A 57,671-nucleotide genomic window follows, 5' to 3' on the forward strand; every position below is an offset into this window, starting at 1 on the left:
ATTCACCTTGCCCGGCCGTTCCCTGTTGTTTGTCCGTAACGTGGGACACTTGATGACGATTGATGCGATCCTGGACCGCAATGGCGAGGAGATTCCCGAAGGGATTTTGGACGCGGTTGTAACGGGTCTCATCGGCAAGCATGATCTTTTAAGAAACAGCCTGTACCGGAATTCGCTCCAGGGCTCCATCTATATTGTCAAACCGAAAATGCACGGGTCCGAGGAAGTGGCATTTGCCAATGAGCTTTTTGACCGTGTGGAAGATCTGCTCGATTTGGAACGCAATACGCTGAAAATCGGGGTGATGGACGAGGAGCGCCGCACGTCTCTAAACCTGAAGGCGTGTATTCGCGAAGTAAAGGATCGCGTTGTGTTTATCAATACCGGGTTTTTGGACCGTACGGGAGACGAAATTCATACTTCGCTGGAAGCGGGACCTATGATTCGGAAAAACGCGATGAAATCATCCCGGTGGCTGCAAAGCTACGAGAAATCGAATGTGAGCATCGGACTGGCAACCGGATTACAGGGCCGTGCCCAGATTGGCAAAGGGATGTGGGCCATGCCGGACCTGATGAAGGATATGCTGCAGCAAAAAATCGGCCAGCTGCAGGCCGGCTGCAATACGGCGTGGGTGCCTTCCCCTACAGCGGCTACCCTGCATGCCCTCCATTACCATCAAGTGAATGTAACGGAAGTTCAAAATCAATTGAAGCAAGCGATTAAAGATTTCCGGGATGATATTTTGGACATTCCCGTAGCCGAAAACCCCGAATGGAGCCCAGAAGAAATTCAGCAGGAGCTGGACAACAATGCACAAGGGATTCTGGGCTATGTAGTTCGCTGGGTAGAGCAGGGGATTGGCTGCTCCAAGGTACCGGATATTAATAACGTGGGGCTGATGGAGGATCGTGCCACCCTGCGCATTTCCAGTCAACACATGGCTAACTGGCTGCACCACGGGATTTGTACGAAGGAGCAGATCGTAGAGACCATGCAACGTATGGCCAAGGTGGTGGATGAGCAGAATGCCGGTGATCCCGCATACCGTCCGATGGCTGCCGACTTTGAACACTCCGTGGCATTTCAGGCTGCCTGCGAGCTGGTGTTTAAAGGATACGACCAGCCAAGCGGTTATACGGAGCCGATCCTGCACCGCCGCCGCAAAGAATTTAAGGCGAAGATCGCTGTACAGAACGCTTGATTTATAAATCGTTAACGTGATCCCGATCATTCATTTGTTGAATGGTCGGGATTTGTTGTGTATAGCGGCGCGAGCGAATCAAGAAGCCGTAAGCAGCTCCATAAACCGTGCGGCAATGAGAGACGGGGAATGTTCGCGCAGCATGGCTATTCCAACGGCACGGGGCGGGATCGGCTCGACCGTTTGCAGCTCGAACAGCTGTCCGGCATCCAGTTCTTGCTGGACAAAGGACCGGGTCACGAAGGCGGTGCCGTAGCCGCGCCGGGCCAGCTCAAGCAGCATCTCCATACTGTTCAATTCTATGTCCGCCTCAACCTTATAGCCCTGTGCGTACAGCCACTGCTCCACGAATAGTCTGGTGCTGCTTTCCGAAGACAGCAGGAGAAGCGGGATTTCCGCTAATTGTCCGGTTGTAATCGGCTGTCCGGATAGCGCACGATAGGCATTCCCTACGACAAAACAATCCTGGATGTCCAGCAGCGGCTTCACCTCCAGGCCGGGATCATCCACGGGAAGATGGACGAGACCCAATTCAATTTGCCCGTCCTTTAATCTTTTTCCGATATCGGCGGTTTTGCCTTGGGAAAGACGGATACGTACTCCGGGATAATCGGCATGGAACTGATCGAGTGCGGGCAGCAGCAGATGCCTAATGAACGGTCCGCTTGCGCCGATCCGCAGCTCGCCGGCTGTCAGGCGCCTGAGAGACTGAATTCGTTTCTCTCCGGCATCCAGCAGGGCAAAGGACTGTTCCACATATTCGAACAGAGCGCGGCCTTCCGATGTTAAATTCACCCCTTTGGAAAGACGATCGAACAGCTTTACTCCCAGAGTCTCTTCTAATTGTTTGATCGCATAACTAACCGAAGGCTGGGTAATGTGAAGCGCTTGTGCGGCTTTGGTCAAATTACCGAGCTTGGCGGTATACAGAAATATGCGATACCACTCCATCGCTACTGTTTTGATATAGAACACCTCTATGACATGATTAAAATATTGTGATTTCATTTATTTCATGAGTGAAATTATAATGGAACCAGTCGAAGGTGTCAAAAGGATTCAAAATACCAAGGGGGAAAGGCGATGGCAGGAAGTTCGTTCGGTGATTTTCTGAAAATCACGACGTTTGGGGAATCTCACGGAGAGTCGATCGGAGTGATTATTGACGGGGTTACGCCCGGAGTGGAAATAGACGAGCAGTACATTCAGATTCAAATGGACCGGAGAAAACCGGGGCAGTCCTCCGTAACGTCTCCCCGCAAGGAATATGACCAGGTATATATTCAATCCGGGGTCTACGAGGGCAAAACGACAGGAACGCCGCTTTTTATCACGTTATACAATAAAGATATGAGACCCGAGGCTTATCGCGATATTCAGCATTCCTTCCGGCCGGGGCATGCCGACTTTACGTATTTGAAAAAATACGGCATCCGGGATCATCGGGGAAGCGGCAGAGCATCGGGCAGAGAGACGGCCGCGAGAGTGGCTGCGGGTGCCGTGGCGCGCAAGCTGCTTGAGCGCAGAGGCGTCAGCGTCGTAGCCTATACGAAGGCCATTGGCGGAATCGAATGCGCCGCCTTTATTGAGGATCAAATCGAACGCAATGCGGTCAGAGCCTGCGACCCGGAAGCGGCGGTTCGGATGATAGAGAAAATTGAAGCTTTGGCGGCGATCGGGGACAGCTGCGGCGGCATTGTGGAATGCAGGATTCGGGGGGTGATCCCCGGCTTGGGAGAGCCGGTGTTTGACAAGCTTGATGCGGATCTTGCCAAAGGGATGCTATCGATCGGCGCTGTAAAAGGAATCGAATTCGGAGCCGGATTTGAGGCAGCCGGAATGCTGGGCAGCGAGCATAACGACCAGATGAACGCGTCCGGTTTCTTAAGCAACCACTCGGGGGGCATTCTCGGAGGAATCAGCACCGGGGAAGAAATCATCTTCAGGGTTGCCGTTAAGCCGACTTCCTCGATATCTGTCCCACAGCAAACGATCCGTACCAGCGGAGAAGAACAAGTCATTGTGACGAAGGGCAGACATGACCCGTGCATTTGCCCGCGAATTGTCCCTGTAGTCGAAGCCATGGCCTGCCTTGTCATCGAAGACCACTTTAAGCGTCATGCGGCTCTGCATCACTAATATCGCAGCAAAAAAGGGGATGCCCCTCAGCCTTTGCAGCTTGGGGTAATCCCTATTTTCCTTCCAGCGGCCTTTCTAACGTTTTTTCGCTTCTCTAAAATATATACCCTCACCCAATATTTTCGCCGAAAACACGCCGAACACCAGAGACCACACCGGAGCGGCAATTCCCAAAAAAGATACGTTCGATACGGCGATCGCAAACGCAAACACGGTGGAATAACGTTAGGAGGACTCGGAAAAAGCCGACGAGTTCAAGTAAGGCACCTCCGGCATCAACTGTGTTCTATTATAAAATCCTCTGAAGATGTGTTTGGAACAAATCCCAAATCCTATTGCGACGAGTTAATGAAGGAAATTCCCAAACGCACGATGCGGGAGCGGGTCAAGCTTATGTTTCTGATTCCGCTCCTGCTGCTCCAATGGAAGCTGATTGAAGGCTTCGGCGGTACGCTTCTGCTATCGCTCTACGACCTCGTCGGATACGTTATCGCATCCTTGGCCGTCATCGGTGTCATGTGGATTGTACTTCGCAAAACGGCATTCAAGCCGAACAAGGCGGCGGTCTGGATGATTTTCGGCCTTGCTCTCTGGTCGATTATGATTTTTATCGGGTTAGAGCTTGCCGGAAGACATGTTTGGCCGGAGGGTCCGCACATTGAAATGCATGGAACTTCCGCCTATGTATTGGCTGCCGCAGGTTTGGTGATCCTCCTCGCCTCTCTTTTTTGGACCAGCTTTAAGAAGCTGTACCGAAGACCAAAACAAAGCTGAAATGGCAGGGGAAACGGGCTGCATATATTTTAACGCATACAAGCTAGCAATAAGCCGATTAGGGGAGATAATGAAGATTTATGAACCAATCCAAGGCTAAATCCGTTTTCCGAGTCATTTTCCTTGTTCGACAGGACCTGGAAACGGGAGTATGATTCGGAGTGTCGGTTTATTTCTTGTTAGATGAGGAGACGAAACGGTTCATGATTCGTTCATATCTACTCCTGCTTTTTTGCGTTACTTGCTGGGGGAGCAATTTTGTATTCGGTTCGATATTGGTGAATGAATTTCCGCCCCTGCTTCTAGCGGCACTTCGATTGACCATGACGTCCTTATTTCTTGTCGCTTATGCATGGAGCACCAAAAAGCTGAAGTACCTGAATCCGCGGGATTACTTGCTGCTCATTCCGCTGGGCTTTATCGGAACGCTGCTCAATCAGGCAGCTTTTTTTACTGGGCTTGAAACGGTTAACGCTACAACAGCCTCACTGATCCTGTCCCTTGCACCGATTACGATCGCTTTGTTGGCGTCGGTGTTTTTAAAGGAAGCCATTACAGGGCGCATGATCGCAGGGTCCATCGTGGCGATTCTGGGCATATTCTTTGTAGTAGGGAAATCCGACGGGTTGAATGTTTCTATAGGCACTGTATACATCCTATTTGCTATGCTTACTTTTGCCGTATCCATCATCATGATGCGTAAATTGACAGAGCGGATCGATCCATTTGTTGCTACGGTATATTCGACTGTGATCGGTTCCGGTATGGTGATCCCGGTAGCGGTCATCAAGGAGCCCTTAAACCATGTCAGTCCCCATCTTTGGGCTTGGGTGATGCTTATCGCAACGGCTATTGTGATGCAGGGCTTGTGCGGTTTAATCTGGAACATGCAGCTCAAGCGTGTAGGTGCGGGCAAAGCATCCATATTTTTGAATCTGCAACCCTTTGTAGCCATGATCGCCGGTTTTGTTCTCCTGGGCACACCGGTGACCGCCATTCAAATCTTCGGATCTATATTTATAGTCGGGGGCGTTGTGCTGGCCACATCCCGCAAAAGAGATAAAGCGAATGCTATGAAGCATCCGATATCTGCGCCTAAACCGGCATCTGTCCCCAAAAGTCCATAATCCATTCTGAACCCCCAGGATAAAAAGCAAGCATAGCCAGTAAGCCGTGATTCCGGCGTGGCTATGCTTATTTTGCTGTTTTATTCGGCTTCTTCCTTGCCCATTCAAATCAAGGTTTTATTCCTCATGCTCTTCCAAAAGGTCTAATGGAACACTTTGTTCATTTTCAGGCTCGTTGAGGGGGTAGATCCTGGCTGTTTCTGTCTGCTCATCTACTTGTTGAATATAAATGGGAACCCCCTGATAAGTGACATTGGCCATAACAGGAGAAGAAGCAATCTCACTGGCTCGCGATTTGTTCATCGTCCTAACCTCCATTTATTTTAATTAACGGATATTAATGTGTTCTTTAAATGAAATTATTATTCTTGAAGCTCTTTCTTATAGGACGCAGCTATCGGGCTTATTGAAAATTCATCTTAGACGAACGCTTGTTAGTGGTATTATATTGAGTAGGAATTGAACTTAATAGAAAGGATGCCCGGCATGTTTCAGACGGTTGTTTCAACTCTGTTTCAAGTTATTGTGCCGCTGTCCGTTCCCGTTATTGCGGGAGCCCTCCTGGGACGGTACAGAAATCTGGAAACGAAGCCCCTCATGACCCTGTATTTATATTTTTTAAGTCCGGCTCTGATTTTGGATACGTTGAATCGTGCGAATCTTTCTTTTGACGACATCTACAAGACGCTTGCCTTCTGTATTCTCAATCTGATATTGATGTGGGCCGTTGCCAATGGATTAGGCAGAATTCTGAAATGGTCCTCCTCTGAAATCGCAGGCCTGACTTTGATCTCTACATTCACGAATGCTGTGAATTACGGGCTTCCGCTCGTTTTGCTCGCTTTTGGAACGCTCGGATTGGAAAAAGCATCGATTTACGTCATTATCCAAATGATTATCGTGAATACGATAGGGATCTATTTTGCCGCCCGTTCCCAGTTTTCTGTGAAAAATGCCATTCAATCCGTATTTTCACTTCCGGCGATTTATGCGGCGATGTTGGCAGTCGCACTGCGGACTTTAGACGTGGATTTGCCGGCGGGAATTGAAAAAGGGGTCTCGCTGGTTGCTGCGGCTTATTCCCCGGTGGTATTGGTCATATTAGGGGCGCAAATGGTCAGCGTAAAGAGCGCCGAGATGGATGCAAAGCTGCAGACCCCGTTCTGGATGGGGATGACGGTACGATTGCTCGTGGCCCCGGTTGTGGCCTGCTTCGTGTTATATGTACTGAACATCGAAGGCATCTTGTTTTCGGTTATGCTGCTTTTGGCTTCGATGCCCGTGGCCGTCAATGCGGTGATTTTAGCGGAGAGATTTAACGCCTCGCCCAGGGTCGTTTCGAAGTGCATTCTATGGACCACGCTTGCTTCCTTTATCGTATTGCCTGTTATGATCGCACTTGTGAAATAAATGGGTAAGGGACTTGCATTTTGGCCCTCATGTGTACCATAATAAATAGTCAACATTTTTGGGAAGGTGGGTTAATCACAAGTATGTCAACATCGACTTCTGAGGCACAGACACAAGAAATGAAGGAAATCCAGATTTGGAAATGCAAAGACAGCGAATGCAACGCCTGGATCCGGGATGAATTTGTAACGGAGGCCGCTCCCAGCTGTCCGCTATGCAGCAGCATGATGGAACAAAGTAAAAAACAGGTTCCGCTGGCCGTTAAAAAAGTGAGAAAAACGTTTATTATGGGAAAAAGAAGATTCTAGCACTTATCTTAATACATAACGAAGAAGCCGACGGCATGCTGCCCGTTCGGCTTCTTCCTTTTCCGGGCGGAGAGAGCATCTTCTCCTAAGAACGCCATCCAATTAGCAGAATATTATATAGTCACTTGATAAAAGTAAGTAATATTTTTATAATGATCCTAACACCTTGCTTTCGATCAACCACTAATGCGAACAAACAAGGGAGGCATCCGTTCATGAACGATCAAGCTCATGTATTCCAGCGGGATATTCACCGTGTCTGGACTGCGAAGAAAAACCGGATTAGTCCGACTCATCAGAACAGCTTCATCCTGGAGCCGGGGCATTGGCAGGAATATGATCCATTCCTGATGCTTGCCGAGGACTGGTTTCAAAGAGGCTCATTCAATAACCATCCACACCGCGGCATCGAAACCGTTACGTATGTGATACAGGGAAGGCTTGAGCATTACGATAGCCAAACCGCAGGAAAGGACGAGCTGCTCCCCGGCGACGCACAGTGGATGACGGCCGGGCGCGGAGTGATTCATAATGAAGATCCTGCCGAGGGTGAAACCGTTCATTCCCTTCAGCTTTGGGTTAATCTGCCCAGCGGGGATAAAATGATGGAGCCGCGATATCAGAACCTTCGAAGCGTGGATATGCCCTTGCGGGTGGAGGAAGGAGCGACGATCCGCGTATTCTCGGGCTCATCGGGCGGTGTAGCGTCCCCGACGAAAAACGTTGTTCCCATTACGATGGTGGAATTGAATGTAGAACCGGATGCCTCCGTAAAGCAGGATCTGCCCGGCTCCTATAATGGTTTTATATATATTCTGGAAGGGGAAGGGTTGTTCGGGAAGGAACGTACAAAAGCCAGTGAGGGCCAGGTCCTGTGGCTGGGTTCTGCAGGGAGCAGCCGCGAGAGCGAGGTTGAGATCACGGCCGTCACCAGGCTCCGTGCTTTGTTGTACGCGGGACAACCGCTGCACGAGCCCGTCGTCGCCCACGGCCCGTTCGTCATGAACACGATGGAGCAAATTCGTCAAGCCTACGAGGATTACCGTAACGGAAAATTTGTGTAAGGCGCTGCAGCTTCTATGAATTTTGGTTATTTGCCCGGCGGAGAAAGTCGTCTATAATAAAACAAGTAAGGACAAATCCTGATGACCTGACCTGGAATGCGCAAACAACGTGATTTGGCCGGACCTATTATTGAGAGGAGAAATGTGATATGCTTTATGAACTCCGTATTTACCATATTCATCCAGGAAAAATGCAGGCAATCAACGACCGGTTCTCCAATCACACCTTGCGTATTTTTGCAAAGCACGGTATCAAGGTTATCGATTTTTGGGAGGATATCAACCCTGAGCATAACCGGCTTTATTATGTCCTTGAATTTGCGGATAAGGAAGCACGCGAAGCGGCATTTAGCGCTTTCCAAAGCGATCCCGAATGGCAGAAGGTCAAAAGCGATTCCGAGAAAGACGGCCCGATCGTAGAGAAGCTGGAAAGCATTTTCCTTAAACGGGTGGCCTATTTCACCCGCGGGTAGCGCCTCAAACGACTTTACCGGCAGCCCGTTATCTTCTTGAGGTATAAAATATACGATCCGCCCTGCTTTAAAGAGAGGCTCCGGCTTATCTTGGAAAGGGGCGGATTTTTTCGTAGCATGACTTCAACGCCTTCATGGAATATAATAATGTAAGGAGGCTGATGAAATGAGTCAAACCGTAGGGTTTATCTATGCTCATCCCGACGATGAAACTTTTCTGAGTGCATGCCTGATCAGGCAGCTTGCGGATCAAGGTCATCGTACGGTTCTTCTCCTGGCCACGAAAGGGGATGCCGGTCAAAAGAACGGTTACGACAGCCATTTAAGCAACGGGGAATTGGCTGAGGTCAGGGTCAAAGAAATGGAGAAGGCTGCCGAAATCCTGGGACTGTCTGCAGTCGAGCATCTAGGGTTTCCCGACGGCAAATCGAATACCGTGGATGAAAACATATTTATTGACGGCATCGTCAACTTCGTAAATAAATATGAACCGTCGATGCTGTTCACCTTTCCGGCAGACGGCGGAAACTTCCATCCTGATCATATGACCATATCCAAAATGACAACGGCCGCCGTATTAAGCGGAAGATGCCCGTCGGTAGGCCGGCTTTATTATGCCATGTCCAGTACGTTAATGGAGAACGGTTACAAGCCCTCCATCGTCATAGATACCGAACAACAGTGGCCCATGAAGGCGGAGGCGCTAAAAGCGCACAAGTCTCAAATGTTTGCGATTGAACGTTACTTTGGGAAGCTGGATTCGTTTCCGGAAAACCGTCGGTACGAATTGTTTGTACTGGCTTGGGAAAAAGGGAGGATGAACCATGCGGGGCTCGTGGAAGGACGACTATAAGATCAGCTCGGATTATACCGATTTCAGGGCCCAATGCCGCCTGTCCTCTTTATTGGCTTTAATGCAAAGAGCAGCGGATGCTCATGTGGACGATATGGGAGTTCCTTGGCAGGAGATGAAGGACAGCGGAATGGGCTGGATGCTGATCACTTTGGACATCGAGTTCAAGCGAATGCCCCGGATATTGGAGACGGTTTCTATCCAAACCTGGAATAAGGGAACGAAGGGGGTATTATGGTTACGGGATTACCGCGTGCGGGATGCGGACGGGAACCTGATGATCCAATCCAGATCGGTATGGGCCCTTGTCGATGTGGGAAAGAGAAAAATACTTCGTCCCTCCGCGTTTCCGTATCGGCTGGATGTTCACGCCGAAGAATCCATTGGCGATGTGCCCGATAAAGTGCAGGTTCCGCCGGATGTGCCGCTTTCCGAAGCTTATCGGATGCAGGTGCGCTACAGCGGAATTGATGCTAACGGACATTTGAACAATTCCCGTTACGCAGATATTTGCCTGGATGCTCTTGACGAAGAGGAGTTAAAACTATCGCTGCACAACTTTCGGATTACATACCACAATGAAGCGCGAATGGGAGACGACATCCTGGTGCTAAGGTCGGATCTAAGCGAAGGAAGCATTTATTTCAGAGGGGAATCCACGGAAGGCAAGCCTTTTTTTGAGGCTTGTCTAGTTGTCGGATTGCAAGAGAAGAGCAGTCTATAACGTTCAAAGTTATAGACTGCTCAGGGGGATGTCCCATAAGTCACCGAGGTGACTTATGGGACATCCCCTTTTTGTTGTGCCCTAAGATTTGGTGAAAGAAAATGGATGTGGTTCCAATAAGGATCAGAAGCAGTCATTGTTTGGGACTCGGGCGGTACCAAACATATTTTCTCCGCACAAATGGAATCAGGAATATTCCCGCAAGCGGGATGCGAATAGCCAACAGCAAAAAGGGCGGAACCATTTCCGCCCAATATTTGGCCGCTTCAAACCGCATTCCTTATCCTTACTTTATTAAAGTAAAGAATATTTTAGCTTAAAAGGGAATATTTGAATAAAAACAGAGCCTTCATTGTGCTGTAAAAAAACAATTGACAAAAAATTGAAGTCGGAATATATTAAATAATATCGTTAATCGATAATCTATAAAATCCAATTTGAAAGCGCTTAACAAAGGGTGGTGAGGTATAATTTATCATATTCTACAGTTGTGAAAAAAAGTCGGAGCAGGCGATTAAAAAATAAGTGATGTCAGAAGGGGTGTAACCATTGAAAAAACGGATTCGCGCAATACTGGGTATGTGTTTGGCGGCAAGCATGATCATTGTATCCGCATGCGGAAGCAGTAGCGGAGGCGCAGATGATCAAGGCGAAGTGATTAAAATCGGTATGGTTGCCGACCTGACGGGCAAATCCGCACTCACCGGCGAGTTTAAAAAACGCGGCGCTCAGATTGCGTTAGACGAGATTAACGGGGCCGGCGGTGTAGATGGTAAGAAGATAGAACTGGTGGTCGAGGACGATCGCGGTACGAACGACGGTACGGTATCCGCATTTCAAAAATTAATCTCCGACCCGGATATCGTGGCGATCATCGGTCCGATCACGAGCACCAATGCGCTCTCCATCAATGAAATCACCAAGAAAACAGGCATTCCCGTCATGATCGGCGGCACAAATGTCAATTTAACCACCGAATTGAAAAACCAATGGTTTTTCCGTTTCAGACCGAGCGACGCTTATTCCGCCAAGACGATTGTCGATTTCTCGACGGACAAATTAGGGAAAAAGAAGGTCGCTATTGTGTATGATACCGATGCATTCGGCACGGCGGGCAAAGACATGCTGGTCGCTGAATATAAGAATAAGGGAATTACGCCGGTCCTTATTGAAGGCTATACCGCGAATACCAAAGATTTTACTCCGGTGCTGGAAAACATCCGCAAGTCCGGTGCTGACGTCATCAACGGCTTTATGACGGCTTCCGCGGATGTGGCCCAATTGGTCGTTCAGATGAGACAGCTTGGCATTCAGGCGGAATTTGTTTCTTCAGCGGCGGGGGCCCAGACGACGACGCTCAAATTGGCGGGTGACAAATTAAACGGGATATATGGTGTGAATGATTTTGCGCTGGATCAAAGCGAGGAGACCAAAAGGTTCGTTGAAAACTTCAAACAGAAATATACGGATGTGCCGGATTTATTTTCAGGCTGGGTGTATGATGCCCTGCATGTGCTGGCCAAAGTCATGGCGGAAAAAGGGACTTCTCCCGATCAGATCCGCGAGGGAATTTTAGCCGTGAAGGGACATAAAGGGGTTGAAGGGGAATATAACTTTGATCCAAACGGCGACGGCCTGCACTCCTACACTGTCGTTCAGGTCGTAAACGGTGAAATTGTAACCGTAAAATAAAGCGAACCAAAGGCTGAATTCGGCAGGCGGCCCATGCCGCCGGATTTGGCCGATACTCGAGGAAGGGGAAGTTTATGGAACTGTTCAATATGCCCCTGCAGCTTCTGGTCAGCGGGATGGCGATAGGAAGCATTTATGCGCTTGTGGCGCTGGGATTTGTGTTGATCTATGTATCCGTGAATGTGGTGAACTTCGCCCAGGGCGAGTTTACGATGATGGGTGCATTCGTCGCTTTTACCCTTGTGGTTTCGCTTAATCTGCCAATATGGGTTGGCCTTATTCTCGGGACGCTCATTGTCGGCGGAATCGGGTACTTGTTTCAGCTGACCGTTTACCGTCCTTTTGCCAAACGGAACAAAGCGTTCTTGGCGGTAATGATCAGTACGCTCGGCGCTTCCATGATCATTCAAAATATTTTCCTGCTCGGTTATGGCGCAGTGCCTTTGAAGCTGCCGCCTTTATTTGCAACGGACACGATCAACATCGGAGACATCGTCGTATCCGTCCAGTATCTTGCGATCCTTTGCTGCGCGATTGTTCTGCTGATTCTGCAGTACTTGTTATTTGAAAAAACACGATTGGGCAAAATGATGCAGGCTACTGCACAGGACCCGGAGACCGCCAAACTGATGGGCATTAAGGTTTCCCATATGCAAGCGCTGACATTCATCTATAGCGCGGCCTTGGGAGGAGCGGCCGGCATTCTCGTTGCTCCGGTGTTTATGATTAGCCATACGATGGGCGCGATCATCGGCTTGAAAGCTTTTGCCGCCGCAATCGTGGGCGGGTTGGGCGATGTCAAAGGCGCCATTATCGGAGGCCTGATGATTGGCATCGCGGAAACCTTTGCCGCCGCCTATATTTCCGGACCTTATAAAGACGGCTTTGCGTTTTTGTTCCTGATCCTTTTCCTGATCTTTAGACCTTACGGGATTTTTGGAGAAAAAGTCGGAATGAAAGCCTGATGCCCTGATGCAATACATGAGTAGGGAGTGTGTCTATGCAAACCAAAACCATGCAAACCCAATCGATACAAAGCAGTGGCGGTATGGAAAAAGAACTGAAAAGCTTAAAGCCGGCGCAGCCCATTTTCATTGTAGTGGGTCTGGTGCTTGTCGTTTTTGCCTTTTGTCTCCCTTTTTTACTGCCGGGGGGACGCCTGGGCAACTACTATATGACGGAATTATTGCGGACAACGGTATTTTGCTTTGCTACGCTGGGATTGACGGTAGGGATGGGGTATGCCGGACAAATCTCGCTGGCCCAAGCGGCCTTCTTCGGATTGGGAGCTTATTCTCTTGCATCAACGACGGTGCTGTTCGGCTTGCCGTATTGGGCCGGGGTCGTATTGGCCTTAGTCATTCCGGTCGTAACGGGATTATTCCTGGGCGCGATCTCTCTTCGGCTGGTCACCCACTATCTGGCGTTAGTTACGATAGGATTTCAAATCATTATCCAGCTTGTGCTTCATAACTGGAAGGGGGTTACCGGCGGTGCCGACGGATTAAGCAGCATTCCCCGTCCGTTCGGCATAGAGGATGCAAAATGGTTCTACTGGTTCTGCCTGGCCGTTTTATTCCTGTGCATCCTCTTTGTTTACCGTTTGAAACATTCAAGACTGGGGCGGGCATTATTCGCGCTGCGCGAAGATGAACTTGCCGCATCGGTCGCAGGCGTGGACCTGTTCAAAACGAAAATGCTGGCGTTTGCCATATGCTCCACATTGGGCGGGATCGGCGGAGCTTTGTACGCATCGGGCTACGGCTATATCAGCCCGGATGTCTTTATCTTTGAACAATCGGTCACGTTTTTTGCGATGCTGATTACCGGAGGAGCGGATTCCATTATCGGTGCGCTTGTAGGTACCATATTGTTAACCTGGCTGCCGGAATGGCTGAGGTCTTTTAAAGAATACTATTTGGCGATTTATGGCGGTTTGATTATCGTGTTCCTGATTTTTTTGCCGAACGGGATTTGGGGAGTGGTCAGCGGTCTTTATGGCCGGCTCATCAAAAAGAAAAGCAGGGGCGGCAGTCCGGAAAAGGCCGGCGCGATCAAGTTTGTTGAAGGAAAGAGCCTGTCTTATCTGGAGCAAGCCAATGCTGCAACTCCGATAAGAGAGGATCAAGTGATTTTTGAGGTAAAAGGCTTAAAGAAGCATTTTGGGGGCGTCAAAGCGGTTGACGGCGTTAATTTTAATGTGAAAAAGGGCGATGTTCACGTGCTTATCGGACCGAACGGATCCGGCAAGACGACCGTGATTAACGTATTAAGCGGGATCTACACGGCGACCGAAGGGATTGTCAAATATCGCGAAAAAGAGATCACCAATCATAAGCCTCACCTGATCGTACAAATGGGAGCCGCAAGAACGTTTCAAAATATTCGTTTGTTTCCCGAGCTTTCGGTTATCGATAACGTCATGATTGGCCAGCATACCCGGACCAAAGCGAATCTGTTCCATGTGATGCTGAATTCCAGATCCGCCCGGGAGGAAGAAAGAAAGATCAGGGCCAGGGCGGAAGAAGCGCTCGCTTTTGTAGGGTTCGATAACTATTTTGAGAAAGTGAAGAATCTCTCCTATGGACAACAAAGGCTGGTGGAGATCGCCAGAGCGCTGGCAGCGGAACCCGATTTGCTTTTCCTGGATGAACCGGCTGCAGGGATGAATCCGGAAGAAACGCAGGAGCTGATCAAGCTGATCAAACGGATGAACGAGCTCGGCATTACGATGCTGCTGATTGAACACGACATGCAGCTGGTTTCGCAAGTGGCCGATTACATTACGGTACTGGACTTCGGTAAAAAAATCAGTGAAGGATCCGTGGAACAAGTATTGAATGATCCGGAAGTGATTAAAGCTTATCTCGGGGAGGAATTTGTGCGTGCTGAGACTTAACGGGATCGAAACAAGATATGGCGAGATTGTTGCGCTTCGCAATGTTTCACTTGAGATCAGGGAAGGGGAAATCGTGGCTCTGCTCGGTATGAACGGAGCCGGCAAGTCCACAACGCTCAAAACGATCTCCGGGCTGATTCGCCCGAAAACCGGAACGATCGAGTTTATGGGACAACCGATTGATCACATCGCACCGGAAGAAATCGTCCGCCGGGGACTGGTTCATGTGCCTGAGGGAAGAAAAATTTTCCCCGGGCTCACGGTCAGGGAAAATTTAATCCTAGGAGCAACCGGCAGGAAGGTTCCCATGCATATCGTGAATCAGGATATCGAGGAGATTACCCAGATCTTTCCCGATCTTATCCCGTTGATGGATCGGCTGGGGTGGTCGCTTTCCGGAGGGCAGCAGCAGATGTGTGCCATCGGAAGAGGACTGATGGCAAAGCCTAAACTGCTGCTGCTCGATGAGCCTTCCCTTGGGCTGGCTCCGGTCATTGTTCAAAATATGTTTCAAGCGATTAAGCAAATCAATCAAAGCGGCACTACGGTGCTGCTGGTCGAACAAAACGCGAGACAAAGCCTGGCTATCTCCCATCGCGGATATGTATTGGAAGCCGGCAGGATCGTGGCCAACGACGATGCGTCCAAACTGCTCGACGAGATTAAAAATGCCTATTTAGGAGCGCATTAATGAAAAGCAAGGGCCAAAAATCATCTTTACGAATGACGGCAATTTTGATATGATTAATTCATTATAGATTATCGATAATCGATAAAAATAAACAAAAGGTCGTGAACCGATGAACCTCGTCTTGGATTCCTTTGAATTTGGTCTGCATACGCAAATTTACTACGGAGTAAACAAAATTAACGAACTGCCGACGATTATCCGTAAGTACAACTACAAAAAAGTATTGATTTGTACGGATAAAGGGATCGTGCAATCCGGTAATTTGAAGCGTGTGGAAAGCCTGCTCAGCAGTGCGGGAATTGAATTCTTCACTTTCACGGAGGTAGAACCGGACCCTACCATCGAGATTGTGCAGCATGTGAAAAACCTGTATATCGAGAACGGATGCGATGCACTCATCGGTATGGGTGGAGGCAGTTCTATCGACACGGCCAAAGGGGTATCCATTGCCGTCGTGAATGCCGGAGACCTGACTCAATATGAAGGAAAAGACAAAATTCCGAACAAGGGCCCTGAGATCATCACCATACCGACGACGGCAGGCACCGGATCGGAGGTGACCCATGCTACCGTACTAAAAGATAACAAACGCCATTATAAAATGGGGATTCTAAGTCAACACCTGCATGCCAAAGCGGCTATTCTCGACCCTCAATTACTGACCACCGTGCCACGAGGGGTGGCGGCGATCACAGGCATGGACGCGTTAAGCCATGCGATCGAATCGTATACTTCCAATCAGACGCAGCCGATTACCGAAGCGTTCGGATTGTATGCGATCCGGTTAATCGGACGGCATCTGCGCCCATTCGTGGCACGCAGGGCGGACCTGAACGCCGCATCGCATATGATGCTCGCATCTACGATCGCCGGTGCGGCGTTCATTTGGGGACGAATCGCAGCGGTTCATGCCATCTCGCATCCGCTCGGAGGACGTTTGGGCGTTGCGCACGGCCTTGCCAATTCACTGCTGCTTCCCGTCGTCATGAGATACAACGTAAGCACCAACTATGAGAAGTTCAGAGATATTGCGGTCGCGCTTGGCGAGAATGTGGAAGGCTTAAGCTTGCGCGAGGCTGCCGAACGTTCCATTACTGCGGTGGAACAGTTGATTCACGATTTGGAAATCCCTACGACGTTAACCGCTTTGGGTCTGCATCCATCCGATGACGAGCTGGATGTAATCGCGAAAGAAGCCTTTGAATCCGGGATGACGAGTGCCAATCCGAAGGATTGCACAACGGCGGACTTACGGAGAATGATCGAAAAAATCAGATAAGGGGAATCCACAATGGGAAACGCACAGCAAACCGCTATCCAGGTGAACAATTATATCGGTGGACGTTGGGTTGCATCCGAATCCGGAGAAATCATCCAGAGAGAAAACCCGGCAAATACCAGTGAGATCGTAGCTGTTGTAACCAATGCTACGAAAGAAGAAACGATTCAGGCTGTGGAGTCTGCTCACGAGGCCTTTCAAACCTGGTCTAAAGTGCCTGCCGTCAAACGTGCCGAGAAGATCTACAACGTTATTGATGTCCTGGAGAGAAGAAGGCAGGAAGTGGCTGAACTGCTCACCCGAGAAATGGGGAAGCCGATCAAGGAAGCCCACGGTGAAATTACGAAAGCGATCAACGAGGCGCGCTACTCCGCCGGAGAAGCGCTTCGATTGACGGGAGAAACGCTTCCAAGCGAGCGTGCGGGGATTCATGTCAGGACGATCCGTGTCCCCAAAGGGGTGATTGCCGCCATTTCTCCCTGGAATTTCCCGCTGGTGACTCCGCTTCGTAAAATCGTTCCGGCGCTGGCCGCCGGGAACACCGTTGTATTTAAGCCAGCAACGGTGACGGCGGCGATGGGCGCGAAAATCATTGAATTGTTCGAAGAAGCGGGGCTTCCGGCAGGCGTGCTGAACCTGATTGTCGGTTCGGGCCGAAGCGTGGGAAATACGCTCGTCTCGCATCCGCTGGTCAAAGGCGTAACCTTCACCGGCTCAACGGCCGTCGGGTCCGGTATATATAAACTGGCGGCGGAACGTCTGATCGAAGTGCAGCTGGAGATGGGCGGTAAAAATGCCGGCATTATTTATGACTATCCGGATGTGAACGGAGCCGTCGATCAGATCTTGGCCGCAGCCTTCGCGGCGAGCGGACAGCGATGCACCTCGATCAGCCGGATTGTCGTACAAAGATCGAGAGTCGAAGAGGTCACCCGGGCTTTGACGGAAAAGCTGGCCCAATACGTCATAGGTGACGGGATGTCGGACAAAGTGAACATGGGCCCGCTGGTCAGTCAAGACCAATTGGATACGGTGGAGCAATATGTGCGCATCGGGCTAGAGGAGGGCGCCGTTTTGGCGGCCGGGGGGAAAAGGCCGTCGGGGGTGAACGGAGGCTATTATTATGAGCCGACGGTATTTACGAATGCAGCGCCGGACATGAGAATTGCCCGGGAAGAAATCTTTGGTCCTGTCCTTGTCGTGATACCGGTGGACAGCTTTGATGAAGCCGTTCAAGTGGCCAATAACAGTGAATACGGTCTGGCTGTGTCCTGCTTTACGCATCATATGCCGTATGCGGAACAGGCCGTGGAAGAAATCGAGACCGGCATGATCCATATCAACAATGGAACGATCAGCGAATCTCACGTTCCCTTCGGGGGGCTGAAGCATTCCGCCGTCGGCCCGTATTCCATCGGTTCGACAGGCAAGGATTTCTTGACCGCACTTAAAGTCGTATATTCAAGCTCGAAATAAAGCGGATGACGCCGTGTGCCAATTTACTATGATATTTTGGGAGAGTTGACCAATGGGCTACGAATTGACAGCAGAGCAGTTGGAATGGCAGGCGGTTGCGCGGGAATTCGCCTCGCGCAAGCTGACGCCGGCCAAGCATTGGCTGGAGGGCGAGGATTTCTGGAAAAACGCGGAGATGCTCTCCGAGCATGGATTTCTCGGCATTACGCTGCCTGAAGAATACGGCGGGATGAATCTGGATTTATTCAGTGCGATGCTGATTATCGAGGAGCTGTGCAAAGTATGTCCGACCAGCGGACGGATGGTGTATCATACGGGTCCGGGCATCGCCAATTTTATAAATCATCTGGGGACTCCGGAGCAGAAGAGTAAATATTTGCCCAAAATTGCGGCGGGTAAATATTACGTCGCTTTGGGCATGAGTGAGCCGGATGCGGGGAGTGCGGCTACCGATCTGAAAACGACGGCTGTGGAAAGCGGCGATTATTACAAGCTGAACGGCTCGAAAATCTTTGTCAGCGAAGGGCATCTTGCGGATGCGTTTGTCGTGTACGCCCGATTCGGCAATTCGGGCAAACCGTCCGATATCGGGGCCATCCTGGTGGAACGCGGAACGCCGGGCTTTTCGGTCGGAGTAGCCGAGGAAAATATGAGCGGCGAATACCAGACCGCGCTTTATTTTGATGAAGCGCTTGTTCCGAAAGAAAATGTACTGGTGACCAAAAATGCATTTAAAGCCTTAATGGGCGTGTATAACGGAGTGCGTCTCGGCTATGCGGCCCAAACGCTGGGCATTGCGCAAGCGGCCTTCGATCGTACCTGCCAGTACGTGAAAGAGCGCAGGCAGTTTGGAAAGGAGATCTGTGAGTTTCAGGGTGTGCAGTGGATGATTGCCGACATGTATCTGCAGCTGGAAGCTGCCCGGACTCTGCTTTATAAGGCGGCCGCCGAGGTGCTCGACAGTGCAATCGATAAGACGTCCGTGAGTATAGCCAAGGTTTATGTTGCGGAAGCCGCGAAAAAAATTACGGACGATTGCCTGCAGCTTCATGGAGGATACGGCTTTTCACGAGAATACCCGCTGGAGTGGTACTACCGCTGTGTCCGTGCGGCCTCGATTGCGGGCGGTACGGTGCAGGTTCACAAGACGATGCTGGCCGCAGCCGTACTCCAAAGAAAATTCGATCAGCGGAAGTAAAAGACAATCTCACAGGGAGATGAGAAGAAGGATGATTGATCAAAGCGCGGCTGCGTTAACCGAACAATTGGCACAGTTCGATGCGGCGATTGTTTCCGATTGCCTGACGGGCAATGAACACGCCATGACGGCGAATATCAAGCCGCTGGACCGCCGCTTCAAGCTTTGCGGGCCTGCACTGACGGTCAAGTGCCACCCCGGAGATAACCTGATGCTGCACCTGGCCGTGGCCAGCGCCAAACCGGGGGATGTGCTGGTCGCGACAACGAATCAGCACTATGAAGCGGGCTATTGGGGAGAAATTCTCACCATTGCAGCTATGGAACGCAATATTAAGGGGCTCGTGATCGACGGCAGCGTCCGGGACATTGAACAAATCATCGATTTTGGATTCCCGGTATTCACGCACTCGGTATCGATCAAAAAAGCGGAGAAAAAAAATACCGGCAGGCTAAATGCTCCGATCGTTGCGGGAGGTACGGTCGTCCATCCGGGAGATATTATTCTTGCCGATGCCAGCGGCGTAGCCGTGGTTCCTTCCAACCGGCTGGAAGAGATCGTGCGGGCGGCTCAAGAGAAGGTCGAGTTTGAAAAAACGGTCATCGAACAATTGAAGCAGGGAAAGCTCACGGCTGACTTATTTGACCTGCGCAAGTATGAAATCTAGCAAGAAAGGAGGGGGAAGAGACAATGTCTGCATACCAGAGAAGCGTAACGACTCGCTCCAAGGTCATGACGGCGGAAGAAGCCGTAGCGAACATTCCCGATGATTCGACGATTACTATCGGGGGCCTGATTTCGATTCTATGCCCGGAAAAAGTCATCTCGGCTCTGGGCCATCGGTTCGATAGCTGCGGCAGTCCTTCCAACCTGACGGTCATTTCCCCGGTTCGTGTCGGATGGGATAAAGAACGAACGACGGGACTGGATCATCTGGCAAAGCCCGGCATGCTGAAAAGGCTGATCAGCGGAAGCTTTAATGTCAAGGAAAGCCCCAGGATTACGGAAATGATCCGCAGCAATCAAATTGAAGCGTACAGCTTCTCAATGGGAACGTTATTCCATCTCATCCGGAGCATGGCCGGCGGCAATAAAGGCATGTTCACGCAGGTCGGACTGCAAACGTATGTGGATCCCCGGATTGAAGGGGGAAGGCTGAACGAAAGAACGACGGAGAGTCTGAATGAGGTTATCGAGGTGGCTGGAGAAGAATATCTTTATTACCGTCCGCTGCCTGTCCATGCTGCAATCATCCGCGGAACGACGGCCGATGAGGACGGCAACGTCTCCCTGGAGCATGAACCGGTGACGCTGGCCGGCTTAGAGATGGCGATGGCTGCCAAGGCTAACGGGGGATACGTTATTGTTCAAGCCAAGAGGCTTGCCGCCAAAGGTTCGATGCATCCGCGTTCCATCGCCGTTCCGGGTATTTTAGTCGATGCCGTCGTGATTGATCCTGAGCAAAAGCAAAGTCTGCTCGAATATCATCATCCGAGCTGGACGGGAGAGATCAAGGCCCCGATCGATGACATAGCCGAGCCGCTTCCCCTGGACACCAGAAAGATTATACTGCGCAGGGCTGCGGAAGAATTGGCCCCGGGCTCCGTCGTCAATCTGGGGGTCGGTATTCCGGTTTCCTTGCCGCAGTTATTAATCGAAGAGCATTTTTTCGATCAGGTTACGTTTTCTCTGGAGCACGGCGCCGTCGGCGGGATTCCGATGGGGGAGGAAGTGTTCGGAGCACATATCAATCCGACGGCCATTCTCACTTCTCCGCAAGCCTTTGACTATTACCATAGCGGAAGCTTGTCGGCCAGTCTGCTTGGCTTTGCGCAAATTGACGGAGCCGGCAATGTCAACGTCAGCAAGTTTAACGGCATTTTTCGCGGTTCGGGCGGCTTTATCGATATCGTTCACCGTACAAAGAAAATCTTGTTTTGCGGCACGCTGACGAGCGGAGGACTCGAAGTCCGAATTCGCGACGGGAAGCTGGCTGTTGTGAAGGAAGGACGGCATAAGAAGTTTATCCCGCAGGTAGAGCATTTGACATTCAATGCCGATGCCGCCAGACAAAAAGGGCAGGCACCTTTATACATTACAGAGAGAGCCGTATTCCGGTTGGGTGAAGAAGGCCTGGTTCTCGCCGAATACGCTCCGGGAATCGATATAGAGAAGGAAATTTTGCCTTATATCGATTTCCCGGTGACCATTGATCCGGCAGTCAGGCCGATGTCTTCCCATATTTTTGAGTAAGGAGACCAAATCATGTCCAAACAAAGGATTGCTAAAGAAATTGATGCGGATGTCCTTGTGGTCGGAGGCGGCGGGGCGGCAGCCCGTGCGGCGCTTTCGGCCAAACAGGCTGGGGCCGATGTCAGGATGGCGGTCAAATCCCAATGGTTAAAAAGCGGATCAACGGCTACGGCTTTCTCTGAATTGCTTTCCATCGCAGCGGCGATCGGTCACGGGGATGAGCGGGACCATCCGGAAATTCATTATTCCGATACGATGGAATCCGGGGAAGGCTTCATTGATCCCGAACTGGTGTGGGGATTAGCGCATGAAGTGCCGGACCGGATTTATGACCTGATCGATCTGGGACTGGAGTTTGATAAACAGCCGAACGGGAAATTGGTTCAAGGCATGAGCGACTATGCAACGTATCCCAGAACCTGCCGGGTAAACGGAGTCACCGCAAGACACATTCTTGCCATTTTGGCAAAAAGGCTAAAAGCGCTCGATGTGCCCGTGGATGAGGATATGATGATCTTTGACATATTGACTGACGCCGATAAAAAGGTGACCGGGGCCTTGGGCTGGCATCGGCAGACGCAGGAAATCGTGCTTTACCGGACACCGGCCGTCATCTTTGCTTGCGGGGGTTCCCATGGTATTTATAAATATGGCGTAGGTACCCCGGATATGACAGGCGACGGTTATGCCATGGCCTATCAGTTGGGGCTTCCCTTGATCAATATGGAGTTTGTGCAGATCGGACCGGCTTCCTTGTTTCCGTCCATTACGCTTCTCTCCGGCCCGGTCTGGAAAACGAATCCCGAGCTTACGAACGGGAAGGGGGAATCGATTTTTAAGGATATCCTTCCGGAAGGCGTAACGGTTGAAGAGGTATATAAGGAAAAAGTGTTTCCGTTCTCCGTATCCAACGTTTCATTCTATCTGGATACCTCGATTCAGCGGGAGTCAGAAAACCATCCGACCCCCCGAGGCGGGGTGTGGTATAAAAAAAGACCGGGGACCGATGATTTGATCGAGTCGAAAATGCCCAAAACCAAACGCGTGCTGAAAAGCAAGGGGACGGATCTGGACAAGGATGCATTCGAGATCGGACTGATTTCCCAGTGCAACAACGGGGGAGTCCAGATTTTGAATATGAACGGCGAGACGGCTATTGCGGGACTGTACGTTGCCGGCGAGACGGCGGGCGGACTGCGTGGACCGGACCGGCCGGGAGGCAACTCCCTGGCGGAAGGGCAGGTATTCGGCCACCGGACGGGTACGGCTTCTGCGCAATATGCAAAGCGCCAAACCACGAAGCCGGATCCGCAGCTTCAAGCGGCAGATCGGATGGACAGCTATCGGGCATGGCTTCGGAAGAGCGTTCATGGAACGAAAAGCATAGAGAAAGCCGCCGATTCGGTGAGAGACATGATGCACCGAAATTGTCTGGTGATCCGAAGCGAGCAGAGGCTTTCGGAAGCCTGGGATTTTTTATGCGGCCTGGAGACGGACCTGATGAGCGGTAAGTATCATATCGATGACAGTCTGTTCGCCAAGGCGAAGGAATTGCATCATATGATCATCACGGCAAAAATCATCGTCCTTTCCGCCAGAGAACGAAAGGAAAGCCGAAGCTGTCATTACAGAGAAGATTTTCCCGAGAAAAACGATCGCGATTGGAAGAAAAGCATCCGGGTTCAATGCAGCGAGGGAAAGATGACAACGGATTATTATGTATGGCCGACCCGGAGAATATTGCAGGGGTGATGATCCCATGTACGTCCAAATCAAATCGGTGGCTGACGGGATTGCCCGCATTTCACTTTCCAATCCCAAAATGAATGTATTGTCCAATCAGGTGAAGAGAGAGCTTAAAGATGTGTTTTCGCGAGTGTCCCAGGATTCCAACGTTCGTGTGATCGTGTTTGCAGCGGAAGGCCCGCATTTTTGCTGTGGAGCCGACATGAAGGAATTTCCGGAGCGGATTGAAAACAAGGCGTCCGGTAAAGCGTGGGATGAGGGCCATCTGATGCTGCGTTCGATTCTAAACGCCCCGCAGCCGACCATCGCTTGCATTCAAGGAAATGCCCTGGGGGGAGGCGCTGAGCTTGCCGTGGCCTTCGATTTCAGGATTTTTGCGGAAAACGCCCAATTCGGATTTCCCGAAGTCACCAGAGGCGTATTTCCGGGAAATGGCGGGCTGGAACGAATGATCGACATTGCGGGTTCCGGCCATGCCATGAAGCTGATGGTTACCGGCAGCGTGATTCAGGCTGCGGAAGCCAAAAGCATGGGAATGGCTACGGAAATCGTGCCTGCGGAGCGTCTGGCCGAAGCGGTTGAAGAGCTTGCCCAACGGCTTGCTTCCCTTCCTGCCGCCGCGGTACAGGCGGCCAAACGGGCGGTAAATCGGTACCTCGGCTCAAAGCATGATTTCGATGCGTTCGGACGCGGGCTTTTTCAGCAAGTTCATGAAACCGATGATGTGAGAGAAGGCGTCAACGCCTTTTTTGAAAAACGCAAGCCTGTATTTAAGCATCGTTAATAAGAAAGCAAGCACGGGGAGGGATCGGCTTGAATATATGGGTATGTTTGAAACAAACCTTCGATACGGAAGAGAAAATCAGGCTGGAAAACGGGAATATCGTGGAAGATCAGGCGAATTGGATTATTAATCCATATGATGAATATGCGGTGGAGGAAGCGGTAAGGCTGCGCGAACAATTCGGAGGAGAGGTAACCGTGGTCACGATCGGTCCGGAGCGTGTGGAAACCGCCCTTCGGTATGCTTTGGCCATGGGAGCCGACAAGGCCGTGAGGATCAGCGGAGCGGAAGGCGACGAATATGTCATCTCCAAGACGCTGGCCCATTACTTAAAGGATAAGGACATCGATATCATTCTGACCGGAAATCAATCGATCGATAACGGGGCGGGACAAGTAGGGGTTCGCCTGGCGGAAGAACTCATGCTCCCTCATGTCACATCCGTGATTCAATTGGCGGTGGAATCGGACCGGGTTCACATCGAGAGAGATGTAGAGGGCGACGTATATAAAATCGAAAGCAAGCTTCCCATACTGATCACCTGTCAGCAGGGTCTTAACGAACCGCGATACCCGTCACTGCCCAATATTATGAAGGCGAAGAAAAAGCCGATCGAGACGATCCGCTTCGAGGAGCTTGGCGTATTGGACAGCACCCCAAAGACGGAAACAGTGAGCCGTTACCTGCCTCCCAAAAGGCAGGCATGCCGGTTCATCGATCATCAGGATTCAAATGGCGCAGCTCATGCTTTGGTGAACATCCTGTTTGAAAAAACATCCATCTTTTAGAGAGGAAGAAGAGCGATGAACAGAAACGTGCTGGTTTTTACGGAAATGAAAGGCTCCGTACTCCGTCAGGTATCTTTAGAGGCGCTGTCCCTCGGCCAAAAAATTGCCGGAGACGGGAGCTTGGTTGCGGCGGTGTTCGGAAGCCAGGCATCCCGGTATGCCGAGGTATTAGGGCAGCATGGTGCGGATCAGGTGATGGTGTTCGCCGATCCCCAATTCGACAGATATCAGGCCGACATCTACTATCATGCCTACCGGAAAGTGATTCAGGCAACGAACCCGGATGTCATCCTCGCAGGACATACCGTGAATATGAAGGACGTAGCTCCGAGAATCGCTTCCCGTTTCGGATACGGTTTGATCTCAGATTGTACGAATGTGGAGTTGAATGGCCATGATCTGAGCTTTATACGCCCGATCTATGCGGGTAAAGCTTTCGAGAAAAAACGGTTTACGACAGAGAACATGTTCGTCACGATACGTCCGAACAACTTCAAGGCGGAACCGTCGCCCAAGGTGCAGGAAGTCGTCTTTTGTGAAGCGGACAATGTGGATGTACAAACCGTGATCCGCGACATTGTGCTGAAGTCTACGGGCGCGATCGATTTAGCCGAAGCGAAAATCGTCATTTCAGGGGGGCGGGGCGTGAAAAGCAAAGAAGGCTTCGGGCCTTTGAATGAGCTGGCTTCCGTTCTCGGCGGAGCGACGGGAGCTTCCAGAGGCGCTTGTGACGAAGGCTACTGCGACTATGGGATGCAGATCGGTCAAACGGGAAAGGTGATTACACCCGACCTTTATATCGCATGCGGGATCTCTGGAGCGATACAGCATGTGGCCGGGATGTCGAACTCCAAGGTCATCATTGCGATCAATAAAGACCCGGAGGCTCCGATATTTCAGATTGCGGATTACGGGATCGTCGGCGATTTGTTTGAAATCGTTCCTCTCCTGACCGAAGAGTTCCGGAGAAGATTGGCGAACTGACCGACCCGGTGTTGGATACCGATCAGGCCGCAGAATTTGAAATCATGCGGGAATACGGTAAAATATAGTCGATTGGATAAGCTGCTTGGGAATGGGACAGCTCAACCATGACCGGTATCCCGCGTAAAGGATGTGTCTATGATCAAAAAGAAAGTCGTTTACAAATCACTTGCCGAACAGGTGTATGAGTCGATCAAGGAATCCATTATCCGATCCGAGCTGAAATCCGGAGACCGGATCATCGAACTGGAGATTGCCAGAACCTACGGCGTCAGCCAAAGCACGGTGCGCGAAGCTTTAGGACTTCTTCGCAGGGATGAACTCGTTGTCACCCATGGGAATAAAGGAACCTATGTTTCGAATTTTTCCAAGAAAGATATAGAGGAAATCTACACCTTTCGGGAAGTGATCGAAGTATTTGCCATTCGCCGGGCCATTGAGCGGATTACGGATGAGGATGTCGCCGCCTTGGAGGACATTTATAACAATATGGTTGAGGCGGGCAAAACAGACGATATTGACAAAATGAGATTGAATGACGTGGCTTTTCACAGCATAATATATAAAATCGCCGAACATTCCTTCATGTATCAAGTGTGGGAGGATATCACGAATAAGATGAGCCGCATCTGGTATTTTACCGGCCAGTTTTATTTCCGCGATTTACAGGAGCTTGCCGAAATGCACAAGCCCATCCTGGATGCATTCAAAAAGAAAAATAAAGAAGAGGCCTGTGAGGCCTTCATGAAGCATCTGAATTACGTCAGACATCAGATCTTGAGTCCGGCAAATCCATCATAAGATGGTCGAGAACAAGTAAAAAACCAATTTTGGCGATACCGGAAAATTAGGAGAGATTGCTATGTGGGCTCCCATTCATTTTTTTTCGTTTTTAGTGGTCACCGGAATTGCGCTCTATTTGGCATTTAAGGCCGTTCATGTACGGTACACTTATATTCGTTTGGGCAAGCCTGCATCCATTCCACGGAATACTAAAGAACGCCTGAAGGCGTTTTCCGCCGAGGTTTTCGGGCAAAAGAAGCTGTTAAAAGATCGAAAAAGTGGATGGATGCATGTCATTGTCTTTTACGGCTTTATTATATTACAATTCGGCGCTGTCGATTTAATCTACAAAGGACTATCCGGGAAACCGCTGCCCATTCCGGGATACGACACGTTCTCCCTGATGCAGGAAATCACCGTGCTGCTGGTATTATTGGCTGCAGGCTATGCGGGTTACCGAAGGTATATCGAGAAGGTGAAGCGGCTCAAAAAAGGATGGAAGCCCAGCATTGTGCTCCTGTTCATTTTTTCGCTGATGCTTTCCATTCTGTTCACGCTGGCGTTAGAGCGAGCCGTACTGCAGCATGGATTTTCCTGGTATGCACCGGTCTCTTCTTCCATTTCTCTTCTATTTGAAGGGGGATCCTCGCAGACGGCTTATGTTCTGTACTACACCTTTTGGTGGATTCATCTTGTGATCCTGCTGTCCTTTGCGATTTATGTCCCGCAATCCAAGCACTTTCATATTATTACGGCACCGCTCAATATATGGTTAAAGAAAAGCGAGCCGGCAGGAAAGTTGAAAACGCTTGATTTGGAAGACGAGAATGCCGAATCGTTCGGTGTTTCGAGCATCGAAGAGTTTACGCAAAAGCAAATGCTGGATTTTTATGCTTGCGTGGAATGCGGAAGATGCACCAATGTTTGTCCGGCTTCCAATACCGGAAAGTCTTTATCTCCTATGCATATGATCGTGAAGCTGCGTGATCATTTGACGGAGAAGGGCCGGCTTTTGACCTCCAAGTCGCCTTGGGTTCCAAGCTTTGTATTCGGTACCGAGGGTTCGCATTCGTTCCAGCCTCCGGATCACTCGGAATCGTTTCCGGAGCATGCCGTTACCGATATTGCCCCGACGATGCAGAGGCAGAAGCTGGGCTGGACGATGACGGACAAAAAAATCGAAGACGTCCAATTGATCGGGGATGTCATGAGTGAAGAAGAAGTTTGGGAATGCACCACCTGCAGAAATTGCGAGGATCAATGCCCGGTCGGCAACGAACACGTGGATAAAATTATCGATCTGCGCCGCCAGCTTGTTCTGATGCAGGGAAGCATACCTTCGGGAGGACAGCGTGCGCTTCAGAATATTGAGAGACAGGGAAATCCGTGGGGGTTTAGTAAAAAGGATCGTTTTCAGTGGAAAGAGGAAGCAGAGGATGTACACGTGCCGACCGTGAAAGAAAATCCCGGTTTCGAGGTGCTTTATTTTGTCGGCTCGATGGGTTCTTATGATAATAGAAACAATAAAGTGACTCGTTCCTTGGTTCAGCTGTTAAACAAAGCGAATGTCAATTTTGCTGTTCTTGGCGAAGAGGAAAAAAACTCGGGGGATACCGCGCGTCGGCTCGGCAATGAATTTTTATTCCAGGAGCTATGTAAAGAGAATATAGAGATATTTAAAAAATACAACGTCAAAAAAATAGTAACGGCTTGTCCTCATACCTATAATACATTGAAAAATGAATATCCGGAATTCGGACTGGAAGCGGATGTTTATCACCACACGGAATTGCTGGAGCAGCTGGTCAAAGAAGAGAAGCTGGTTCCTGTAAGGGAAGTCCAAGAACGGATTACGTACCATGATTCGTGTTACTTGGGCCGCTATAATCAAGTATATGAACAACCGCGAAACATTCTGAGAGCCATACCCGGAGTGGAGTTGGTAGAAATGGAAAGAACCAGGGAGAACGGCATGTGCTGCGGAGCGGGCGGCGGGATGATGTGGATGGAAGAAACCGCCGGCAAACGCGTGAACGTAGCCAGAGTGGAACAAGCCATGGCGGTAAGTCCCACCCTGATCAGCAGCGCCTGTCCTTACTGTCTCACGATGATGAGTGACGGCGCAAAGCTCAAGAATGTGGATGAGCAGGTCAAAACAAAGGATATCGCGGAAATATTGGCCGCAGCCGTTTTATAATATCATACCAAAACGCGAAACCGGCCGGTTGTCGAGGGACAGCCGGCCGGTTGTTATAGATTGAAGAAAATGGTCCTACCGCTTACAATGAGGTTAAGCTGATCAACAACCCCTATGGAGAGGAAGATCCTCAATGATACAGGTATATCCTGCGGAATCCCGCTATGCTATGGATCTCGGATGGCTGCGCAGCCGTCCCAGTTTTTCCTTTGGCGCGTATTACGACCCGGACAATACAAGCTTTGGGGTCATGCGTGTGTGCAATGACGATGTAGTAGCGGCAGGCCGCGGGTTTGGCCCCCATCCGCACAGCGATATGGAGATCGTCACGATTGTGCTGAGCGGCGCCATCAAGCATGAGGATAATTTGGGCAATGTGGCCGTGACTTCTGCCGGCCAAATTCAGCGAATGACTGCGGGGAGCGGGATGATTCACGCGGAGTATAACGCTTCGGAGACCGAGGAGCTGGAGCTCTTGCAGCTGTGGTTTATGCCGAGCGAGCGGGGACTTGCTCCTTCCTATGAAACGAGCAGCTACGATCCGAAGCGGATGAACAATACGCTGCTGCCTGTCGTTTCCCGTCAGGGATCGGATCGAGCGGCGGCCATTCATCAAGACATGACCATATACTTGAGCAGATTGGAGAAGGACAGACAAATCATTTTCCAACAAGAAGAAGGACGGCGTGTGTTTCTCTTTGTCATCGAGGGACGGTTGACAGTAGACGGCACCCCACTGGAACCCAGAGATACGGCCAGAATTGAAGCGTTGTCCAAGATGACCATCGCGGCGGATGAAGAAGCGTTCTTCATGCTGATCGATCTGCCTTAAGGAGGAGATATGTCATGAAGGAAACCCTTTTGGTCAAACATGCGGTGGGCGGAAGAACGTTTATCGATACGGGTAAGCAGTCCGTCGAATATAAACTGGAGCAATCGGGAGACAACTACAAATTCACCCTGAGTGTGCCTCCGGATTCGAACGTAGAGGAAATCCTGAGATGGAAAAGCGAGCTGAACGTGTTTGTCTTTTATGAATCCGACGATCAGCCGACGAAGAAAGTATGGTTTTACGTCAAGGACGGTCCTGTGGCCTACGATCCCCAGAATAAGCAATTAACGATCGTGGCGCAGTCCAAAATCGAGTATGTGCCCGACCTGTTCCATGCTTCCGTTTGATCATATGCCAGAAGTCAAAGGGGCCTGCCCGGCATTGGGTAAGCCCCCTCCCTTGCCTGCCAAATGAAAACCACATACAATAAGCCCGCCAACGAACCGATCCATGCAAATTGAAACCGTATACAGGAAGGATATAGAAGCGGTGCAACTGCCAAGCTGTTAAATTGTCTGGTCATTCAACAATATGATATGATAAAAATGATTGTTCGTTTTGGAAATATTGGAAATCCGCTTGGACAGGCTTTATTATGGACTGCCGTTATATCTGATCTGAATCTCGGGGAAATGGAGGAATCACAGTTGAAACTAGCATTTATTGGATTGGGTACAATGGGTAAGCCGATGGCGCTGAATTTGCATAAAGCAGGCTATCCTCTCACGGTCTATAACCGCAATCGTGACAAAACCAAAGATTTTGAAGGTCTCCCGTCCGTCCGGATCGCGGCATCACCGGCTGAAGCGGCGCAGCAGGCGGATATTGTTTTTACCATGCTTACGGATGATCGGGCCGTTGAGGAGGTCTATCTGGGAGAACAGGGGATCGTTTCCGCATGCGCCTCGTCTGCTGGCAGCAAGCCTCGGATTGTGGTGGATTGCAGCACCATTTATACGGAAACGAGCCAGAAGCTGGCACAAGCCTTGGCCGCTTACGGAGTAGAAATGCTGGATGCTCCGGTGACGGGAAGCGAGCCGCAAGCTATTGAAGGCAATCTGACGTTCATCGTTGGAGGGAAGAGCGAAATCTTCGACCAATGTGCCCCTTTCTTTGACATTATGGGCAAAAAAGCGGTCTACATGGGAGGCAGCGGAGCCGGGTCGAACACCAAGCTTGCGAATAACATGCTGGTTGCGGCCAACTTGTTGGCACTGGCCGAGAGCCTGGTGATGATTCAAAAAGCCGGCGGAGACCCCGAGCGCTTTCTGGAGGTGCTTGCCGGCGGCGGAGGACGCAGCGGAATGGCGGAGATGAAGGGTCCCAAAATGCTAAGCCGCGATTTCTCGGCCCAATTCATGACACAGCTGATGCATAAGGACCTGAAACTGGCCAACCGGCTGGCGGAGTCGCTTCAGGTTCCCGTGCCTGTGCTGTCTTCGGTCAAGCAGGTGTTCCAAACCGCCTGCAACAGCGGCTGGGGCGGCGAAGATATGAGCGCCGTAATCAAATGCTACGAAGAATGGACAGGAACGGTCGTTGGTCAAAAAACAGACAACTAAGGAAGCAGCATCTATTTCAAGGGAGTTAAAAGCGCCAGTTGCAAATCATGGCGCTTCTTTTTTATTTCTATTTTTCTCATTATTTAAGACGGTTTTAAACGCTCCATAGCGTGAATGGTTGCAATCGCCCCCCATAGAGACAGGATGAGCAAAAAGAGATGAAGGGCAAAAATCATGGAAGCTGCTCGGAAATGGCAATGAATGAAGGTAGGAAACACGGGCTGATCGTGGTATGCTTAGAGACGAGGTGATAGACACAGCATGCATTATATCGTGATCGATTTGGAGTTTAACGGCAGAAAGCATTATGACATACATCCCATGGAAATTATCGAGATCGGGGCTGTAAAGCTGAACGAACGCCTGGAGATTGTGGATACATTCCAAAGCTACATCCGGCCCAACTTCCGCTTAAATAAATTCGCTTTGCAATTTACCGGAATTCCTAAGGAAACCTTGCTTCAAAGTGACGGGTTTCGAACCGTGATTGACAAGTTTATTGATTTTTGCGGAGATGAATATAAGATGCTGGCTTGGGGAGGCAACGATTATTTTCATTTGTTCGTGGATTGTAAAATCAACGGAGTCGCTGACAAGTGGCTTGCCAATCTGATCGACATGACCTCGTTTTTCGAAGGCGGGCTGCACAAAGCGTTGGCGGATTATGAGCTGCAGCCCATCGGCCAGCACCATTCCGCGCTCGATGATGCGTTCAATGCGGTGCAGCTGCTTCGAATGAAGCCGGAGACGGCCGCTTCTGAAAAATATTATGGCAAGGATCCATTTAAAATATGTACCGGAGGCATTAAAAAACAGATTTTGTCGAGCCTGGACGAAGCGATGGCCCAAAATGTGGTGCTGACATGGGACAAGTTCATAGAGGATGAAAAAGTACAATCTTATTTCTCGATTATGAAGCTGGATGCTTCCGAAATTCGGATGGTCAAGCAGCTGTTCGAGAAAATGTTAAAGATGAAGTACGGACGTAAAGCCAAAAAGCTGCAGCTTGCCTAATGGAAGCTGCAGCTTTTTTTAATGGAGTTGATTGGTTTCCCGCACCGGTTGTGCTGATGACCGGCCGCACTCCGGGCAGTAGATGGAATGGACGCAAATATGCTGTTCCAGGTCGATAAAACCGTTCGTTAATTTTAAATCATCTATATTCCGGTAAGGGGAATAAGGGCCGTAAAAATCGCTAAGCTTACCTTCATCCTGAGCCGGATGCCCGCAAACGGGACAAGCGCATTCAAGCAATTCCATACCGTTGCATACTGCGCAGTAATAAGACAACGTCTTCGCCTCCGATCATGCTGTTACGCATTTAGCATGCTCAAATCCTGAACTAAGCTTTCTTAAGGCTAGGTTGTCATGTATACTTGTCATATATTCCAACTTCACATGGGGGCGAACATTTGGATGAGTCAATTCGGGGATTTGGGCCGACAATACTTGCAGGCGGAGTCATACGGGGCGGCTGCCTTTTGTTTTTATCGTGCGATTGTAGAGAATCAGGAGAACGGGAACGCCTGGAACGGCCTTGTGCTGGCCTTGAGCTTGATGCGCAAAGAGTATGATGTACAAACGATACTTGCCCGTTTTGCTATGCAGCAAGGCGTTGCCTACGACAAGGACATGATATCCTTTGCTTTGATGATGTGGCGGCAAAATCCCGGAGCCATGGCGGAATGGCTGCGCAGGATGCTTACCCGCGGCGGCTTGAGCGCAGAAGAAAAGCAGGCGCTGGCACAAATGGCTGAGGAATTGGAGCAATCGTATCGCGATTTGGTCGAACGCTACGGTGAAGAGCTGCTTAAGCGGCAGGGGATCCTGAGCCTCTCCGAATATGCGGACCGGAGGATTGAGCTCGACTGGCTAATGTCGGAACCGCTTGACAATGTTTTTGAGCAGGTCAAGGTATGGCTCGAACAAGATGCGGAGTCGGTGCTCACGGCGGTCCGTCTGCTGTGCATGGTACCCGATCCTCGAAGCGAAAAGCTGCTTCGCAGAGTTTGCCGCAATGAGGAAATCGATCCGAAAGCCAGAACGCACGCACTGCTTGCTTTAAGATGGCTGGGTGTACGCGGAAACGTAAAGTTGAATAAATTCGAAGAATCGTTTGTGATTAATTTGGACGATCCGAAGCCGGAGCTGACGGTGTCGGTACCTGAGGCGTACAAGCCTGCGCTTGACCGGATGAAGCTGTGGATAGCTATGAAAAAAGGGTTTGTAACGCCCGAGCAATATGAACGGCACGCCTCCACAGATGAGAAGGAGCTCCCGGCCGAGCTTGCCGCAAAGGTAGAGGAAGCGGATATTCCGGGTGTGCTGCAGGAAGTCGTCCATACGCTGATTCGGGCGGCATATGACAAATATTACCCGTTGGTTCCGACCATTAAAGGAACGCGGCAGTGGAGCGCAGCTTTTCTGATGCTGATGAAAGACTACGTCGAAGGCATCGGCGAAGAATGGCCATACGGCGAGCCGGAGCGGGACGAAACGGCTGTAGGCCACCGGAACTGGCTGCTCAGCGGCAGCCCTGATTATTATGACAGCATTAAAGCGGCTGGAAGACTGAGGGCAGGTCAAGCCGGATAACGGTAACGCTAAACGAAGCTGCGGAAAGGCGGCTTCGTTTTTTTTAACGAAAAAGATAACACGTATCTTCAGCAAAAGCTTTGTTCAGAGTTTTTTTCTAAACCGTCGATTGAATCTGCTTGATTGTGGTTATATGCTGGCGGGAAATTCGGTATGATACAGTAGGGGAACTGATTAGGAGTAGGGGGCTTGCGCATGAACCATTTCTTGTCGAAATTGAAGAAGGGGGCGAGCCGCGCGGCGGATAAAGCCCAACAGGCGATTGAAGTTACCAAAATTACAGCGCAAATTCATTCGAAGCGAAAACAGCTTGACCAAAATCTGTATCAAATCGGTTTAGAGGTATATGAAGCTTATAAGGCGGCGGATCTCAGCAAAGCGGAAAAAACAGTGCGCATGTATTCCAAGGAAAATCAATCCCTGGAGTTGCAGATCCGTCAATTGGAAGACCAGATCCGGCTGTTGAAGCACGAGAAGCAGTGTGCTTGCGGTCAATCCGTTAAGGAGGAAACCCGATTTTGCCCGAACTGCGGCGCACGCCTGGAAGCGTCGGAGGAGCCTTATCTGCCGCAGATCAAGCGGACACCGCTGCCTTATGTTCCGGACCGTCCCGAGAACAAAAGCGAATCGATCCGGCAGGATGTTACGCCACGTAAGGAACCTCCGAAATGATGTGAAGTTGAATATGAATGAAAAAGGAGCCCCAATCAGTAAGGGCTTCTTCTTGTGTAAAAGTGAAACGATATGTACTTAAAACAAAAAAACTCTTGTATTATTTATATTATCCATGATAGAATATAGAAGTGAAAAGAATATAAGCAGTACTTAGGTGGAGCCTGTCACAGACGATATCAGTATGTCTGTACAGGCTCCTTTTGTGCTGCAAATCCATTTTTAACGGGAGTGATAGGCTTGTTGTTTTTCTTTCAGTTGTTAATCATTTTGCTTTCCACAAAGATTGCAGGGGATCTTTGTGTCAAGCTGGGTCAGCCGGCGGTGCTGGGGAAGCTCATCGTGGGTATCGTGATTGGGCCCGCTGTACTGGGATGGGTTCAAAATTCAGATATGCTGCAGGCGTTCAGTCAAATCGGGGTTTTACTATTGATGTTTATAGCCGGTCTGGAAACGGATGTTCAGGAGTTAAACCGTAACCGGAATTCATCGGTTTCGGTAGCTGTCGGAGGCATTATTTTTCCTCTGATTGGGGGATATGCGGGAGGACAGCTCATGGGGCTTGGACAAGCCGAATCGTTGTTCCTGGGCCTGCTGTTCTCGGCAACTTCCGTCAGTATATCGGTGCAAACGCTTAAAGACCTGGGTCAATTGAAGAGCCGGGAGAGCGTTACCATCCTTGGCGCAGCTATCGTGGACGATATTCTGGTTGTCATTCTGCTCGCGTTCCTGATGAGCTTTTTCGTAGGCGGCGGAGATGTCAGCTTAGGGTTGCTGATCGGCAAGAAAGTATTGTTTTTTGCCCTGATCCTTGTTCTGGGCTGGAAGGTCGTTCCATGGATCATGAAGCGGTTTGCGCCATTGCGTGTGTCGGAAACGGTCACAAGCGCAGCGTTGATTATTTGCTTCGGCTTTTCTTACCTTGCCGAATCGCTGCAAATTGCCGGCATTATCGGAGCGTTTGCGGCGGGTATTGCCATCGCCCAAACGAATTTTAAGAAAGAAGTCGAGCACAAGCTGGAGCCGATTGCTTATGCGGTGTTTGTCCCTGTATTCTTTGTCAGTATCGGCGTTTCCGTCACATTCAACGGGATCATGGAGCAGCTGCCTCTCATTGCAGGACTTACTATCATGGCAGTGTTGACCAAGATCATAGGATGCGGCTTGGGCGCGCGTGTGACCGGTTTCTCATGGAATTCTTCCATACGGATCGGCGCCGGAATGATATCCCGTGGAGAAGTGGCCTTGATTATTGCCGCCATCGGACTCGAAATGAATCTTCTTCCACAGGATTTCTTTACATCGGTTGTGATCGTCGTTATTCTGACTACCTTAATTACGCCTCCGCTTCTCAAGAAGCTGTTCGGCGAAAGGAAGGAATTGGCAAGCAATAAAGGAGAGACGATGAGTGTGTAAGTGCGTCGGAGGCTATTTTGAAGTTTCCGTCTTTGGTCTCACGGAATCCATCACCTCCGAGGCATTGAAAAGTCCGGATAACCGTTTGGCCTGACCCTTCAGGGCGATGCCGTCGATATGACGGCGATCCATCATGATACTGTCGGACTGAAAGCGGATATAAGGCTCCGGACCAACGGAGCACAGCATGGTAAAGCCGGAGTCCAGCAGCGCCTGGTACTTTGGATCACCGGGAAGCACACTGCTTCCATATGGATAAATATAAACGGGGGTGGGGCCGATGAGTGATTCCACCTCATCCTTCCACCGTTGAGTGTCCTCAACAAAGCGGTCCAGACTGGTTTTCCTTGCATCCAAATGGCCCCAGCCGTGTGAGGCAAACGACCAGCCGTTGGCTTTCAGCGCTTCAACTACCGTCAGCGCCTTCTGCGCTTCCATTTCGAAGCCGGGGGTGTTTCTATTTTGCGTACGATAGCCGAGGATGCCTTCGTAACCCGTTAATGCTATAACCCCCTTAGCTCCGTCCAGGGAAAAATCGGGGTGAGCTTTGACAAATTCGTCCACGATGGGAACAATTTCATTATCATAGTCTATATGCGTTTGGCCGCTTCTCGTTGATTCCGCAGCAATCCGTCCCTGACCGTCGACGACAAGCCTGCTTACATTACCGTTCCGAATCATATATTCATAATAATTTAGATCATCCACCGATAAGATCAGAGGTTTTTTACCCTCCGGCACCAGCAGCTCCTTCCGGGATACGCTTCGGATCCCTTGATCGTCTCGGGTTTCATAAAGTGACCGGATGTCAATCAGCACATATCCTCTTTGGTATAACTGTTCGAGAATCGCTTTAAATTCTTTGACGGTAACGAACCAGTCATCGTAGCCCCGGGACATCGAATCTCCATCGAACGCCAGCTCGGGGTAAGCAATCAAAGGATGGAAAAAGATATGCTCCACCGGACCATGATAGGGTACGCGTTGGGGCGCCTTTACCTCGGGAACGGGCTGTGTAGCAGGAGGCGGAACCGGTTGGACTTCATTGCCGGAGGGGCTGTTTGGAGCGGAGCCGGCTTGTTGGCTTGGCGGCGTCGGCGGTTGCTCCGCGTCTGATCTTGTGAACACTCCGGGCCCGAGCCATACGGATATGGACAACAGTGCTGCGCCCGCGATCGCGATGGCAATTGCTGTTCCCGTTTTCATCTTCTTTCACCTCCTTCCAAGGCGGATGCGTGATGATTTTGAATATTAGACGATCTTGGTTCACCCTTGGTTCACCCGTTGGAAGGCAAAAAGCGGTGAAGGTATTCCGGTCTTTTATGGTATGATGTAAACAGGCGCAAGCCGGAGATGGAGCCCTCAATGACGAATACATAACCCGGGAGCGCTTTTGAACTCATGGATTGGAATTGTGCAGTTTTGCGGATGAACACGTTGAACGTAAACCAATGTGCGCTGAATGCATAGAAGGCGGATTCTGTCGGCCGATGCCTTTGGCTCATGAAGAGGAGGGAAGGTTAGATGCAATACCGTACATTAGGTAAAACAGGAATGAAAGTATCCAGTCTTTGCTTCGGCACAATGTCCTTCGGAGGTGCAGCCGACGAGGCAGCCTCTATGGCCATGTTCCGAAGATGCCGGGAGGTAGGCATAAATTTCTTCGATTGCGCCGATGTGTATAATAAAGGGCTTGCAGAAGAAATATTGGGCAAGTGCATTGCCGGAATCCGCAATGATGTCATTCTTACCAGCAAAGTTCACGGGAAGACCGGAGAGGGCATCAATGACCGGGGCTTGTCACGCAGGCACATCATGCTTGCGGTAGAGGAAAGCTTGAAGCGGCTCGGAACGGACCGGATCGAATTGTATTTCGTTCACGCTTTCGATTCGGAAGTGGATATGGAAGAGATTTTGCGGGCTATGGACGATCTTCAGCGGCAGGGAAAAATACTGCATCCGGCAGTCAGCAACTGGGCGGCTTGGCAGATCGCGAAGGCGCTTGGGATTTCAGCCAGGGAAAGCCTTGCCCGGTTTGAATGCATTCAACCGATGTACAACCTGGTGAAACGTCAGGCGGAGGTCGAAATTTTGCCGATGGCTCAATCCGAGCGGATGGGCGTCATCTCCTACAGCCCTCTGGGAGGCGGACTGTTGACAGGGAAATACGGTGTCGGCCGAAAGCCTGAACTGGGGCGGCTCGTTGAGCAGGCGAATTACAAGCTTCGTTATGCCGATGCAGGCTATTACGAGACGGCGGACCGCTTCACCCGGTACGCGGATGAGCATGGCGTTCATCCGGTTTCATTAGCGGTGGCATGGGTCATGTCTCATCCCGGGATCACGGCCCCGATCATTGGCGCCCGCAGTGTTGAACAGTTGGAGCCCTCGCTTGGAGCGCTGAACATAGACATGACTCCGGAGTGGAGAAAGGAGATTTCCGCACTATCTCCTGAACCCCCATTGGCGACAGACCGATCCGAGGAAGCTGCCCATTCAAGATGAAACCGGATGCTGAAGAGGGACGGGCACGTCAGAGGCGGCATAAGCAGTGAACATCCGGGATTCTCATATTGATCATGGCGCTCTATAGCTTACTGATAAAAATTGACAAAATTGTGGCAATGCCTGGAACGAACAGGTATAATTATAGATAAGAATAGAAGAGACGTTTAACCTTATTCAGGCCGAGAGTTCGCTCTTGTATTTTCACCATAGGATGCTATAATACATTTGATTATCGGTTCACTCGACTAAGGCAACCCTGGTGAAAGTCAAGGACGCAATGCTAAAGGGACTAATGTGCAAACTACGTCAGCCAGTTGCCGAAGGACCGGAGGAAATCGTCTGATACGGGCCTCCTTTACGGCAAACGGGAGGTCTTTTTTTAGTGACCCGGCATCTCATCTCAAGTTTTTTCGAGTGTTACAAATCAGCTTGACTGATCACTTGCCATTATAGGACCGTGCTGCCACTTATCCTTGCGTACATACATCATACAAGTGGGGGTAATCCGGCGTGAAAAAAATTATTATCGTAGACGATTCTTTATTTATGCGTATGATTCTCAAAAATTCCCTGATCGAATTTGGGTATGAAATCGTGGCGGAGGCAAGCAACGGGCTGGAGGCCCTGACGCTTTATTCCGAGCTTAAACCGGATCTGGTTACGCTGGACATAACCATGCCGGAGATGGACGGCCTTACGGCGCTGAAGGAAATCAAGACGATGGACCCGGATGCCAAAGTCATCATGGTGTCGGCGATGGGGCAGCAGGCGCTTTTGATTCGTGCGGTTTCTATGGGGGCCATCGATTTTATCGTCAAGCCCTTCAGCAAAGACCGTGTAAGGGAGGCATTATTGAAGGCTTTTGCCGGATGAACCGGCCGGTTTTTCAAATAGGCGTTGGGTATGGGATGGAAAGTTTACGGTCCGCCTTTGAAATCGTGAAAGATGAGGGGTGGGGCTAGCGCACCCATGAACCGTCCGATGATCTTGCGGACGTTTTTCTTTTTTTGAGTTTATGGCGGGTTCTTTGTTACAATGTACATACGATGCTTGTCCTAAAGGAACCCGATTCCCATACCAAGGAGGAGTAACCATTATGGAAATTCGCTATCATGGGCATTCTTGCGTGCAACTCAGTCACGAAGGACACTCTCTGATCATTGATCCGTTTATTTCCGGCAATCCTTTGGCAGCTACCAATCCGGAGGATATCAAAGTGGAGCACATCCTGCTTACCCACGCACATCCGGACCATATTCTGGATACCGTGCCGATCGCAAAAAACAATGATGCCACCGTCGTTGCCACCTTCGAGCTGGCAACGTATATGAGCTGGCAGGGAGCGAAGACGTTTGCTATGAACATTGGCGGCCGTACCTCTCTGGGCTATGCGGAGATCGAGATGATCCAGGCTTTTCACAGCTCCGGCATCGTGCTCGAAGAAGAGAAGAAGATCATCTATGGAGGCATGCCGGGCGGCTTTATCATCCGGTGGAACGGTTTGACGCTTCTTCACAGCGGGGATACCTCACTGTTCTCCGACATGAAGCTCATTGGCGAGCGCAACCAAATTGATGTGGCGTTTCTGCCGATCGGCGACGTGTTTACGATGGGACCTCAGGATGCGGCTCTTGCTGCAGAATGGCTGAAGGCCAAGACCGTCGTGCCGCTGCATTTCAATACGTTCCCGCCGATCAGGCAGAATGCGCAAGCGTTCGCCGACAGCCTCACGTCAAAAGGGATTACCAGCAAAGCTTTGCGGCCGGGTGAAGTTTGGACGCTTTCATAGACCCGGGAGGTTTCGGCTTGAATCTGAACATTATACCCGTACATACGGAGGAGCAGCTGAATGACTGCTTTTCCGTTCGCATGAACGTTTTTGTACAAGAGCAGCAGGTTCCGCCTGACCTTGAAATGGATGAGTTCGACGTCTCATGGTCGGCGTGCCGGCATTTTCTCGCGGCGGACGGCGAGAAGCCGGTCGGGACTGCACGCTGGCGGATGTATGACTCCCGGACGGCGAAGCTCCAGCGGATCGCGGTGCTTGCTCCTTATCGCGGTCGGGGGATCGGCCGCCTGCTCATCCAGGCGATGGAGGAGGATATCCGGTCGCAAGGTGTGCCTGCGGTCATCCTGGATGCACAGACACAGGCAGAGCCATTTTACCGCAAGCTGGGCTATGAAACGATCTCTCCCGAACCTTTTCTTGACGCGGGCATATGGCACGTGCGCATGCGCAAGCAGTTGACCGGTTAAGGCTGAGAAGTCCCAAAAGTGGATATCATTTACTATATCGTGTACTCTGTATTCTGTAAGCTTCCGCTCCATTGACGCGGCGGCTTTTTATTTTTTCCTTACGATCTGTCGTGGATTAGGCTCGTCGGCAGGCTGCAATGTTTTTACGCAAAGGGGGCTGCGGGAGAGTATGAAAAAGGTGATTCCTAAAATTCCGGCCAGAGAATATGCTGGCTTGCTGCGCCAGTATCTGAAACCGCAGATGAAAAGCATGGCCGTTCTTGCGGTGCTGCTGTTAAGCGGCATCGTGATGCAGCTCGTCAATCCGCAAATCATCCGCTACTTTATCGATACGGCGCAATGGCAGGAGAGCAGCAGGCCGCTGGTCTTTGCCGCCGTGTTATTTATTGGCGTTACCTTGGTGCAGCAAGCCGTGGCGGTTGGGGCGTCCTATGTGGGGGCCAACGTTGGTTGGATTGCAACGAACCAATTGCGCGAGGCCGTGGCGGCGCACTGTTTGAAGCTGGATATGTCGTTTCACAAGTCGCAAACCTCCGGAGCCATCATTGAGCGGGTAGATGGGGATATCAACAATTTGTCCAATTTTTTCTCCAATTTCGTGATCATGCTGGTAAGCAATGTCGTGCTGATTGCAGGCATGCTGGTGCTGCTGTTCCGGGAAGGCTGGCTGATCGGCACGGGGATGCTTTTTTTTGTGGTTTTTGCCATTGCCGCTATCCAGTATATCCGTAAATTTGCAGTGCCCCACTGGGGGAAGCTCAGGCAGATGAGCGCCTCATTTTACGGTTTCCTTAGTGAGCATCTGGAAGGTACGGAGGACACGCGCGCCAGCGGAGCGACAGGGTATGTGATGCATCGTTTTCATCTTCTGCTGCGCGAATGGCTGCCGATCCGTATTCGGGCGTATCTCGGCTGGGCTTCTATGTGGATTACGACGCTGCTCGTGTTTACGATCGGAAACGCGGTAGCGTTGGGCATCAGCTATTATTTGTGGCGCCAGGGCTCGATTACGATCGGAACGGTGTATATGATTTTTTACTATACCGAGCTGATGGCCAAACCGATTGAGCAGATTCGGACGCAAATGGAGGACCTGCAAAAAGCCGATGCCAGCATTGTACGCATACGCGAACTGCTGCAGACGCAATCACTGATTCAAGACGGCAGGGGCGCCGCTCTGCCGGAAGGGCCGCTATCCGTTGAATTCGACCGTGTCGGATTCGGATACGATGCGGAGACCGCAACGCTGGAGGATGTGAGCTTCCGCCTCGAGCAGGGTCAGGTGTTAGGGCTTCTGGGCAGAACAGGCAGCGGCAAAACCACGCTGGCCCGGCTGCTGCTGCGCTTTTACGATCCGGGGCAAGGACGGATTGCGATCGGGGGGATTGATATTCGGGAGACCAAGCTTCATGAGCTGCGGGACCGTGTCGGGATGGTGACGCAAAATATCGAGATTTTTCAAGGGACGGTACGCGATAATTTGACGTTCTATGATGAATCGGTGAACGACGGGAGAATCGAACAGGTGCTCCGGGAGCTGGGCTTGGCATCATGGCTTCGCTCGCTGCCTCACGGCCTGGATACCATGCTGGAGTCCGGGGGAGGAGGCTTGTCGGCCGGAGAGGCTCAACTGCTGTCGTTCGCCAGGGTGTTTTTACGCGATCCGGGTCTTGTTATTCTTGACGAAGCTTCGTCAAGGCTGGATCCGGCAACCGAACAGCGGATCGAACAAGCGATGAACCGTCTGCTTCTCGGCCGCACCTGCATTATCATTGCGCATCGGCTAACGACGGTTCAAAGAGCCGACCGGATTCTGATACTGGATAATGGGCGTGTTGCAGAGCAAGGGGAACGGGTAAGGCTGGCTGCTGACCCTCATTCCCGTTACAGCCGAATGCTGCAGTTGGGAATGGAGGAGATGCTGGCATGACGACGCTCTCCTTCTTGTGGAAGCTTACCCGGTACCGCAAAGGCTTGTTTTTATGGAATGCCTTGGCGTGGTCGTTGATTTATTTGGCGCCGATCGTACCGGGTCTGATTATGAAGCAGTTTTTTGATATGCTGACTGGACATGCGCTGTACAGCTTCGGGATTGGGGCGCTGATCGCATTCCTTCTTTTATCCGCGCTGGCCAGGGTCGGGTTTATTCTTTTCGGCTTCATGACCGACGTTCACTTCCGTTTTCGGCTCGGCGGTCTGCTGCGCCGAAACTTGCTGAAGCATGTGCTCAAAGAGCCCGGAGCGCGAGCCATTCCGGGATCGTCGGGAGAAGCGATCAGCTCGTTTCGGGATGACGTCGAGCAAGTGGAGGAAACCGTCAGCTGGTCGGCGGATGCGCTGGGGATGATGTTATTTGCCGCCGTTTCCTGTTTTATTCTCATCCGGATCGATGCACAAATGACATTGTGGGTATTTCTGCCGCTGATTATCGTCGTAATGGTGGCGCAGCTGTCTACGGCCATGCTGCAGAAGTATCGCGCCGCCAGCCGGGAAGCGACCAGCCGGGTTACCGGGGCGATCAGCGAGATGTTCAGCACGGTGCAATCCGTTCAGGTTGCGGGTGCGGAAGATCGTGTGATCGGACGCTTTAAACGGCTCAATGCCCAGCGGCGGGAAGCCATGCTGAAAGACCAGCTGTTTACCGCCTCCCTGGATTCGGTCTTCTCCAACGCCGTGAATTTGGGTACGGGGCTGATTCTTTTGCTGGCTGCGGAAAAAATGCGGGGCGGCGGCTTTACCGTCGGTGATTTTGCTTTATTCGTCTATTACCTGACTTTCGTGACGCAATTCATCCAGAATTTCGGTAAATTCATGACGTATTTTAAAGTCAGCGAGGTAGCCAAAGACAGGCTGCTGGCGCTGCTGCAGGGAGCCGACCCGCAGCGGTTGACGGAGCATCATCCGCTGTATCTCCGCGGAGAGCTGCCGGAGCCGGAGGAGCCGGTTCGGACCAAGAAAGACCGTCTCGATGTGCTGGAAGTTCACGGTCTGACGTACAGGTATCCGGAGACAGGGCGGGGGATTGAAGGCATCGGCCTCCGTCTGGAGCGCGGGTCCTTTACTGTCATTACCGGTCGCGTGGGCTCGGGCAAAACGACGCTGGTCCGGACGCTGTTAGGGCTGCTGCCCAAGCAGGCGGGAGAAATTCTCTGGAACGGCGAGCCTGTGACGGAACCAAGTGAATTCTTCGTTCCTCCGCGCAGCGCCTATACGCCGCAAATTCCCCGTCTGTACAGTGACACGCTGGAGAACAACATTTTGCTCGGCATACGTCCGGAAGGGGAGCGGCTTCGCCGGGCGATCCGGTCCGCGGTGCTGGAGGAGGATCTGGAGAGATTGCCCCAGGGACTTTCTACCGTTATCGGTCCGCGCGGCGTGAAGCTGTCCGGTGGCCAGGCGCAGCGAACGGCGGCGGCCCGCATGTTTGTGCGCGATGCGGAGCTTCTCGTCTTCGACGATTTGTCCAGCGCGCTGGACGTCGATACGGAATGGAAGCTGTGGGAGCGCTTGGAGGAGCAGCGCCAGGGGGCGGCGTGCCTGGTGATCTCTCACCGCAAGGCCGCTCTCATGCGTGCGGACCGGATCATCGTGCTGAAGCAGGGCAGGGTAGACGCCGCCGGCCGCCTGGAAGAGTTGCTGGAGACCAATGAGGAGCTTCAGAAGCTGTGGCACCGGGAGGAATAAGCTGCTGATGGGCGCTCGGCGTCGGCAGCCGATGGATGCTCAGGAGAGGATCGGCAGCCTGTTTATTTCTGCTTCCGTTCGGGCATAAGCCTTTGAAGCAAACCTCATTTCCCGGGCAAGCGCAGGGATCGACAAGCTTCAACAAACCCCATCCTCGTCCGCACCGGAACGAGGATGGGGTTTTTATACTGCTGCTGCATGAATCATTTGGTTTTCTGTTAATCCACCGTGACATAAACCGGTTTGGACTCATTCAGGATATTGTTTTTCGAGTCTATGACCTTAACCTGTATCTCCAGCAGACCCGGTTTTTTAACCAGCTCTTTCGTGAGCTTGACACTGAGCGACGATTCGCTGAGCCAATAGGTCTGCAGCTTCTCCCCATTTACAAAAACGGTGCTGCCGATGCCGAATCTTCCGCCCCGGACGGTCATCCGCGTCTTATCCCCAAGCTTTATTTTCCCCGGTGTTACCTCCTCAATTGCCGGTTCCCCGTATCCAAGCACGAATCCGCTGCGCTCCCCTCCCGCCTGCTTCTCCGCTTCCAGAATGGCATGCTGCCGCGCCTCGTACTCCTTTACCAGTCCGGTATCGATATTCATCGCTTCATAATGGCTGGGCGGAGGGAGAATCGGCATACGCCGGGACAGCTCGCCTAAATAATCGGTATAGCTACTGCCCGGCCTTTTGGCTAATTGAAGCACATAAGGACCGAGGAATGAAGGGCTCATATGCAAGGAATCCTTCTGCTCCTCCGGCAAATAATTGTTCCAGATGAGAACGGGGACATGGTACATTTTCTCCAGAAAGTCCGGATCGTCCTCGCCGCTGATATACCCGGCTTCCTTATAGACAAAATATTTCTCCAAAGACGGCAAATGATCTCCGAAGAACACGAGAATCGTCGGTTCTTTGACCTGTCCAAAGTGACTGACCAGCTCCTGAAGCATTTTATCCGCGGCCGTCAAGCCTTGAGCGTAGGTCTCCGCAATACCGATCGCTTCCGGCGATACCCCGTTTCCTTTAATATCGATCGTATTCTTTTTGAATTTTCCGGGATAGTATTGGTAATGGTTTTCCATCGTACTGGCAAAGATGAAATCGGGGCCCGGACTTTCGGCGGTTTCCTCAATAATGCGCCTTGTTACCGCATAATCGCCGATATATGGTCCGACATACTCATTGGGGTTAAAATATTCCAGGCTGATCAATTGGGAAAAACCAAGCTGCTTATACACTTCGATGCTGTTGAAGAACCATCCGTAAAAAGGACTGATGGCCGTAGCCGTATAGCCTTGTTCCGACAGGATGCTGGCCAGTGAAGCGGTCGGATGCTTAATAACGGATTCGTATGGGATGGAGTTCTCCGGAAAAAAGCGCATGGAATGCCCGGTTAACACCTCAAGCTCCACATTTGCCGTCCCGCCGCCGAACATGGGTGACAGCATGGTGCCGTGGGTGAACCGCTTCTGCAGCGCGCGAAAAAAAGGAATCGGATCCCGGCTGAACGTCAGATTCGTCATCCGGGTTGCATCCCAGAAGGTTTCGCTCAGAACAAAAATAATATTCGGGGGCTTGAGCAGATCCTCCTCCGTCCATTCCAATTGCGGCGGCTCCACACTTACAGGCGCAACGGAAGAGGAAGGGTCTGGACAAGTGAACTCCGAAGATGGAATCGGCAAAATGAGCAGCAACCCCATCAAAGCTGTGAACAGGCGGATGGACAGGCGCATAATAAACACTCCCGAACGGCTGCGTTTTCGTTGAATGCTAGAAATAGGTTTATTATATCATGCGCTGCCGGATACAGATAGCGACACGATACGCAGATTAGATTTCACAAAATGAGAATGGCCAAACGAAATTGATGTTTGTTTGACTATAAATAAACTAAATATCAGATCAACAGCGATGAGGACGATGCGGAACTGCTGCGCTATTTTCCCGATGGGCTCGAAGGCCCGCTGCGGAGCTGGCCGAAAAAAGAGAGCCGGCGCGTGGACATAGCAAGGTTGCTGCAGCGCAGGTTTCAACCGGGCAAACGGTATACCGAGCCGGAGGTGAACCGCATTCTGGAGCAGGTCCACCCGGATTATGCGTCACTGCGGCGGTATATGGTGGATTATGGATTCATGGAGCGGTTGGATGACGGCAGCTCCTATTGGGTTGAACCGGTCAAAGACGATGAATCGCAAGAAAAGGGGAAGAAAAGCATGAACAGGGAAAAACGCAAAGAACTGGTTGCAGCCTATATGGAGACAGAGCGCCCGATGGGAGTGTACCGTATCACGAACCGCAGGAATGGAAAGATGTGGATCGGCAGCAGTCCGGACCTGGACGCGATCGCAAAGCGCCATCAATTCGAGCTGAACATGGGCATGTTCCGCAGCAAAGCCATGCAGCATGACTATAATGAAGTCGGGGAAGCGGAATTTCAATTCGAGGTGCTCGAACGGTTGAAGCAGCGCAAGGACGGTTATCAAGATGTTCGCCATGAGCTTGCCTTTGGAAGCCAAATGGATGGAACAGCTGCAGCCCTACGGAGAGCGGGGGTACCACGACGCGCCGAAGCCGGCCAAAAATCGGGACTAATGGGGCCGATGTGTTTTGACGATAAAGAACTTAATGGGTTGTTTTGCGCAGCCGATCTTGAATTGTTACTGAAAAATAACTGACTCGTCACCGAACAGATATTTTCATTCGTTTCGGAATACGTTATGATGGTATGGAATTCATACTCGCTTGTCCACAAGAGACAAAGGGCCGCAAAACAGCATACGGAGGGAAAGAAACTGGAAACTTTCGCCTGTCTTTATGTGATTCGCGGGGAACCTTATCGATCCGGAACGTGCCTCAATCTGTCGGCTGCCGATACGGTGCTGGGCAGAGCGTCCAAAACGTATTCGCCGGATTTTGCGTTCACGAACGCCTTTATTTCGCGCAAGCACCTGTTGATTCGGCAGGAAGGCGGCAAGGCCGTACTATATGATTTGGGCAGCCGGCACGGCACTGAAATTAATGGAGTCAAGGTGGAGCCGCATCAGCCTTATCCGCTGCAATCGACGGACATCATCAAGCTTGCTAGAGGAATGACGGTACTTCATTTTTCATATATATTCGCCGATCAGACATTGGAATTCGAGCCGCTCAGCTTAACCCAGCATGGGGACGAACCGGATGGCGAACCGGTGATCCATTGGGAAAAAAGGGAATGTGTGGTGGACGGCAAACGGCTGTCGATGTCTGAGAAAGAGTATTTGTTCCTGAAGCTTCTTTATGAGGAGGCTAATCGGCTGGTGCCGATAGAGCAGATCAAACGAAGCGTGTGGCCTGAACGTCCGTCGGGAACGGACGGTGTACCCGATGTCAGCATGGATGAACTGAATGCGCTCGTGTACCGGATTCGCAAAAAGTACGGCAAAGATACGTTTCTGATTAGTGCTGTACGCGGCAGCGGTTACGTATTGGAGTGGGATTCGAAATAGCGTGCGTGCACATGTGGAAAGTAGGGTTACGTGAATGAGATTTATTCAAGTTGAACCTGCAGGGCCGCTTCAAGGCTCCATATCGATACCCGGCTCCAAGAACAGCTCTCTTGCCCTGCTTGCCGCCGCCTGTTTAGCGGATGGCCAAGTAATACTGGAGGGAATTCCCGATATTTACGACGTTAAAGTAATCGCCCGTATCGGGGATGATATCGGGCTGAGGCTGCAGCGCATGCCGGACGGCAGCATGGTCATCGATCCCCGCTATATTCACAGCGCGATCATTGACCCGGGCAAAGCGTCTTCGTTTCGTGCCTCGTATTATTTTGCCGGTGCGCTGCTCGCTAAGTTCGGGAGGGTCACCGTTGGTTTTCCCGGAGGGGACGATTTCTCCTCCAGGCCGATTGACCAGCATATCAAAGCATTTCAGGCGCTGGGCGCCAAGGTTATATTTCATGAGGATTATTATGTGGTGGAAGCAGGAAGGCTCCAAGGCGCCGACATTTACTTTGATACGGTAACATCAGGTGCGACAATCAACAGCATGCTGGCAGCCGTTCGGGCCCACGGCAGAACGAACTTGTACCATGCGGCCGTCGATCCGGAGGTTGTCGATACGGCCGCATTCCTGAACGGGCTCGGGGCCAAAATTTACGGTGCCGGAACGGACCGGATACGGATTGAAGGGGTTCCGTATTTAAACGGAGGATACCATACCGTGATTCCGGATCGGCTTGTGGCCGGCGCTTTTTTGATGGCGGCGGGCATAACAAGAGGGCGCGTTACGGTGACCGATGTCATTCCCGAGCATCTGGGTTCCTGCATCTCCAAGCTCATTGAAGCGGGATTGACGGTGGAATGCACCGAATCGGGCATTACGGCGTACGGAACCGATGCCATTAAGGCAACGCGTATCCGGACTTCCATGTATCCGGGCTTTGCGACGGACCTGCAGCAGCCGATGACCGCACTGCTGACACAGGCCAGGGGCAAAAGCATCATCACGGAAAAAGTATATCCCAACAGGTTTAACCATGTACCGCAGCTGCGGAGGATGGGGGCGGAGATTGAGGTGCGTGGAGAAAGTGCTTTTATCCGAGGAGGCCGTCCGCTTGCCGGCAATTGGGTGCATGCTACGGACGTACGGGCGGGAACGTCCCTGATTTTGGCCGGACTAACCGCCGAGGGCTGTACGCGCATTACCGGGGTGGAGCATGTGGAGCGCGGCTACGAAGATGTCATCGGCAGCTTCAGATCGTTGGGTGCCCGAATATCGCTGCGGGATACTCAACACGCGGAGACGGCGGAGGAAGCGGCGGGACGGAATTGATCTATGGAACAGGATAGGAACAGGATAAACAAAGAAGGCATCACGCTCGATGGGGAGCGTCGATGCCTTCTTTGTTTAATGAACTGTTGAAGCTTTTTTCACATTAAATACGTCTTAATTTTTTTAATATTACATACTATTTACAAAATTTAAGACGTATGTTATGTTTTATTTAATCATATTCCCGATTATTCCACTATAGGAGGGTATTTATTATGCGAAGTGTAGTTCCGTTCGAAGCGGGTCATGCCGGTATGAAGCAATGGCTGGGCGGCAAAGGAGCCAATCTGGCGGAAATGACCAAGGTCGGATTGCCGGTGCCCCCCGGATTTACAATTACTACCGAAGTGTGCCGAGCGTATTATGCCGCAGGCGGACAGCTTCCCAAGGGGCTTATGGACGAGGTAGCGCAAGCGTTGAAACAGTTAGAGTCGGCGAAAGGCCAGCGATTCGGCGACCCGCAGAATCCGCTGCTGGTATCCGTACGGTCCGGTTCGGTCACCTCGATGCCCGGCATGATGGATACGATCCTAAACCTGGGCATGAATGACGAAACCGTCCGGGGGCTTGCGGCTTTAACCGGTAACCCGCGTTTCGCTTATGATTGCTACCGGCGGTTGATTCAAATGTTCGGCAACGTCGTATTTGATCTGGAGTCCTATCATTTTGAAGGCCTGCTTCATCGTCTGAAGCAGCAAACCGGCGCTGAATATGACAGCCAGGTGAGTGCTGAGGGCTGGATGCGGTTAATTGAAGAATACAAAGCGGTCGTACTCAAAGAAACGGGACGCCCGTTCCCGCAGAAGGTGGAGGAACAGCTGGAGCTGGCGGTGGAAGCTGTTTTCCGTTCGTGGAACAATGCTCGTGCGAAGGTGTACCGCAAGGTGCACCATATCCCGGATGAGCAGGGCACGGCTGTAAATATTCAGTCGATGGTTTTCGGCAATATGGGAAGCGATTGCGGTACGGGCGTAGTGTTCACCCGCAATCCGTCCACCGGGGAGAAGTCGCTGTACGGCGAATACTTGATGAACGCGCAGGGGGAAGATGTTGTCGCCGGTGTTCGGACTCCGGTACCGATAGCCGAACTGAAGAATGACATGCCGGAAGTGTTTGACCAACTGCTGAGTACCGCGGAAGCGCTGGAGCTGCACTACAAGGATATGCAGGACATTGAATTTACCGTCGAGCGAGGAAAGCTGTATCTGCTGCAAACGCGGGATGGTAAACGGACTGCGCAGGCAGCTGTCAAGATTGCGGTGGATCTCGTGCACGAAAGGATTCTGGAGCGGGGGGAAGCGATTGAGCGGATCGAGCCGTTTCATCTGGATCAGCTGCTGCACCGGGCGATTGATACCGACAAACCGCTTGATGTGCTTGCTGTCGGATTACCGGCTTCCCCGGGTGCGGCAACGGGCGCTGCTGTCTTCGATGCCGATACGGCGGAGTCTTGGGCGCGGGAAGGCCGTAAAGTGATCCTGATCCGTACGGAAACTACGCCGGAAGATATTCACGGGGTGCTGGCCGCCGAAGGCGTGCTGACAAGCCGAGGCGGTATGACGAGCCATGCAGCCGTTGTCGCGCGCGGAATGGGCAAGCCATGCGTCTGCGGCTGCGAGTCGATTCGTATTGAGGATCGTATCTTTAGCGTTGAGGTCGACGGTAAACTGAGGATTGTCCGGGAAGGCGACGACATCTCGATTGACGGTGCGTCGGGACGCGTCATTCTGGGGGGCGTCAGCCTGAGGGAGCCGGTAATCACTACGGAGCTGCAGCAGCTGCTTGGTTGGGCGGACTCCATCCGGAAGCTGCAGATCTACACGAATGCGGATACGCCGGACGATGCGGCCAAAGCACGAAGCTTCGGTGCCGAAGGCATTGGCCTGTGCCGGACGGAGCATATGTTTATGTCCGCCGAGCGGGTTCCCGTCGTACAGGAGATGATTCTGGCTGAAACGGAAGAGGAACGGAGTAAGGCGTTGGCGCAGCTGCTGCCTATGCAGCAGGAGGATTTTGCGGGCATTTTTAAAGCGATGAGCGGTCTTCCTGTGACGATCCGGCTGCTGGATCCGCCGCTTCATGAGTTTTTGCCAAACCTGGAGCAGTTGATCGTCCAGCAGGAGAGATTGCGCTACCAGCCGGATGCGGATCCGGCAGAGCTAGAACAGCTCGACAAGCTGCTGCGCAAGGTGAGAGCGCTTCACGAGATGAACCCGATGCTGGGAACCCGGGGCTGCCGCCTAGGGCTGGTGCTGCCTGAGATTTACGAGATGCAGGTGGAGGCTGTTTTCCGCGCTGCGCTCAGCTGCCTGAATGAACAGGTGGAGGCCAGGCCCGACATCATGATTCCGCTCGTAGGCCATGCCAATGAACTGAAGCGGATGCGCGAGCTGGTCGAGCGCAAAGCCGAGGAGGTACTGGGCGATGCCGCACGCACCTTCCGTTACCGGATCGGCACGATGATCGAGGTGCCCCGTGCTGCCGTGACGGCGGCACAAATTGCGGCTCATGCGGATTTCTTCTCTTTTGGCACGAACGATTTGACTCAAATGACGTTCGGTTACAGCCGCGACGATGCGGAAGGCAAGTTTCTTACCCATTATGTGGAATCGAATCTGCTGCCGGACAATCCGTTCCAGGTGCTGGATCGGGATGGCGTGGGAAGATTGATTGAGTGGGCGGTCGAACAGGGCAAATCCGTGAAGCCGCAGCTCAAAACGAGTATCTGTGGCGAACATGGCGGCGACAAGCAATCGATCTTCTTCTGTCATGCGGTAGGACTGGACTATGTCAGCTGTTCCCCTTACCGGGTACCTCTCGCCCGTATCGCTGCAGCGCAGGCGCAGCTGGCTTTGGGTAAAGCTCAAAAAAACGAGGAGACGGGTCTTATACCGGAACGAAGCGCATAACCGGTAAACAATGGAAACTTGATGTAATAGATGATATACTTAATTGATGACAACATAATGAGATGGAGTGTATAACAGCATGGAAAAAACGTTCTTAATGATCAAGCCGGACGGAGTGCAGCGCCAATTAATCGGCAAGATCGTGCAGCGCTTTGAGGACAAAGGGTTTCAGCTCATCGGAGCGAAGCTGATTCAAATCACAAAGGAGCAGGCGGAGTACCATTACGCTGAACACAAGGAAAGACCGTTCTTCGGCGAGCTCGTGCAGTTCATTACGTCCGGTCCGGTATTTGCGATGGTATGGCAGGGTCACAATGTCATTCAATTGTCCCGTACGATGATGGGCAAGACCAATCCGTTGGATGCGGCCCCGGGAACGATCCGAGGCGATTTTGCAGTACAAACGGGAAATAATATCATTCACGGTTCCGACTCTCCGGAGAGTGCGGCACGGGAAATCGCTCATTTTTTCAAACCGGAAGAACTGCTTTCCTATGAGCGTTCGATTCAAAGCTGGATTTAAAAAAAATCGGCCCTGACTCGCTTTTATTGCGAGCAGGGCCGATTTGCGTTTCCTTATACTAACCGTTTCGGGAAGCGATCCAATGAGTGTATATATCCCTTTCCGGGAGCGGGGCGAGGCCATGGGCAGCCGGGTTTGAATTGGAATTTATAGATTCAAAGGTATGGCTGCCCTTCCTCTAACGATGTGTTCTGAAGTTGTGAGAAGAAAGGAGTTCTATGAACTCCTTTTCTAACGATTCCGTAGAATCATTAGATCCAGTAAGCACGAAGTACGATAACCAGAAGAATAAAGAGAACCAGAATAACACCTGTCGACGTACGCCAGCCAAAACCAAGTGCGTGGCTCACCATATTCACCTCCCGAATCAAGAATCGGGCAAAAATGTCAAAGCGCTGATGGTCCGGTTATTTTAGATGAACCATGCAGTAGAAACAATGACAAGAAGAATAAAGAGTACGAGAATAACACCAGTAGAAGTGAAGCCGCCGCCAAATCCAAATCCTTTTACGCAGCTCATCGATAACATCCTCCTTCCGCTTGATCTTCTGTATCATATGCAGGTTAAAGATTCAGGGATTGGACGCTACGAAAATAGTCAGATGACCTTATGGGTTGAATAACCCTTGAGGGGCGGACAGGGCTGCCAGATCATTCCATGTTCCGCCGGGAATCTTCAAGACGCATTGCGCATGCATTAAGGTTGAGCCGCTTATTTCAGATTTTCGGGATTTAAAGGGATCAGCTCCGGGATAACAAAAAGCCCGTCTTTGCGAATGAGCCGGTCATCAAAGTAAATCTCTCCTCCGCCATACTCCGGTCTTTGGATCAGTACCAAATCCCAGTGGATCGAGGATCGGTTGCCGTTATCGGCTTCATCATAGGCTTGGCCGGGGGTAAAGTGAATGCTTCCGGCTATTTTTTCATCAAACAGAATGTCCTTCATCGGATTTAATATGAATGGATTGATGCCGATAGCGAACTCTCCGACAAACCTCGCCCCGTCATCCGTATCGAAAATTTGATTAATCCGCTTTGTATCATTCGCTGTCGCTTCAATAATTTTGCCGTTCTCAAAACGCAGCTTTACATTCTCAAATACAAAGCCGTTGTAAGGGCTTGGGGTATTATAAGAAATCACTCCGTTAACGGAATCCCTGACCGGAGCAGTAAAGACTTCGCCGTCCGGGATGTTCATCTCTCCTGCGCACTTGATCGCGGGAATGTCTTTAATCGAGAAGGTCAGATCCGTCCCATCAGCTATTAACCGGACTTTATCCGTCTTATTCATCAAATCGACCAGCGCATCCATTGCTTTGCTCATTTTGGAGTAGTCCATCGTACATACGTCAAAGTAAAGCTTTTCGAAAGCTTCCGTGCTCATGGAGGCCAGCTGGGACATGGACGGCGTCGGGTAGCGCAGCACGACCCACTTCGTCTTTTTCACACGAATCGTGGAGTGGACGTTATGGTTGTAGAATTTGTTGTAAAGCTTCATATTCTCGTCGGGAACATCCGATAGCTCATAAATGTTGTTTCCGCCGCGCACACCGATATAGGCCTGCATCCGGGTCATTTGATACGCGTCGAAGTCCGCCCATGTTTTGATTTGTTCTTCCGTTGCGTTCATCAGCAGTTCCCTGGTCACTTGATGATCCCGCAGGTTGACAAAAGGCCGGCCTCCGGCTTTATGTATCTTTTGGACAATGGATTTAACCAGCGGATTTTCGATGCCGAAGGCTTCAACGAGAACATTCTCTCCGGGTTGAACCTTGGTCGAGTAGTTAACCAAAACATCCGCTAATCGTTCTATTCTTGGATCTAACATGATTGGATTCACCCTTCATTTGGATTTTTGACCTATCTATATTATATTCTTTTTTTCCAATAATCCTACTTTATTCTCAACTCTGTCAATTCATCGTTCAGCATCGGAGACGGACGGTCCGGGGTAACCAAGAAATGGAAGGTACGGACACGAGGTTTCTGCCATGATTCGCTGCATTGGCGGTCGCCGGAATCGTAAGGGGGCAAATAGGTATCGAAGCTTGTGCGGTTCGAGGTAATCGGCCGTTGACAAAACCCGTATCCAGTTTATTCTTATATAGAGGATATTGAACGGGTTTTCTTTATGTTCCATTAAGTGAAAGAAGGTTTTCATCATGTTGAAACTGACGGAAACGCTGGCGGTCACCTTTGTGGGAGGACTGCTGTTCACGCTGCTCCACGTTCCGCTCAGCTGGATGCTGGGCCCGCTCACGGCCGTGATGCTGTGGCAAGGACTGCTGAAGAGGGAGTTGAAGTGGCCGGTCGGGTTACGGAACGCGGGATTGCTTCTGCTGGGCTACAGCATGGGGCTTTCGTTTACCGCTGAAAGCGCACGTCAAATTGCCGGTCAGCTGCCATCCATGCTGCTGGCCACGGTAATCACTGTCGGTTTTAGCCTGGCTTGTGCCTGGTTTACCGCCCGACAAACGGGCATTACGCTCCAAAGCAGCATGATCGGCAGTATTCCCGGGGGCTTGTCGCAGATGGTCGTGCTCAGCGAAGAAATTGAAGGAGCGGATCATACGGTGGTCTCCTTTATGCAGACCATCCGTCTGCTGACGGTGATCTTCGTTGTGCCGTTCCTTGCCGTGCATGGTCTGGCCGAATCGACAGCTCCCGGAGCGGGAGTTCTTCCTCCGCCTGCGGAGGTATTGGCGGCAGGTTTTCCGCTTTGGGCGGTGCCGGTCATTGTGGCTGTCATTATCGCAGCGGCGCTGGTCGCTGTGCGCTTGAGGATGCCGACACCGTGGTTTCTCGGCCCGATCATTGTCGCAGCGGCGCTGACCGCGGCAGGCATGGCACCTCCGCATCTGCCGACACCGCTGGTTCTCGCGGCGCAGTGGAGTCTCGGCATCTATCTCGGCCTCGGAATCCGGTTGAGCGCTCTGGCAGGCTGGCGGCTGCTGCTGCCTTATTCGTTCGCAGGCGGACTCGCCGTCGTCCTGCTGTCCTTGGCGCTTTCCTTTGGCTATAGTCAAGTGCTGCCGATCAGCTTCGTCACCGCCTTTCTCAGCACCTCGCCTGGCGGGATGACCGAAATGGGCGTAACGGCGGCAGCGGTAAAAGGCGATGTTTCCATCGTTGTCGCCTACCAGATGTTCCGTATCTTATTCATCCTTTTTATCGTCCCGTACTTGCTTCGTTGGGGCTTCCGCCGCCATGTAAGACAGCATGATTAATGCCGTGAAGCGGGACGAACGCCTTCAGGTCAGCGGTAAATCCATCAAAAAGACCCGTGCTCCTATCCGGGATAGGGCTCGGGTCTTTTTTGGGTTATTGGCTTATACGGTCAACAGCAGCAATATGATCGAGGTTAATCCAAAGCATACGTTGATCAGGCAAAGGAACAGCACGACCTGCTTCGGATTCAACCCGCTGCGCAGCAGCCGGTAGTGCGCTTGGGTGGCGTCGGCCTGATAGATCGGCCTGCCGTTCATGAGCCGCTTGAAGACCACGAACAGGTTGTCGAAGATCGGCACGCCGAGCGCCAGTATCGGGATCAAGAGCGACAGTACGGTAGCCTGCTTGAAGGCTCCGTCCAGCGCGATAACTCCGAGAAGAAAACCAAACAGGGTGGCGCCCGCATCGCCCATAAACACTTTGGCCGGAGGCTTGTTATACCGCAAATAGGCTAGGGCCGCGCCCACGAGAATAATCGCCATGACGGCGGAATCCTGCTGGCCTTTGGTTAAGGCGACGATAAACAGCGTCACGGCGGCAATCGCCGATAATCCGCCCGCCAGACCGTCCATGCCGTCGGTAAAATTAATGACGGTTGTCACTCCAAATATCCATGTGACCGTCAGGAAGAACTGAAGCCATACCGGAAGAAGAATATCTTGACCAGTGAACGGATTGTTGAAGCCGTAGAACACGACGCCCGAGGCATATATGATGACTGCCGCCGAGAGCTGGACGATCAGCTTTGGCCAGGCGGCCAGCTCCTTGCCGTGCGTTTTGTACCAGTCGTCCACCATGCCGATGGCGAGGATGAGCGTCGAGCCGACGAAAAGCGCTAAGGAGCGTTTCCAGTCATCCTGAACGAACAGCAGATAGGTTGAGAGAATCCCGGCGAATATGGCCAAGCCCGCGGTTAAAGGAATCGGTTCTCTATGAATTTTTCGTTCGCTATTTTCTTTGGGCTTGTCCACAAAATCGATGCGGAGAGCCAATTTTCGCAGCGGAGGAATAAGCAGAAAGACCAAGAGAAAGGACATGAGAAATGCGGCAAAATAAAGAATAACAATCGCCCCCGAAATCCGTCAAAATTCGAGTCTCAATGATTACCAATTATATCTTATCAGAAGATAGAGTTACAAGTTTAGTCACCGTTTTATCAGGGATTCGTCAGCCTTCTCATCTCTGGTTGTTCACAGCAAAATATGCATAGTTACCAATAAAATAAGCAAAAAAAGATGAGATTATATACTATTTTTGCGATATGCTCTAAAAGAAGAAGGGGAATAAGGAGGAGCTCTGATATGGGTAAATTTGTACGGATCGCTGAAGCGCTGGCGGCAGGTCATGCGGTTCCGGCGAAGAGCGGCGATATCAAAGTGTATACGCAATCATTGGAAGCCTCGGATTCTACCAAGCTGGTGATGGTAAAAGACCTGGCGGATCATACGAAATATTTGCTTGCTGTGGGTAAAGGCCGGCTGTTCGACGAATTACAGGGGATCATAGAGGACGGAGCCAAGCTGTGTCCGCTCACGCATGATAACCGTTTGGTCTTGAACCGTTACTTTGATTATACGAAACCGCGCGCTTTCGGCACGCAATTCTCCACCCTCGGACTGGGCGACCGGCTTGGGATCGCTTCTCCGGGTCACATCAAGGCCGTCAAAGGAAAGGATGTGCGTCCGATTTTGGCGCAGCAAAGCATCCGTGAGGTGACTCTGACGGGACGCGATTATAAGCAGGTGCTGGATGCCGCCTGTTATGCCGTGTTCCAGGAAGGGTACAAGGACGGATTCGGAGCGGACGGCGACCACTTGAAGAAAGA

54 protein-coding genes and 1 riboswitch (2 of these 55 running past the window's edge) are annotated in these 57,671 nt (G+C 51.3%); of the genes, 45 read left to right on the forward strand and 9 right to left on the reverse strand.

Annotation, left to right across the window (positions count from 1 at the left end):
• On the forward strand, positions 1–1,204 hold the 3' portion of the coding sequence (locus BLT35_RS08595; protein ID WP_074727532.1) for a malate synthase G. The gene continues 980 nt to the left of window position 1, outside the view; the window shows 1,204 of its 2,184 coding nt (coding positions 981–2,184); its start codon lies beyond the left edge, outside the window; the stop codon is at positions 1,202–1,204.
• A 78-nt stretch (positions 1,205–1,282) separates the two neighbouring features.
• Here the strand turns inward: BLT35_RS08595 and BLT35_RS08600 are convergent, their stop codons facing one another.
• Complete coding sequence (locus BLT35_RS08600) at positions 1,283–2,212, reverse strand: LysR family transcriptional regulator (RefSeq protein ID WP_054817906.1); 930 nt, start codon at positions 2,210–2,212, stop codon at positions 1,283–1,285.
• A 75-nt stretch (positions 2,213–2,287) separates the two neighbouring features.
• On the opposite strand from BLT35_RS08600, the gene aroC reads away from it, so the two are divergent.
• The 3 genes from aroC to BLT35_RS08615 all read left to right on the forward strand — a co-directional run bounded on the left by aroC (position 2,288) and on the right by BLT35_RS08615 (position 5,244).
• Positions 2,288–3,343 (forward strand): chorismate synthase, encoded by a 1,056-nt coding sequence (aroC, locus tag BLT35_RS08605; RefSeq protein WP_074727533.1) that lies wholly within the window; start codon positions 2,288–2,290, stop codon positions 3,341–3,343.
• A gap of 309 nt (positions 3,344–3,652) precedes the next feature.
• Complete coding sequence (locus BLT35_RS08610; protein WP_175471960.1) at positions 3,653–4,117, forward strand: HAAS domain-containing protein; 465 nt, start codon at positions 3,653–3,655, stop codon at positions 4,115–4,117.
• A 203-nt stretch (positions 4,118–4,320) separates the two neighbouring features.
• Positions 4,321–5,244 (forward strand): DMT family transporter, encoded by a 924-nt coding sequence (locus BLT35_RS08615; RefSeq protein ID WP_062409045.1) that lies wholly within the window; start codon positions 4,321–4,323, stop codon positions 5,242–5,244.
• A 117-nt stretch (positions 5,245–5,361) separates the two neighbouring features.
• On the opposite strand, the gene BLT35_RS08620 is transcribed toward BLT35_RS08615, so the two are convergent.
• Positions 5,362–5,547 (reverse strand): small acid-soluble spore protein H, encoded by a 186-nt coding sequence (locus tag BLT35_RS08620; RefSeq protein ID WP_054817908.1) that lies wholly within the window; start codon positions 5,545–5,547, stop codon positions 5,362–5,364.
• 183 nt (positions 5,548–5,730) lie between these two features.
• On the opposite strand from BLT35_RS08620, the gene BLT35_RS08625 reads away from it, so the two are divergent.
• The 25 genes from BLT35_RS08625 to BLT35_RS08745 all read left to right on the forward strand — a co-directional run bounded on the left by BLT35_RS08625 (position 5,731) and on the right by BLT35_RS08745 (position 32,254).
• A complete protein-coding gene (locus BLT35_RS08625; RefSeq protein WP_054817909.1) occupies positions 5,731–6,654 on the forward strand; it encodes an AEC family transporter in 924 nt (307 codons plus the stop codon).
• Positions 6,655–6,737: 83 nt separating this feature from the next.
• Entirely contained in the window at positions 6,738–6,962 is a 225-nt protein-coding gene (locus BLT35_RS08630; protein ID WP_062409044.1) for a cold-inducible protein YdjO-related protein, read from the forward strand.
• A 215-nt stretch (positions 6,963–7,177) separates the two neighbouring features.
• Positions 7,178–8,026 (forward strand): pirin family protein, encoded by an 849-nt coding sequence (locus BLT35_RS08635; RefSeq protein ID WP_074727535.1) that lies wholly within the window; start codon positions 7,178–7,180, stop codon positions 8,024–8,026.
• Positions 8,027–8,175: 149 nt separating this feature from the next.
• Positions 8,176–8,499, forward strand: a complete 324-nt coding sequence (locus BLT35_RS08640; protein ID WP_074727536.1) for an NIPSNAP family protein — start codon at positions 8,176–8,178, stop codon at positions 8,497–8,499.
• A gap of 166 nt (positions 8,500–8,665) precedes the next feature.
• On the forward strand, positions 8,666–9,352 hold the full coding sequence (locus BLT35_RS08645; protein ID WP_074727537.1) for a PIG-L deacetylase family protein: 687 nt from the start codon (positions 8,666–8,668) through the stop codon (positions 9,350–9,352).
• Positions 9,324–10,076, forward strand: coding sequence for an acyl-[acyl-carrier-protein] thioesterase (locus BLT35_RS08650; RefSeq protein ID WP_074727538.1), 753 nt, complete (start codon positions 9,324–9,326; stop codon positions 10,074–10,076). The genes BLT35_RS08645 and BLT35_RS08650 overlap by 29 nt, the downstream gene beginning before the upstream one ends.
• A 549-nt stretch (positions 10,077–10,625) precedes the next feature.
• Entirely contained in the window at positions 10,626–11,768 is a 1,143-nt protein-coding gene (locus BLT35_RS08655) for an ABC transporter substrate-binding protein (RefSeq protein WP_083351241.1), read from the forward strand.
• A 74-nt stretch (positions 11,769–11,842) separates the two neighbouring features.
• Complete coding sequence (locus tag BLT35_RS08660; protein ID WP_062409041.1) at positions 11,843–12,733, forward strand: branched-chain amino acid ABC transporter permease; 891 nt, start codon at positions 11,843–11,845, stop codon at positions 12,731–12,733.
• Between the two features lie 35 nt (positions 12,734–12,768).
• The gene (locus BLT35_RS08665; RefSeq protein WP_217634708.1) at positions 12,769–14,667 is read left to right on the forward strand and encodes a branched-chain amino acid ABC transporter ATP-binding protein/permease; all 1,899 of its coding nucleotides are present in this window, start codon (positions 12,769–12,771) and stop codon (positions 14,665–14,667) included.
• Entirely contained in the window at positions 14,654–15,358 is a 705-nt protein-coding gene (locus BLT35_RS08670) for an ABC transporter ATP-binding protein (RefSeq protein ID WP_082660787.1), read from the forward strand. The genes BLT35_RS08665 and BLT35_RS08670 overlap by 14 nt, the downstream gene beginning before the upstream one ends.
• Before the next feature lie 109 nt (positions 15,359–15,467).
• Positions 15,468–16,637: an iron-containing alcohol dehydrogenase gene (locus tag BLT35_RS08675; RefSeq protein ID WP_074727539.1), complete on the forward strand. Its 1,170-nt coding sequence runs from the start codon at positions 15,468–15,470 to the stop codon at positions 16,635–16,637.
• Positions 16,638–16,649: 12 nt separating this feature from the next.
• On the forward strand, positions 16,650–18,113 hold the full coding sequence (locus BLT35_RS08680; protein ID WP_062409039.1) for an aldehyde dehydrogenase family protein: 1,464 nt from the start codon (positions 16,650–16,652) through the stop codon (positions 18,111–18,113).
• 52 nt (positions 18,114–18,165) lie between these two features.
• Positions 18,166–19,311, forward strand: coding sequence for an acyl-CoA dehydrogenase family protein (locus BLT35_RS08685; RefSeq protein WP_062409038.1), 1,146 nt, complete (start codon positions 18,166–18,168; stop codon positions 19,309–19,311).
• A 31-nt stretch (positions 19,312–19,342) separates the two neighbouring features.
• Positions 19,343–19,978, forward strand: a complete 636-nt coding sequence (locus BLT35_RS08690) for an RraA family protein (protein WP_175471961.1) — start codon at positions 19,343–19,345, stop codon at positions 19,976–19,978.
• A 23-nt stretch (positions 19,979–20,001) separates the two neighbouring features.
• Entirely contained in the window at positions 20,002–21,564 is a 1,563-nt protein-coding gene (locus tag BLT35_RS08695; protein ID WP_074727541.1) for an acyl CoA:acetate/3-ketoacid CoA transferase, read from the forward strand.
• A gap of 12 nt (positions 21,565–21,576) precedes the next feature.
• Entirely contained in the window at positions 21,577–23,316 is a 1,740-nt protein-coding gene (locus BLT35_RS08700; protein ID WP_062409035.1) for an FAD-binding protein, read from the forward strand.
• Between the two features lie 7 nt (positions 23,317–23,323).
• Complete coding sequence (locus BLT35_RS08705) at positions 23,324–24,094, forward strand: enoyl-CoA hydratase/isomerase family protein (RefSeq protein WP_062409034.1); 771 nt, start codon at positions 23,324–23,326, stop codon at positions 24,092–24,094.
• 29 nt (positions 24,095–24,123) lie between these two features.
• Positions 24,124–24,882 (forward strand): electron transfer flavoprotein subunit beta/FixA family protein, encoded by a 759-nt coding sequence (locus tag BLT35_RS08710; RefSeq protein ID WP_062409033.1) that lies wholly within the window; start codon positions 24,124–24,126, stop codon positions 24,880–24,882.
• Between the two features lie 15 nt (positions 24,883–24,897).
• The gene (locus tag BLT35_RS08715) at positions 24,898–25,866 is read left to right on the forward strand and encodes an electron transfer flavoprotein subunit alpha/FixB family protein (protein WP_062409032.1); all 969 of its coding nucleotides are present in this window, start codon (positions 24,898–24,900) and stop codon (positions 25,864–25,866) included.
• Positions 25,867–26,004: 138 nt separating this feature from the next.
• Positions 26,005–26,667: a GntR family transcriptional regulator gene (locus tag BLT35_RS08720; RefSeq protein WP_062409031.1), complete on the forward strand. Its 663-nt coding sequence runs from the start codon at positions 26,005–26,007 to the stop codon at positions 26,665–26,667.
• 61 nt (positions 26,668–26,728) lie between these two features.
• Positions 26,729–28,846 (forward strand): (Fe-S)-binding protein, encoded by a 2,118-nt coding sequence (locus tag BLT35_RS08725; RefSeq protein ID WP_074727542.1) that lies wholly within the window; start codon positions 26,729–26,731, stop codon positions 28,844–28,846.
• A gap of 133 nt (positions 28,847–28,979) precedes the next feature.
• Positions 28,980–29,678, forward strand: a complete 699-nt coding sequence (locus BLT35_RS08730; RefSeq protein WP_062409029.1) for a pirin family protein — start codon at positions 28,980–28,982, stop codon at positions 29,676–29,678.
• A gap of 14 nt (positions 29,679–29,692) precedes the next feature.
• Entirely contained in the window at positions 29,693–30,025 is a 333-nt protein-coding gene (locus BLT35_RS08735; protein ID WP_062409028.1) for a hypothetical protein, read from the forward strand.
• A gap of 300 nt (positions 30,026–30,325) precedes the next feature.
• Positions 30,326–31,240, forward strand: a complete 915-nt coding sequence (locus BLT35_RS08740; RefSeq protein ID WP_160327378.1) for an NAD(P)-dependent oxidoreductase — start codon at positions 30,326–30,328, stop codon at positions 31,238–31,240.
• A 261-nt stretch (positions 31,241–31,501) separates the two neighbouring features.
• Positions 31,502–32,254, forward strand: coding sequence for a 3'-5' exonuclease (locus BLT35_RS08745; RefSeq protein ID WP_074727543.1), 753 nt, complete (start codon positions 31,502–31,504; stop codon positions 32,252–32,254).
• An 18-nt stretch (positions 32,255–32,272) separates the two neighbouring features.
• Here BLT35_RS08745 and BLT35_RS08750 read toward each other — a convergent pair whose 3' ends face one another.
• Positions 32,273–32,530: a hypothetical protein gene (locus BLT35_RS08750; protein WP_074727544.1), complete on the reverse strand. Its 258-nt coding sequence runs from the start codon at positions 32,528–32,530 to the stop codon at positions 32,273–32,275.
• 126 nt (positions 32,531–32,656) lie between these two features.
• Here BLT35_RS08750 and BLT35_RS08755 point away from each other — a divergent pair, with 126 nt between their 5' ends.
• The 3 genes from BLT35_RS08755 to BLT35_RS08765 all read left to right on the forward strand — a co-directional run bounded on the left by BLT35_RS08755 (position 32,657) and on the right by BLT35_RS08765 (position 35,923).
• Positions 32,657–33,835, forward strand: coding sequence for a hypothetical protein (locus BLT35_RS08755; protein ID WP_062409024.1), 1,179 nt, complete (start codon positions 32,657–32,659; stop codon positions 33,833–33,835).
• A 195-nt stretch (positions 33,836–34,030) separates the two neighbouring features.
• Positions 34,031–34,507 carry a zinc ribbon domain-containing protein gene (locus BLT35_RS08760; protein WP_074727545.1) on the forward strand — a complete coding sequence of 159 codons (477 nt, stop codon included), beginning with the start codon at positions 34,031–34,033 and terminating at the stop codon, positions 34,505–34,507.
• Positions 34,508–34,741: 234 nt separating this feature from the next.
• Positions 34,742–35,923, forward strand: coding sequence for a cation:proton antiporter (locus BLT35_RS08765; RefSeq protein WP_137670327.1), 1,182 nt, complete (start codon positions 34,742–34,744; stop codon positions 35,921–35,923).
• 12 nt (positions 35,924–35,935) lie between these two features.
• Here the strand turns inward: BLT35_RS08765 and BLT35_RS08770 are convergent, their stop codons facing one another.
• Positions 35,936–37,129, reverse strand: coding sequence for a polysaccharide deacetylase family protein (locus tag BLT35_RS08770; protein ID WP_074727547.1), 1,194 nt, complete (start codon positions 37,127–37,129; stop codon positions 35,936–35,938).
• A gap of 318 nt (positions 37,130–37,447) precedes the next feature.
• Here BLT35_RS08770 and BLT35_RS08775 point away from each other — a divergent pair, with 318 nt between their 5' ends.
• The 6 genes from BLT35_RS08775 to BLT35_RS08800 all read left to right on the forward strand — a co-directional run bounded on the left by BLT35_RS08775 (position 37,448) and on the right by BLT35_RS08800 (position 44,371).
• The gene (locus BLT35_RS08775) at positions 37,448–38,428 is read left to right on the forward strand and encodes an aldo/keto reductase (RefSeq protein WP_074727548.1); all 981 of its coding nucleotides are present in this window, start codon (positions 37,448–37,450) and stop codon (positions 38,426–38,428) included.
• A 242-nt stretch (positions 38,429–38,670) separates the two neighbouring features.
• Positions 38,671–38,753: riboswitch (cyclic di-GMP riboswitch) on the forward strand.
• A gap of 188 nt (positions 38,754–38,941) precedes the next feature.
• Positions 38,942–39,304 carry a response regulator gene (locus tag BLT35_RS08780; protein ID WP_074727549.1) on the forward strand — a complete coding sequence of 121 codons (363 nt, stop codon included), beginning with the start codon at positions 38,942–38,944 and terminating at the stop codon, positions 39,302–39,304.
• Positions 39,305–39,527: 223 nt separating this feature from the next.
• Complete coding sequence (locus BLT35_RS08785) at positions 39,528–40,220, forward strand: metal-dependent hydrolase (RefSeq protein ID WP_074727550.1); 693 nt, start codon at positions 39,528–39,530, stop codon at positions 40,218–40,220.
• A gap of 17 nt (positions 40,221–40,237) precedes the next feature.
• Positions 40,238–40,687: a GNAT family N-acetyltransferase gene (locus BLT35_RS08790; RefSeq protein WP_054817937.1), complete on the forward strand. Its 450-nt coding sequence runs from the start codon at positions 40,238–40,240 to the stop codon at positions 40,685–40,687.
• A 169-nt stretch (positions 40,688–40,856) separates the two neighbouring features.
• Positions 40,857–42,617, forward strand: coding sequence for an ABC transporter ATP-binding protein (locus tag BLT35_RS08795; protein WP_074727551.1), 1,761 nt, complete (start codon positions 40,857–40,859; stop codon positions 42,615–42,617).
• Positions 42,614–44,371: an ABC transporter ATP-binding protein gene (locus BLT35_RS08800; protein ID WP_074727552.1), complete on the forward strand. Its 1,758-nt coding sequence runs from the start codon at positions 42,614–42,616 to the stop codon at positions 44,369–44,371. Before BLT35_RS08795 ends, BLT35_RS08800 begins: the two co-directional genes overlap by 4 nt.
• A gap of 218 nt (positions 44,372–44,589) precedes the next feature.
• Here BLT35_RS08800 and BLT35_RS08805 read toward each other — a convergent pair whose 3' ends face one another.
• Complete coding sequence (locus tag BLT35_RS08805) at positions 44,590–46,104, reverse strand: LTA synthase family protein (protein WP_074727553.1); 1,515 nt, start codon at positions 46,102–46,104, stop codon at positions 44,590–44,592.
• Positions 46,105–46,335: 231 nt separating this feature from the next.
• Between BLT35_RS08805 and BLT35_RS08810 the strand changes: the two genes are divergently transcribed.
• The 5 genes from BLT35_RS08810 (at position 46,336) to ndk (ending at position 52,618) form a co-directional block, all read left to right on the forward strand.
• Positions 46,336–47,046, forward strand: coding sequence for a DUF2087 domain-containing protein (locus tag BLT35_RS08810; RefSeq protein ID WP_302848192.1), 711 nt, complete (start codon positions 46,336–46,338; stop codon positions 47,044–47,046).
• A 42-nt stretch (positions 47,047–47,088) separates the two neighbouring features.
• Positions 47,089–47,856 (forward strand): FHA domain-containing protein, encoded by a 768-nt coding sequence (locus tag BLT35_RS08815; protein WP_254777528.1) that lies wholly within the window; start codon positions 47,089–47,091, stop codon positions 47,854–47,856.
• Between the two features lie 34 nt (positions 47,857–47,890).
• Positions 47,891–49,186, forward strand: coding sequence for a UDP-N-acetylglucosamine 1-carboxyvinyltransferase (gene murA, locus BLT35_RS08820; protein ID WP_062409015.1), 1,296 nt, complete (start codon positions 47,891–47,893; stop codon positions 49,184–49,186).
• Between the two features lie 215 nt (positions 49,187–49,401).
• The gene (gene ppdK / locus BLT35_RS08825) at positions 49,402–52,095 is read left to right on the forward strand and encodes a pyruvate, phosphate dikinase (RefSeq protein ID WP_074727555.1); all 2,694 of its coding nucleotides are present in this window, start codon (positions 49,402–49,404) and stop codon (positions 52,093–52,095) included.
• Between the two features lie 79 nt (positions 52,096–52,174).
• Positions 52,175–52,618 carry a nucleoside-diphosphate kinase gene (gene ndk / locus BLT35_RS08830; protein WP_062409013.1) on the forward strand — a complete coding sequence of 148 codons (444 nt, stop codon included), beginning with the start codon at positions 52,175–52,177 and terminating at the stop codon, positions 52,616–52,618.
• A 251-nt stretch (positions 52,619–52,869) separates the two neighbouring features.
• On the opposite strand, the gene BLT35_RS26440 is transcribed toward ndk, so the two are convergent.
• The 3 genes from BLT35_RS26440 to BLT35_RS08840 all read right to left on the reverse strand — a co-directional run bounded on the left by BLT35_RS26440 (position 52,870) and on the right by BLT35_RS08840 (position 54,446).
• Positions 52,870–52,971, reverse strand: a complete 102-nt coding sequence (locus BLT35_RS26440) for a sporulation protein YjcZ (RefSeq protein ID WP_137670296.1) — start codon at positions 52,969–52,971, stop codon at positions 52,870–52,872.
• Positions 52,972–53,030: 59 nt separating this feature from the next.
• Entirely contained in the window at positions 53,031–53,138 is a 108-nt protein-coding gene (locus BLT35_RS27520; protein WP_082660782.1) for a sporulation protein YjcZ, read from the reverse strand.
• A 192-nt stretch (positions 53,139–53,330) separates the two neighbouring features.
• Positions 53,331–54,446 carry an aminopeptidase gene (locus BLT35_RS08840; RefSeq protein ID WP_062409012.1) on the reverse strand — a complete coding sequence of 372 codons (1,116 nt, stop codon included), beginning with the start codon at positions 54,444–54,446 and terminating at the stop codon, positions 53,331–53,333.
• A 334-nt stretch (positions 54,447–54,780) separates the two neighbouring features.
• Between BLT35_RS08840 and BLT35_RS08845 the strand changes: the two genes are divergently transcribed.
• Complete coding sequence (locus BLT35_RS08845) at positions 54,781–55,845, forward strand: AbrB family transcriptional regulator (protein ID WP_074727557.1); 1,065 nt, start codon at positions 54,781–54,783, stop codon at positions 55,843–55,845.
• A 102-nt stretch (positions 55,846–55,947) separates the two neighbouring features.
• Here BLT35_RS08845 and BLT35_RS08850 read toward each other — a convergent pair whose 3' ends face one another.
• Positions 55,948–56,883, reverse strand: coding sequence for an MraY family glycosyltransferase (locus BLT35_RS08850; protein ID WP_074727558.1), 936 nt, complete (start codon positions 56,881–56,883; stop codon positions 55,948–55,950).
• A gap of 264 nt (positions 56,884–57,147) precedes the next feature.
• Between BLT35_RS08850 and BLT35_RS08855 the strand changes: the two genes are divergently transcribed.
• On the forward strand, positions 57,148–57,671 hold the 5' portion of the coding sequence (locus BLT35_RS08855) for a tagaturonate epimerase family protein (RefSeq protein ID WP_074727559.1). The gene runs 979 nt beyond the window's last position; the window shows 524 of its 1,503 coding nt (coding positions 1–524); its start codon is at positions 57,148–57,150; its stop codon lies off the right edge, out of view.

It is taken from the genome of Paenibacillus naphthalenovorans (assembly GCF_900099895.1).
In the GTDB taxonomy this organism is placed as follows: Bacteria; Bacillota; Bacilli; order Paenibacillales; family NBRC-103111; genus Paenibacillus_G; species Paenibacillus_G naphthalenovorans.

Excerpts from the sequence above, each read along its gene's own strand:
- BLT35_RS08730 (WP_062409029.1), top strand. The coding sequence starts at position 28,980 with ATGATACAGGTATATCCTGCGGAATCCCGCTATGCTATGGATCTCGGA.
- BLT35_RS08690 (WP_175471961.1), top strand. The coding sequence starts at position 19,343 with ATGATTGATCAAAGCGCGGCTGCGTTAACCGAACAATTGGCACAGTTC.
- BLT35_RS08630 (WP_062409044.1), top strand. The coding sequence starts at position 6,738 with ATGTCAACATCGACTTCTGAGGCACAGACACAAGAAATGAAGGAAATC.
- BLT35_RS08600 (WP_054817906.1), bottom strand. The coding sequence starts at position 2,212 with ATGAAATCACAATATTTTAATCATGTCATAGAGGTGTTCTATATCAAA.
- BLT35_RS08680 (WP_062409039.1), top strand. The coding sequence starts at position 16,650 with ATGGGAAACGCACAGCAAACCGCTATCCAGGTGAACAATTATATCGGT.
- murA (WP_062409015.1), top strand. The coding sequence starts at position 47,891 with ATGAGATTTATTCAAGTTGAACCTGCAGGGCCGCTTCAAGGCTCCATA.
- BLT35_RS08805 (WP_074727553.1), bottom strand. The coding sequence starts at position 46,104 with ATGCGCCTGTCCATCCGCCTGTTCACAGCTTTGATGGGGTTGCTGCTC.
- BLT35_RS08705 (WP_062409034.1), top strand. The coding sequence starts at position 23,324 with ATGTACGTCCAAATCAAATCGGTGGCTGACGGGATTGCCCGCATTTCA.
- BLT35_RS08660 (WP_062409041.1), top strand. The coding sequence starts at position 11,843 with ATGGAACTGTTCAATATGCCCCTGCAGCTTCTGGTCAGCGGGATGGCG.
- BLT35_RS08665 (WP_217634708.1), top strand. The coding sequence starts at position 12,769 with ATGCAAACCAAAACCATGCAAACCCAATCGATACAAAGCAGTGGCGGT.
- BLT35_RS08745 (WP_074727543.1), top strand. The coding sequence starts at position 31,502 with ATGCATTATATCGTGATCGATTTGGAGTTTAACGGCAGAAAGCATTAT.
- BLT35_RS08615 (WP_062409045.1), top strand. The coding sequence starts at position 4,321 with ATGATTCGTTCATATCTACTCCTGCTTTTTTGCGTTACTTGCTGGGGG.
- BLT35_RS08760 (WP_074727545.1), top strand. The coding sequence starts at position 34,031 with ATGAACCATTTCTTGTCGAAATTGAAGAAGGGGGCGAGCCGCGCGGCG.
- BLT35_RS08735 (WP_062409028.1), top strand. The coding sequence starts at position 29,693 with ATGAAGGAAACCCTTTTGGTCAAACATGCGGTGGGCGGAAGAACGTTT.
- BLT35_RS08645 (WP_074727537.1), top strand. The coding sequence starts at position 8,666 with ATGAGTCAAACCGTAGGGTTTATCTATGCTCATCCCGACGATGAAACT.
- BLT35_RS27520 (WP_082660782.1), bottom strand. The coding sequence starts at position 53,138 with ATGAGCTGCGTAAAAGGATTTGGATTTGGCGGCGGCTTCACTTCTACT.
- BLT35_RS08725 (WP_074727542.1), top strand. The coding sequence starts at position 26,729 with ATGTGGGCTCCCATTCATTTTTTTTCGTTTTTAGTGGTCACCGGAATT.
- BLT35_RS08795 (WP_074727551.1), top strand. The coding sequence starts at position 40,857 with ATGAAAAAGGTGATTCCTAAAATTCCGGCCAGAGAATATGCTGGCTTG.
- aroC (WP_074727533.1), top strand. The coding sequence starts at position 2,288 with ATGGCAGGAAGTTCGTTCGGTGATTTTCTGAAAATCACGACGTTTGGG.
- BLT35_RS08695 (WP_074727541.1), top strand. The coding sequence starts at position 20,002 with ATGTCTGCATACCAGAGAAGCGTAACGACTCGCTCCAAGGTCATGACG.
- BLT35_RS26440 (WP_137670296.1), bottom strand. The coding sequence starts at position 52,971 with ATGGTGAGCCACGCACTTGGTTTTGGCTGGCGTACGTCGACAGGTGTT.
- BLT35_RS08800 (WP_074727552.1), top strand. The coding sequence starts at position 42,614 with ATGACGACGCTCTCCTTCTTGTGGAAGCTTACCCGGTACCGCAAAGGC.
- ndk (WP_062409013.1), top strand. The coding sequence starts at position 52,175 with ATGGAAAAAACGTTCTTAATGATCAAGCCGGACGGAGTGCAGCGCCAA.
- BLT35_RS08815 (WP_254777528.1), top strand. The coding sequence starts at position 47,089 with ATGATGGTATGGAATTCATACTCGCTTGTCCACAAGAGACAAAGGGCC.
- BLT35_RS08785 (WP_074727550.1), top strand. The coding sequence starts at position 39,528 with ATGGAAATTCGCTATCATGGGCATTCTTGCGTGCAACTCAGTCACGAA.
- BLT35_RS08715 (WP_062409032.1), top strand. The coding sequence starts at position 24,898 with ATGAACAGAAACGTGCTGGTTTTTACGGAAATGAAAGGCTCCGTACTC.
- BLT35_RS08840 (WP_062409012.1), bottom strand. The coding sequence starts at position 54,446 with ATGTTAGATCCAAGAATAGAACGATTAGCGGATGTTTTGGTTAACTAC.
- BLT35_RS08640 (WP_074727536.1), top strand. The coding sequence starts at position 8,176 with ATGCTTTATGAACTCCGTATTTACCATATTCATCCAGGAAAAATGCAG.
- BLT35_RS08755 (WP_062409024.1), top strand. The coding sequence starts at position 32,657 with ATGAGTCAATTCGGGGATTTGGGCCGACAATACTTGCAGGCGGAGTCA.
- BLT35_RS08845 (WP_074727557.1), top strand. The coding sequence starts at position 54,781 with ATGTTGAAACTGACGGAAACGCTGGCGGTCACCTTTGTGGGAGGACTG.
- BLT35_RS08850 (WP_074727558.1), bottom strand. The coding sequence starts at position 56,883 with ATGTCCTTTCTCTTGGTCTTTCTGCTTATTCCTCCGCTGCGAAAATTG.
- BLT35_RS08720 (WP_062409031.1), top strand. The coding sequence starts at position 26,005 with ATGATCAAAAAGAAAGTCGTTTACAAATCACTTGCCGAACAGGTGTAT.
- BLT35_RS08620 (WP_054817908.1), bottom strand. The coding sequence starts at position 5,547 with ATGAACAAATCGCGAGCCAGTGAGATTGCTTCTTCTCCTGTTATGGCC.
- BLT35_RS08635 (WP_074727535.1), top strand. The coding sequence starts at position 7,178 with ATGAACGATCAAGCTCATGTATTCCAGCGGGATATTCACCGTGTCTGG.
- BLT35_RS08675 (WP_074727539.1), top strand. The coding sequence starts at position 15,468 with ATGAACCTCGTCTTGGATTCCTTTGAATTTGGTCTGCATACGCAAATT.
- ppdK (WP_074727555.1), top strand. The coding sequence starts at position 49,402 with ATGCGAAGTGTAGTTCCGTTCGAAGCGGGTCATGCCGGTATGAAGCAA.
- BLT35_RS08700 (WP_062409035.1), top strand. The coding sequence starts at position 21,577 with ATGTCCAAACAAAGGATTGCTAAAGAAATTGATGCGGATGTCCTTGTG.
- BLT35_RS08770 (WP_074727547.1), bottom strand. The coding sequence starts at position 37,129 with ATGAAAACGGGAACAGCAATTGCCATCGCGATCGCGGGCGCAGCACTG.
- BLT35_RS08650 (WP_074727538.1), top strand. The coding sequence starts at position 9,324 with ATGCGGGGCTCGTGGAAGGACGACTATAAGATCAGCTCGGATTATACC.
- BLT35_RS08775 (WP_074727548.1), top strand. The coding sequence starts at position 37,448 with ATGCAATACCGTACATTAGGTAAAACAGGAATGAAAGTATCCAGTCTT.
- BLT35_RS08685 (WP_062409038.1), top strand. The coding sequence starts at position 18,166 with ATGGGCTACGAATTGACAGCAGAGCAGTTGGAATGGCAGGCGGTTGCG.
- BLT35_RS08625 (WP_054817909.1), top strand. The coding sequence starts at position 5,731 with ATGTTTCAGACGGTTGTTTCAACTCTGTTTCAAGTTATTGTGCCGCTG.